Source organism: Xenorhabdus miraniensis, from assembly GCF_002632615.1.
The window spans coordinates 69293-120158 of sequence record NZ_NITZ01000013.1 but is presented as its reverse complement, the minus strand read 5'-3'; the positions used below and the strand labels follow the sequence as shown (position 1 = coordinate 120158).

Here is a 50866-nt window from a genome sequence, read left to right as displayed (position 1 = left end):
CAGAGCCTGTAATTGTTTTTCGTTCATAAATCAACCTTATTTTGATAATAAATTAAACATATCAAGTTAAGGCAAATACACAATTTAATTTACAGGCTCCTAAGTACGGATAGTAATCACGGTTGAACAGGTTATCGATAGTGACCCGAGCTTCAAATCCTTTTACAAAAGAAGGACGCCAGCTTGCAAACAGACCGTGCAGGGCGTAGCCTTTACTTTTAGGTAGTGACCAACTTTCAACCAATGGTTCATCATCTACGGGTGAACGGTCTTGCTTACGGATAAAGTCACCTTTCCATCCCATTGTCATCTGCCATTGTGGGATCTTGAACCCTAACATGGCATGTGCAGAAGTTGGTGGTATTTCGACAATCCAGGTCTCATGTCTTGTCCACGGATCGCGCATAGAAGTATCACGCTGGCCACGCAGAGTAGAGAATGAGAGTTTTCCAAATAGTGTGCGGCTGTCGTAGAAGGTTTCTACCTCCAGCCCTTCAATAGTGTATCCCGGCAGGTTGCGATAGTTCTCCTGTGGTTTTTCACAGTCATAGTACGCGACTAAACCATCGGCCTGGTCTTTACAATAAACTCCACGTTTTTTGAAAATCTCATCCTTACCACGGTTACGGAATAAGGTGGTACGGATTTGCAGGCTATCATCTTCAAACATCACATTATTGAAGTCGAGAATTGCACCGAGGCGCACCCCTGTCATCCTTTCAACATCAAGATTACGGCTTGAGCCTCTAAGACTACCGATCCCTTGTACCTCATATTGTTCATCAACTATTGGTGCACGCCATGTATGGCTGATATCTGCAAATAATGAAAGGTTTTTATTTGCTTGCCACATAATGCCTAAATGGGGTGACCAACCTGTATAGGTTACATTGCTATAGTCATGATTGACTTCTGGTGATTTATCGTTATATGCGGATGCATTATTTTCTCTACCCATATTTTTGACATGATCATAGCGAACACCAGGCGTTATGGTGACGCTGCCTATTTTCAGGGAATCTTGCATATAGAAGCTGTAAGTGAGTTGATCACCAGCAGGCATATAGCCTGGTTGATAATAACCATAGTTGTATTTTTTATTCTTTATTTTGCCTTTATCAAATATCAATACATTACGTTCATTTTTGTGCCAACGGGTTCCCATCAGTAATTCATGTTCAATCATACCTGTTGAGAATACGCTTTTATTGTTGATATCAATCAGATTATCGGTGTAATCAACCCAGCTTTTATTTCCCATTAACGTACTGAAATAAACGGAAGAGTTGTCTGGGCGGCTATCGTTTTGTTTGGTTTTGGAATATGCATAGGTCATTGTCAAGTTTAGCCATGGGTTATTTTCCGGTGCGATATTCCATTTGGCAGTGTAGTTCTGATCGATTTGATCACGAAAGACCAATTTTCTTTTCCAGGCACCATTCCAACCATATTGTTTTACTTCGTCGGCAGAGGGAGCCGTCATCTCACCCCGTTTAGCCGCCCAAGGCTGCCAGCCATCTGATTCAGATCGCATAGCGGACAGACTTACAGTATGTGTGTCACTGGGATAAAAATTGGTTTTCAATAAATAGGATGTTTGCTTGTTTTGCGAATACTCAAAATGGGTGCCATCAGGGAGTTTAATATTATGTCCATCACGCTTGCTCACATAGAGCAATCCATCCGCAAAGCCATTGGGATCTCTGCCGTACAGTGAGCCACTATTGATCCACTGTCGGTCATTTGTGTGGTAGCTCTGTTTAATAAAGCCTCCCCAATCTTCATCAGGGCGCAGCAAATCGTTCGCATCTTTTGTCACAAGTTTGACAGATCCACCAAACCCACCATTGCCGTTGAGTAAATTGTGTGGTCCTTTATCAACCTCTACACGTTTGATTAACTCAGGTTCAATAAAGACGGAACCCTGCTGATATTTTTCGAATCCTTTTGGCGCATCATCCAGTGTGACCTTGACATCTTCTACATCTCCCATCCCCCAGATGTTCAGCGTTTGCCCGCCGGGACGCGGCGAACCTGACATCGAAACACCGGGAAGCTGATCGAGCAATTGGGCAACGTTATCAGCCTGAGTGCGGTCAATATCTTCCTTTTTAAGTGCTGAACTGCCCGCACTGGTGCTGTTGTGTAAACTTCCTACAACGGAAAGCGAAGGTAATTTTACTACCTCACTTTTCTTTTCAGGTTTCTGTTCCGTTGGATTTTCTATCGCGTAAGCAGAGCCGGAGAAGGCAGAACTCAACACAAGTGTTCCTGATACTGTGCCTCTTAAAATGTGTTGGATTACGCTTGTAATTGGGCGTTTTTCTAATTTTTGACTATTATTTGCCATAAATTTCCTGAAATATGATCAAGTAAAATACTTTCATTGTTATAAGTCACCTGAGAAATTAAATCGGGTAAATAAAAATGAGAATTATTTTTGTTAGTGAGTCAAACTGAAGAGTGTATAGTCTTTATTCATTGCAGTTGATTGAAATGATTGTTTATTTCGTTACGCCTTCTCAGATGCTGACTAGTGTTGGCAATGAGATCAAAGTGCTTATGGGATGTTGTGGCACAGAATAGCCAGAACACTCATTGGCGAGGTCATTTCCGTAAGTGCAAGGGGTTAGTCAATGAACAAAAAGATACTTAGTTTTCTTATCTTGGCAGGTATCGTGGCACTGATTGCTGGTTGTGATGATGCTTCTAAAAAGGCAGAAGATGTTGCACAGCAAGCCGAAGATAAAGCAGCACAAATGAAAACCGATACTGAACAGAAATCCACAGATATATTGGACAGTGCAAAAGAAAAATCACAGGGGTTAAAGGAAAAAGCCCTGAGTGAGAGTCATAGTATGGTTGATAAATCCAAGGAACTACAAAACCAGGCTACTCATTCTGTCAATGATATCACTGAGCAAATGAAGTCTAAGGCAGCAGATGTCCAGAATCAGGCGGCCAAGACAGCAAACGATATGATAGATAAAATGAAATCGAAAACTGAGGATATACAACATCAGGCCACCGACAAGATTAATCAGCTTTCAGATGGAATGAAATCGAAAACGGAAGAAATAAAATCTGAAACCGATAAAAAAACGGATGACTTAATCAATAATCCTAAAGATAAAAGTGGTAAAAAAGAAGAAAAATAATTTATCGGTTGAATAATCTGTTAAAGTGAAATAAGTAATATCAGCAGGGTGATCTGTAAATGATCACCCTTATTTTTTTACATGATTTCAGATAAATAATTTTTATTCCTTTCTGGCTTGACTTAATTATCTGTTTAAAAGTAGCTTATAGAAATCTGAAAAACAGACTCAGGATATAATAATGAAAATAAAACACAGCATAGGAAGACAGAATTCAGTGTTGATAGAACAAGCCTTTTCTATTCGCAAACAGGTATTTACGGATGAACAGGGATTTGACGCCGAAATTGATATTGACGAATATGATGATATTGCCTTACATGTGGTGATATTTGATGATGAAAAGCCAATAGGTGTATTACGGGCGATCCCGCAAGATGATAACATGCTTAAAGTTGGGCGGGTTGCGGTATTGAAAGATTACCGTGGACAGGGAATTGGTCGTGATGTTATGAAGTTTATTGAGGATTATGGGCGAAAAAATAAAGTGACAACTATTGGGTTATCGTCACAATGTCATGCTCAGCCATTTTATGAAAGCCTTGGTTATCAGGCTCAGGGGGAAATTTATTTGGAGGAAGGTGCAGAGCATATTTTCATGACATTAGATTTGACATAATTATTTTTCCTGATGAGTCCCGAAAGAGTTAATATCGGAAAGCGATAGTTATTTCTATTGGGAGTATTAATACGGGAAAAATGAGTTTGTAAACAAAGCCATATAAACCTGTTGTATCATTCTCTCAATTTCCCGTATTAGAGTTTTATTCTATATCGCGAAAAATAAATTTATTAGCTATTTTTTTATTGACTGGCGAACCGGGGCACCATTAGCAACATAATATTTCACCTGACTACGTGGCAGGGCAGAGATCCCACGAATGTTATCGGCAATTTTTTCTGCCATCATAATCGTTGTGGCATTCAAATTACCCGTTATGATTTCCGGCATAATGGAAGCATCGATAACACGCAAATTTTCAACGCCATGCACACGTCCCTGACCATCCACGACCGCCATTTCATCTGTTCCCATTTTGCAACTGCATGATGGGTGAAATGCTGTTTCGGCATGTTCGCGAATAAAGGCATCCAGTTGTTCATCTGTCTGGATTGCAGCGCCGGGGCTGATTTCACGTCCACAATACGAAGCCAATGCGGGCTGCGCCATAATTTCCCGTGTAATGCGGATAGCATCGCGAAATTCCTGCCAATCTTGCTCTGTTGACATATAGTTGAACAAAATGCTGGGATGTTGATGCGGGTCTCGTGACTTAATTTTCACTCTCCCACGACTTGGGGAACGCATGGAACCCACGTGAGCCTGAAAGCCATGTTGGTTGACAGCATTGCTGCCGTTGTAATTAATGGCAACGGGTAGGAAGTGAAACTGAATATTTGGCCAGGCAAATTTCTCATTAGTACGAATAAATCCGCCAGCTTCAAATTGATTGCTGGCACCAATGCCGGTTCCTTTGAATAGCCATTCAGCACCAATTTGAGGTTGGTTATACCATTTCAATGCGGGATAAAGAGAGACAGGCTTGAGGCATTCATACTGCAAATACATCTCAAGATGATCTTGTAGATTTTGCCCGACGCCCGGCAATATTTGCACCGCAGGAATGCCGAACTCGTTCAATACGTCTTCAGGGCCAATGCCTGATCGTTGCAAAATTTGTGGGGAAGCAATCGCACCGGCACAGAGTAGCACCTCTTTACGTGCCTTTGCCTGTGTTAACGCCGAGCCGTTGCCTGGGTAAAAATTGACGCCAACAGCCGTTTTTCCTGCCAATTCGAGGGTATCAGTCAACGCATGGGTAATGATAGTGAGGTTGGCACGTGATCGCGCTTGATCCAGATAACCACGGGCTGTGCTGGCACGACGTCCATTAGGGGTAACGGTACGATCCATTGGTCCAAAACCTTCTTGCTGATAACCATTCAGATCGTCAGTACGTGGATATCCGGCTTGGATGCCGGCTTCAACCATAGCGTGAAAGAGTTCGTTGTTTCCCGGCTTGGGGGTCGTGACACTGACGGGGCCATCACTGCCGTGATAGTCATTTTCACCAATATCCCGTGATTCAGCTTTGCGAAAGTAGGGCAGGCAATCAAGATAAGTCCAGTCTTCCAGGCCTGACTGTGTTGCCCAGTTATCAAAATCCATCGCATTGCCACGAATGTAACACATGCCATTGATGAGTGAAGATCCACCAAGTCCTTTTCCACGCCCACACTCCATGCGCCGATTGTTCATATGGGGTTCAGGATCGGTTTCATATGCCCAGTTATAACGGGTTCCCTGCAAGGGATATGCCAGCGCTGCCGGCATTTGGGTTCGGAAGTCGAATCGGTAATCTGGCCCTCCTGCCTCCAGCAGCAGGACAGTGACATTGGGATCTTCCGTCAAGCGAGTTGCAAGCACGTTACCCGCTGAACCAGCGCCGATAATAATGTAATCAAATACCATTGTTATCTCCTCTGTCTCAGTCATGGATTAAAATAGGGATTCAAAATTGCCCAGTTCCACCTGTATTGATTTGATTTGTGTGTAATGTTGCAGTGTGACCAACCCATTTTCGCGGCCAACACCAGAATGTTTATAACCGCCAACAGGCATAGCCGCAGGAGACTCTCCCCATGTATTGATCCAGCAGATCCCGGCTTCCAGTTGGTGGATCACGCGGTGCGCACGGGAAAGATCTTTCGTTACTAATCCCGCCCCCAGCCCGTATTTTGTGTTATTGGCTCGCGCAATGACTTCATCTTCCGTCTCATAAGTCAGGATGCACATCACGGGGCCAAAGATTTCTTCCTGTGTAACCAGCATGTCATCAGTACAATCACTGAATACCGTTGGTGCAACAAATGCACCTTTCGCTAAATCACCTTCCAGCAGGCGGTTGCCACCACAGAGCAAGCGGGCATTGGAATTTTTGCCACTGTCGATATAGCGCAAAACAGATTCCATGTGTGGGAAACTCACCAGAGGGCCAAAGTTGGTGTTGAGTTCGAGAGGTGAACCAATGCGAATACGTCCAACCCGCTCCAGAATTTTAGCTTCAAATTGAGGAAGCAGGGTCTTGGGAACAAAAACGCGTGTCCCATTGGTGCAGACTTGGCCTGAGCTGAAAAAGTTTGCCATCATGGCAATATCAGCAGCACGATCCAGATCGGCATCATCAAAGATAATGAGCGGAGACTTACCGCCCAGCTCCATCGTGACTTCTTTTAATGTTGTCCCTGAAGCATCCGCCATGACTTTTTTGCCAGTGGCAATACCTCCCGTAAAAGATATTTTGGCGATTTTCGGGTGAATAGCCAAATAATGCCCCACTTCATGACCCGCACCAGTCAGGACGTTGAATACACCATCAGGCAAACCTGCTTCGGTATAGATTTCAGCTAATTTCAGGGCGGTGAGGGAAGTGACTTCGCTGGGTTTGAAAATCATGGCATTGCCGGCAGCCAGTGCCGGTGCTGATTTCCAGAGCGCAATTTGAATGGGATAGTTCCATGCGCCGATACCTGCGACGACGCCCAGTGGTTCACGGCGCGTATACACGAAAGAAGATTCACGCAGTGGAATTTGCTGGCCTTCAAGGGCAGGGATCAAGCCTGCATAATATTCCAGAACATCAGCCCCCGTGACAATATCAACCTGTTGGGTTTCAGAAAGGGGTTTTCCTGTGTCCAGTGTTTCCAGTTCAGCCAGTTCATCATTGCGTTCACGTAATATATTCACTGCCTTGTGTAAGATCCGTGAACGCTCTACGGCCGTCATGGCCGCCCAAATTTTCTGCCCCTTATGGGCACTTTCGACAGCCAGATCAACATCCTGCTCAGTTGCAGATTGAAATTGAGCAATAACCTCACCATTAGCTGGGTTGATTGCATCAAAAGTTGCGTTGCCGGAAGTGGTTTTACTGGAGTTGGTACTATCAACATAAGCACCGTGGATATAAAGTTTCTGTGAGCCGAAATGGGTCATAGATTCTCCTTAAGAGCGGTTGTAAACCAGAACTCAGGTCCTATCAGACACATCTATTTTTGCCTGATATAGTCTGCTCGATGTAATTGATGGTGATTTTTAACGCCTCATCCAAGTTAAAAGGCTTGCTGCTTAATGCACTTCGCAGCCAAATGCCGTCAATCAATGCAGCAAGCCCTTGTGCTGCGAGCTGTGCTTCTGTTTTTGGCAGAGTGCGTTTGAATTCGACGCAGATATTGGAATACAAACGGCGTTCATTGATTTGTTGTAACCGATAAAGCTTGGGTTGGTGCATACTGCTTGCCCAAAATGCCAACCAGGTTTTCATTGCAGCGCCGTTGATTTGGCTGGGATCAAAATTCCCTTCGACAATCGCTTTTAGCCTTTGAGTGGGCGTTGCGTTGTCCAGCAGGCGTAATCGACGTGCTACAGCCATTCTCAGTTGATGCAATAAGTAACGCATGGTGGCTTCCAGTAACCCGTTTTTGTCCTTGAAGTAGTGGCTGATAATACCGTTGGAAACACCTGCTTTTCGGGCTATTTGCGCAATACTCGCTTCCTGCATACCCACTTCATTGACGACGATTAATGTTGCATCAATGAGTTGTTGTTTTCTTATCGACTGCATTCCAATTTTTGGCATGATTTTATGCTCAGAAAATCAATCATTCGGCGGTTATTAAACTTTTTTTTAATTGAATGTTCAATCAAAATTAAATATGTTTTATTACAATATTTTCACAATCTGCAATTAAAATTATTCAGTATGGTTTAAATTTTGTTTTTAATTCAATTCGTTATATCAATTATTCTTTTTTGTTTCTCTACTCCAAATAATTTCAGGAACTGCCTATGAACATACAAGACAGTCCAAAAAACATTCAGAAGGATACGCTGAACTCTGTCGTTTTTTTCACCTCTGCCGGACTGATTATTATTTTTTCGCTATTCACGATTTTTTTTACAGATGCAACCAGTGCCTGGATAAAAAATACTCTGGGTTGGGTCTCTAAAACTTTCGGTTGGTACTACTTACTCGCTGCTACGCTTTACATTGTGTTTGTTATTTTTGTTGCTGCCTCCCGTTTTGGCTCCATTAAATTAGGGCCGGAGCAATCCAAGCCAGAGTTCAGTTTACTCAGTTGGGCTGCAATGCTGTTTGCTGCTGGAATAGGCATTGATTTGATGTTTTTCTCGGTGGCTGAACCTGTGACGCAATATATGCGGCCCCCAACGGGTCAGGGGGAAACGATTGAAGCCGCTCGTCAGGCTATGGTGTGGACATTGTTTCACTATGGCCTGACGGGCTGGTCTATGTATGCTTTGATGGGAATTGCATTAGGGTATTTTAGTTATCGTTATAACCTCCCTCTGACCATTCGTTCGGCGCTTTATCCCATCTTCGGTAACCGAATAAAAGGCGCAATCGGTCATGCTGTGGATATTGCAGCAGTGATAGGGACAATTTTCGGGATTGCAACCACGCTGGGAATTGGGGTGGTACAACTGAATTATGGCCTGAAAGTACTTTTTGGATTACCTCAGGGCTTGGGAGTACAGGGAGGCTTGATTCTGTTATCTGTGGTGATGGCAATTGTTTCTGTGACTTCTGGTGTAAACAAGGGGATTAGATTTTTATCTGAGTTGAATGTGCTATTGGCTCTTGGATTGGTTCTGTTTGTCTTGTTTGTGGGGGATACTGAATTCTTGCTTAACGGGTTGGTACAGAATGTCGGGGATTATATCAGTCGTTTCATGGGCATGACGCTGAATAGCTTTGCCTTTGAGCGCCCGAATGAATGGATGAATAGCTGGACGCTATTTTTCTGGGCATGGTGGGTAGCTTGGTCGCCGTTTGTTGGCCTGTTTTTGGCCCGTATTTCCCGTGGCAGAACTATTCGTCAGTTTGTCATGGGAACATTAGTCATTCCATTTGTTTTTACACTGTTATGGTTATCGGTTTTTGGTAACAGTGTGTTGTATGAAATCCTTCATGGTAATCGCCAATTGGCTGAAACAGTGCTGCAATACCCAGAACAAGGTTTTTATGGTTTGTTGGCACTTTATCCGGCCTTCACATTCAGCGCATCTGTAGCCACGATTACGGGATTGTTGTTTTATGTGACATCCGCAGATTCTGGATCGTTAGTTTTGGGAAATTTCACATCTAATCTGAGTGATATCAATAATGATGCCCCTAATTGGCTGCGAATTTTCTGGTCTGTGGCAATTGGAGTATTAACATTAGGTATTCTAATGACCGATGGTATCTCTGCTTTGCAGAATACAACGGTCATCATGGGGCTGCCTTTTAGTTTTGTGATCTTCTTTGTTATGGCGGGATTGTATAAATCTTTGCGTGTAGAAGATTTCCGTAAAGCCAGTTCATTGCAAAATACCTCACCGACTCTTGTGCATGATAATGGGTCATTGAATTGGAAGCAGCGCTTAAGCCGTATGATGCATTTTCCTGGTACGAAAAATACTCAGCGGATGCTGGATATGGTATGTCGTCCCGCTATGTTGGAAGTGGCGAAAGAGTTAGTTGTGCGTGGCGCGAAAGTTCAGTTCCATGCCTTGCCTTCACAAGAGGACAAGCGATTAAATCCACTGGAGTTGGTTGTTGATTTGGGTGATGAGCAAAATTTTATCTATCAGATTTGGCCGCAGCGTTATTCCGTACCCGGATTTACCTATCGAGCTAGATCTGGCAAGTCTTACTATTACCGTTTGGAAACGTTTTTGATGGAAGGGACTCAAGGTAATGATTTGATGGATTACACAAAAGAACAAATTATTGGCGATATTCTTGACCACTATGAAAAGCATTTGAACTTTATTCATCTTAATCGTGAAGCCCCGGGGCAGACATTGATTTTTCCGAGCGGAGGATAAGATTAAATGATGAAAAACGCCTGCACTGTACGAATTGCAGGCGTTCTTTTGTCTATCTGAGATAATGAATCGTTTACAATTAATGATTAATTTTTTTATCCATTTTCTGAATGGTAAGCTTTAGGATAAATTTTACCATAATAGCTATCCAACTCAGACTCTGACTTTTTTGATATTTCAATATATTTTGGTGAAAACAGAACCAAAAACGACACTAATCCCATTAAAGCAGAAAAGACGAGTAATAAAATTCTTATATCATAGCTTTCTACAATATATGTAGCGGATATCATTCCCAACGGTATTGATACAATGCAGATAGCAAGAAATTTGGATTCCATTGTATTACGATGAGTTTCTGGTGTTGCAAGGCATCGAATTGAAGTAGTATTGATGTTATAAATGACCACCCCTATTCCACTAATTAACATATAAATACATAGTCCAGTTAATGATGTTGCTGTAGAGATCCCGGCTATGCACACAGAGATTGTGAACGCAGCAATAAAGGCACCATGAGCCTTACAGAATAACTTATTCATATATTTAATAATAATGACACTTCCAATCATCATGCCTAATCCAAATGTGGCTTCGGCAATTCCTACTTGTAAAGCGCTCAGTTTAAATTCGTTTATAATAATAAGTGGAGTGATATAGGTGACTAATGGAACTATGGTGAAATTAAAAAAGGAGGAAACAATGACTAAACTTGCCTCTGTCGGGTTTTTAGTAATGATTCTAATGCTTCCTATCTTACTTTTATGATTTTTTAATGGTTTTTCGGTTTGTTTACTCTTGATAAAGTAAAACCCAATAATGGATGAAATGGCCATTGATGAAATAAAAATTAAAGCGCCATCAATGCTTAAATAGTGGATTACGATCCCAGATATGGCGGGGCCAAGAATAATATTAACGGAATTAACAATCCCCCGATATTTAAATGCAGATTCTAGTTTATTTTTATCACTGATTTCTGGGAGGATACTTGTACCAATCGGTTGAATGAGTATGGCTGAGATAGAAGCGAAAATATAAATAATACCTAAAGGAAGGTATAGGTTTTTATCTATAAAATTAGAAAGAATAAAAAGCAAAGCCGTTGGGATGATACAACATAATATTATATTTTTTTTGTTGAATCTGTCGCCAAGATCACTCATAAAAACCAGAAATAAGACCTGTAATAACCATGACGAAAAGATAAACCACCCAAGCTGAAAGTCGAGATTCAGCACTTCAATCATCCACCATGAAAATAGCATACCAAATGCCCTTGTGGAGGATGTAAATAAAATATCAGATATCTGATATAGAAAAAACGACATATTATTTTTCATTACTACCCTTATTATTTTTAATAAAGTATATCTAATTGATCAACTTAGCTAATGTTACATATGAAATTCATTCATGTCACTATTGTACTAAAACTAATTGATATATTGAGTTGGTATTTTGTGATTTTGGTAGAATATTATGTTTAAATTAAATAAATTATAGGGTTTTTATATCGTCCGATTTAGGGGCTGATTATCCCAATATTTTTTGCTGTTATCCATCTTTTTCATTGCTATCCAACCGGCTTATTTAATGTTTTGGTTTTAATTCAACCACTCATGAAGCTTTGCAGTGGCTGCAAGTATCAATCAAAAAAATTGATGAATTACGTTTACATTCAAGGAGATGAGCCTGTTGAAATTTCGCTAAAAAATTAGCTAGAGTTTCATAGTTCATTTATGTATATTTATACAGTGTTTTGGCGTGGAGAGATCAGATGCGCAAAATTATTCATATTGATATGGACTGCTTTTTTGCTGCCATTGAAATGAGGGATAATCCATCACTTCGCAATATTCCTATTGCAGTGGGGGGAAGTGCTGATCGAAGAGGTGTAATCAGTACGGCGAATTATCACGCCCGTCGTTTTGGGGTTCATAGTGCGATGCCCACTGCTATGGCGTTAAAACTCTGCCCTCAATTGAAAGTCATTCCCGGTCGAATGGCGATTTATAAAGAAGTCTCTCAACATATCCGCCAAATTTTTTCCCGTTACACCGAGTTGATTGAACCCCTCTCTTTGGATGAGGCTTATCTGGATGTAACAGACTGCCATTATTGCCATGGTTCCGCTACCTTAATTGCCCAAGAAATTCGTCAGGTCATTTTTGATGAGTTGCAATTAGCTGCCTCTGCCGGTGTTGCGCCTGTCCGGTTTTTAGCCAAAATAGCGTCTGATATCAATAAACCGAATGGTCAATATGTTATTTCTCCTGAACAGGTAGAAACTTTTGTTAAGTCGTTGCCATTACGCAAAATTCCCGGTGTCGGAAAAGTTACAGCCAAGCGTCTGTCAGACATGGGGTTGGAAACCTGCTCTGATGTCCAACACTACGATAAGCTGGCGTTAATAAAAAGCTTGGGTAAATTTGGCTTATCACTTTGGGAACGCTGCCACGGTATTGACGAGCGGCAGATTACACCAGAGCGTTTGCGTAAGTCTGTCGGGGTGGAAAAAACGTTGGCGCAGGATATTCATGAATGGCACGAGTGTGTGGAGTTGATTGAAAAACTTTATCCTGAGTTGGAAAAGCGGTTAGAAAAAGTAAAACCGGATCTGCGCATTGCTCGTCAGGGGATCAAATTAAAGTTTGATGATTTTCAATTGACGACACAGGAGCATACTCATCCGTTATTGGATAAATCTGATTTGATTCAGGTTGCACAGCAAGCCTGGGAAACACGTAGAGAAGGGAGAGGGGTTAGGTTAGTTGGGTTGCATGTCACCCTGCAAAATCCACAATTAGAACGTCAGCTTTTATTAGCGTGGTAAAGATATTAGAGTGGTAAAGATGCAGCCAATAGGCAAACGGCTGAATCTCCCCTACGACAAATAGCAGGGGAGAGACGATAGAGTTTTTGGTTACTTTTTCTTGTCCTTCTTACTCTTTAACCGGAATAGATTTCAGTATCGCGGTGAGTAACTGCCAATATTGACCAACGCTCTTAATGTGAACTTTTTCATCAGGAGAATGAGCGCCACGAATGGTTGGGCCGATGGAAACCATGTCCATGTCAGGATATGGCTTTTTGAACAGGCCACATTCCAGACCAGCGTGGATCACCATGATATTTGGTGTCTTGTCGAAAAGTTGCTGGTAAGTTTCGCGAACTAAATACATCACCGGGGAATTGGCATCAGGCTGCCAACCCGGATAACTGCCACTGGCTACTGTTTTCGCACCAGACAGTTTTGCCAGAGAATGTAGCATCTCAACAACATAAGATTTGCCAGTTTCGATCAGTGAACGAATCAGGCAAATAATTTCGACTTTTTCTTCATCCATTGTCACAACGCCGACGTTCAGCGAAGTTTCTACAACACCTTCGGCGACATCACTCATACGGATAACACCGTTAGGCATGGTATTGAGCATGGAGAGGAAACGAATCTGGCAATCTTCCGTAAGCGCCTGCGATGATGTTTCGATTTCATTCAGTAAGAGAGTAAGGCTAGCTTCAACAACCTCATATTCGTTTTTCAGTGTTTCCAGATAGCTATCTTTCAGTTGATGCAGTTTTTCAAGTTTATCGGCTGGAACTGCAATGACACTGGAACCTTCACGAGGAATGGCATTGCGCAGGGTTCCCCCTTGCAGGTGAATTAATTTCAAGTCTAATTCATCTGCATGTACCGCCAGAAAGCGAGCCAATAATTTGTTGGCGTTGCAAAGCCCCAGATGGATATCACCACCAGAGTGACCCCCTTTCAATCCCTTAATAGTGAGTTCCAGAGTCTTGTAGCCAGATGGCAGAGCTTCACGGGACAATGGCAAGGTTGTGACAAAATCAATGCCCCCGGCACAACCCATGTAAATTTCGCCTTCTTCTTCTGAATCGGTATTGATCAGAATATCAGCCTGTAACCAGCCGGATTTCAGGCCAAATGCGCCGTCCATGCCTGCTTCTTCAGTCATGGTCAATAGAACTTCCAATGGGCCGTGTTTGACGGATTCATCCGCTAACACTGCCAGAGCGGAAGCCATGCCGATACCGTTATCAGAGCCCAGAGTTGTACCATCGGCTGTCACCCAATCACCATCAATATAAGGACGGATAGGATCTTTTGTGAAATCGTGTTGGGTATCATTGTTTTTCTGTGGAACCATATCAAGGTGCGCCTGAAGTACGACGGCCTTGCGATTTTCCATCCCTTTTGAAGCAGGTTTTCTGATCAAAATATTGCCGACTTCATCACGCTCAACATGAAAATCTTTGCTTTTTGCCCATTCAATGATATGGGATGCCAGTGCTTCTTCATGATAGGACGGGTGCGGAATGGAACAAATTTGGGCAAAAATATCCCATAGTGGCTGAGGTGATAAGGTTGATAATGCGGACACGGCGAATCTCCTGTAACTACATTTTGGTGAGAAAATATATCTTGGTGAGAAAATGGTAATGTTTGATACATTGGGGTGCTTTTGTCGTCTTGCGTTATCCCAATGCCCATGCCATGCTTGAGAATACCATTTTATTATCGGCAATGCGCAGTCAGAATGAGGCCTTACCTTGTTTTTACTGGTTTTTGTCTGCTCAAATCACTATAATCTCGCGCAACCTTTTTTCCGCAAAAAAACGCTTTTCTGAAATATTCTTTAGTTTCCAGGATCAAATTTTATGAGTGAAAAATATGTTGTAACGTGGGATATGTTGCAAATACATGCCCGTCAATTGGCACAACGTTTACTTCCCGTCGAACAGTGGAAAGGTATTATTGCTGTCAGCCGCGGTGGTCTTGTACCGGGAGCATTACTGGCACGTGAATTGGGAATTCGTCATGTCGATACTGTCTGTATTTCCAGCTATGATCACGATAATCAGCGCGAGTTGCATGTATTGAAAAAAGCGGAAGGAGACGGTGAAGGTTTTATCGTTGTTGATGATTTGGTTGATAGCGGAGGAACTGCAAAGGCCATTCGCGCGATGTATCCGAAAGCCCATTTTGTAACGATTTTTGCAAAACCTGCCGGTCGTCCTCTTGTGGATAATTATGTTATTGATATTCCCCAAAACACATGGATTGAGCAGCCATGGGATATGGGAGTCATGTTCGTTCCACCTATTTGTGATAAGCAGTAAGATTTTTCTTTTGTCATGACTAAACAAAACCTTTCAGAGTCGCTGTTTAAGCCCCGGTTTAAGCATCCAGAAACCTCTACACTGGTAAAATACACTCGCCCACAGTCTATAAATGCCAGTGATAGCACGCTTGGCGAGGAGCGTTGGTATCGAATGATTAATTGGCTTGCCTGGATCTGGAGGGGGATAAATCCGCTTGAAATTCAAGATGTGCTAAGCCGGATTGCCGTAACAGATGCCGAGCGCAGTACTGACCATTTATTGGATACTGTCATCGGCTATCGTAAAGGAAATTGGGCATTTGAGTGGTCGCAGCAGGCGATGCACTGGCAACAGGAAGCATTGCATGCTGAAGAGGCCGAGAAAGCAGGGACATGTTGGTTAAAAGCTGCAATGCTCTACAGTATTGCTGCTTATCCTCATTTGCGTGGTGATGAATTGGCCGATCAAGCCAGTGTGTTGGCTAATAAAGCCTATGAAAATGCTGCGCGCTTTTCTGATTATGAGTTGAAAAAACTGGAATTTCATTTGGAGGAAGGCAAAAATGTTACTGGACTATTGCATCTTCCTTCCCATGTTCAGGGACCTTGTCCAACGATCTTAGTCTGTGCCAGCCTTGATAATATACAGAGCGATTGTTGGCGTTTATTCCGCGAACATTTTGCGCCTCTCGGTTTTGCCATGTTGACGGTGGATATGCCTTCTGTTGGTTATTCAGCCAAATTTACATTGACACAGGATACCTGCACGCTTCATCAACAAATTCTGCAACAACTGAATACCATACCGTGGATTGATCATACCTGTATCGGTGTGTTTGGTTTTCGTTTTGGTGCAAATATTGCTGTTCGTCTGGCTTATCTGGAACCAAAGCTTATTAAAGGGGTTGCGGTGGTAGGCCCGATTGTTCATGAATTACTGCATGATAAGAAATTACAGCAGAAAATTCCGTCAATGTATATTGATGTGTTGGCTAGCCGATTGGGCATTTACCACGTTGATGAAGAGAGACTGCGTTCAGAGCTGAGTTGTTATTCCTTGAAAAATCAAGGATTGCTGGGCCGACGCTGTATTGTTCCAATGTTTTCAGTGTATTGGGAAGACGATATTTTCAGCCCAAGAAAAGACTCAAAATTGATTGCCATGTCATCAATGGATGGCTCATTACGGGCTATTCCTGCTACATCAGTTTATAGTGGTTTCAATAAGGCATTACACGAAATAAGTGTATGGTTGAAAGATAAAGTTGTATAAAACGAAATTTATTACTTGATATTTTTTAATCATTTGATACAAAGGTGTTCTGTATATAAGGAGACCTTTGTATGACTTTGCCCGCAAGTTATTCTAAAAATAAGTTGTTAAAGAGTTTTTCTGCATTAGGGCCGTATGTACGTGAATTAAAATGCCAAAACGGTTATTTTTTCTTTGACTGTCTGGCGGTTTGTGTCAGTGCAAAAGCGGCGCCAGAAAAACGCGAATTCTGGGGATGGTGGTTGGAATTAGAGGCACAGGAGCAAGGTTTTATTTATAACTATCAGATAGGCTTATTTGATAAAAATGGTGAATGGCGTGCCATGAGTATCAAAAAAAAGGCTGATCTGGAGCATCTTGAGTCGACCTTGCAGACGTTTCATCAACGTCTGGCCGATTCTTTTGAAACGCTCAATCTTACGTTAATCCCATCCGATAATACGATCACTCTTCAGACGCAAATGATAGCATGAGTCTGTTTTAAGCCCGCTTTTTTTAAATTTTGCGTTATGTCAGTTGGCATAACGCTTCTCTCCTGTTAAAACTAAATATTGTTTTTTTAAACGCGTGGTTTTCTTAAGCATATTGCTTTTTCAAATTGTTTTTTCAAATAACTGTAATGGCAGAAATATGATAAATGGCAGCCAAACATTGGTTGTGAAACTGGGGACGAGTGTATTGACTGGTGGCTCTCGTCGTTTGAATCGTGCTCACATTGTGGAGCTGGTTCGCCAATGTGCTCAACAGCATGAAAAAGGCCACCGCATTATTATTGTGACTTCCGGCGCGATTGCGGCCGGACGTGAGCATTTAGGATATCCTGATCTTCCCGCTACAATCGCGTCAAAACAGTTGCTGGCAGCAGTCGGGCAAAGCCGTCTGATTCAATTATGGGAGCAGCTTTTCTCGATTTATGGTATCCATGTCGGGCAAATGTTGCTAACCCGTGCGGACTTGGAAGATCGTGAACGCTTCTTGAATGCAAGAGATACACTTCAGGCATTGCTTGATAACCACATTGTTCCCATTATTAATGAAAATGATGCCGTTGCGACAGCGGAAATTAAAGTGGGTGACAATGATAACCTTTCTGCGTTAGCGGCTATTTTGGGCAGTGCAGATAAATTATTGCTCCTGACAGATATCGAAGGACTTTATACTGCGGATCCTCGCAACAATCCTGATGCAGAATTGATCTCTGAAGTACATGACATCAGCGATGAATTGAAAATGATGGCCGGAGACAGTGTTTCAGGTTTGGGCACGGGAGGAATGGCGACAAAACTTCAGGCTGCTGGTGTTGCCGGGCGTGCAGGAATTGATGTCATCATCGCGGCTGGCAATAAACCAGACGTTATTGCCGATGTCATTCAAGGAAAACCAGTAGGTACACGTTTTCATGGTCAAGCCAGCCCGATGGAAAATCGTAAACGCTGGATCTTTGGCGCACCTCCTGCCGGAGAAATCATTGTCGATCATGGTGCAGAAGCCGCCATCCTTGAAAAAGGCAGTTCATTGTTACCAAAAGGGATCAAAAACGTTAAAGGTGATTTTTCCCGTGGTGAAGTTATTCGCATTCTTAGCTTATCCGGCAAAGATTTGGCTCATGGTGTTTGCCGCTACAACAGTGACGCCTTACGTTTGATTGCAGGTCATCATTCACAGCAAATCAGCCAGATACTGGGATATGAATATGGTGCTGTTGCGGTTCACCGTGACGATTTGATCGTAAGTTAATTGATCATAATTGATAGATCTTAATTGATCGTGAGTAAAGGATTCCACCATGCTAGAGCAGATGGGAAAAGCAGCCAAAGCAGCATCATGGCGATTGGCTCAGTTAAGTACCAGCCAGAAAAATCAGGCATTGAATCACATTGCTGATTTATTGGAGACTGAAAGTGAGGTTATTCTTGCGGCCAACCAGCAAGACATGGACCAAGCCCGTGAACAGGGTATGAATGACGCGTTGCTCGATAGGTTATTGCTGACATCTGAGCGCTTGAACGCTATAGCTAATGATGTGCGTCAGGTCTGTCGTTTGGCCGATCCGGTTGGGCAAGTGATGGATGGGCAATTATTGGATAATGGATTGCAATTGAGCCGTCGCCGTGTTCCTCTGGGAGTCATTGGCGTAATTTATGAAGCCCGTCCGAACGTCACTATTGATGTCGCATCATTGTGTCTGAAAACCGGCAATGCGGTAATATTGCGCGGTGGTAAAGAAACTCATCATACTAATCAGGCCATGGTTAAAGTGATTCAGCAGGCACTGGAACAAAGCGGGCTACCTGCGGCTGCGGTTCAGGCTATCAGTAAACCGGATCGTGAGTTGGTGGCTGAATTGCTGAAAATGGATCGCTATGTTGATATGTTGATCCCTCGCGGTGGCGCTGGATTGCATAAACTGTGTCGTGAACAATCCACTATTCCGGTGATTACCGGAGGAATTGGTGTTTGTCACACATTTGTAGATGAAAACATCAATATCGAAAAAGCATTGGAAGTTATCACTAATGCGAAAGTGCAACGTCCAAGCGCCTGTAATTCATTAGAAACCTTGTTGGTGCATGAGAAAATTGCGGCTGATTTCCTGCCAATCTTAAGTGTAAAAATGAAAGAGCAGGGAGTGACATTACATGCCAGTGAATCCGCAATGGCATTGCTGAAAAACGGCCCTGCAACAGTTGTCGAAGTGATAGAGGAAGATTACTGTGATGAATGGCTGTCACTGGATATGAATGTGGAGATTGTCAGCGATATTGATCAAGCAATTGACCATATCCGCACTTATGGTACGGCTCATTCTGACGCGATCTTGACTGAGTCGTTGCAACAGGCTGACTATTTTGTACATCGGGTAGATTCAGCCGCTGTATATGTAAATGCAAGTACCCGTTTTACTGATGGTGGTCAATTTGGTTTAGGGGCTGAAGTGGCTGTCAGTACGCAAAAATTACACTCCAGAGGCCCAATGGGACTTGATGCACTGACAACATATAAATGGATTGGTTATGGCGATTATTTACCTCGCCGCTAATAGGGTTCTGTTTTAGTTAAAACTCATTGGATTATGCAGTCACACTTAGGATTAAGTGTGACTTTTTGTTCAATAAAAAATACTTTTTACACTAGTGTAAATATTTAGTTACTATACTCCATGTTTAGACTTAATTTCACATATCCTTCAGGAAAACAGCAAAATGAACCAAACTCTATTCATCGTAGGTGCACGAGGTGCAGGGAAGACGACAATAGGTAAGTTGTTAGCTGAAGCATTGTCGTATAAATTTGTTGACACTGATGAGAGTGTCCAGAGCTCCAGTCAAATGAGTATTGCTGATCTTGTTGAACAAAATGGTTGGGAATATTTCAGAAAACTGGAAGGCCAGATACTGAAAACGGTGAGTCAACGTGAACATGTCATTTCCACGGGTGGGGGAATGGTTCTGGCACCAGAAAATCGCCTTTATATGCAGCAGAATGGCACGGTGATTTATTTGCAGACGTCCGCAGAAGTGTTAGCCAGGCGGTTATCACTCAATCCAGAAAACTCACAGCGCCCCAGCCTGACAGGAAAATCCATCACAGAAGAAATAGAAGCGGTATTAGTTGAAAGGGAGCCACTATATCATGAGTGTGCAGACTTAATTGTTGATGCCAGCCTTACAACAGAAGATATTGTCTTTAGTGTTAAATCTTACATTTTGAACCAGAAAAAATAAAATTATCTGATATATCGAGGTCTTTTAGGTTTATTTCTCATATGGCGGGTAAATCCTGTATATCAGATTGCTTATACAAATTATAGTATCATTCTACTTACTCACTTTAATTTTATTTAATTATATTGAGATATGGATATGCTCTTAAATTTTATACGGTTACTTATTCGTGTGTTTTTTCGTGTCACAGTAGAAGGCGATGATAAGCAGTTTAAACATCCAAAATGTATTATTACACCCAATCACGTTTCATTTCTGGATGGTCTTTTAATTGGGTTGTTCTTGCCAGTAAAACCAGTATTCGCTATCTATTCTAATATTGCGACCCGTGGTTTTCTCAAATTCATCAAATCTTATGCGGATGTTGTACCTCTGGATCCAACCAACCCGATGGCTGTCAGGACATTGGTTAAAGAAGTGGAGAAAGGGCGTCCGATTGTGATTTTCCCGGAAGGAAGGATCACTGTGACCGGCTCCCTTATGAAAATCTATGATGGTGCCGCGTTTATTGCAGCTAAATCAGGCGCAAAGGTGGTTCCGATTCGTATTGATGGCGCGGAACAAACCATTTTTGGGCGATTGAAAGGAATAATGAAACTGCATTGGTTCCCGAAAATCACCCTTAAAATTTTACCTGCCGTTGATCTGCCGATGCCGGATGCACCTAACTCTACAACACGCCGCCGTTTAGCTGGGGAACATCTTCATGCCATCATGATGGATGTGAGAATGCAGACACGTCCAAAAGAAACGTTGTTTAGTGCTTACCTGGCTGCACAAAAACGCTTTGGTCGTTTTAAACCTTGTATTGAGGATGTGAATCTCAAGGAAGACAGTTATCACTCATTATTGAAAAAAATATTAGGTGTCAGCCGGATTTTAGAACGCTTTACAAAAGAAGGTGAACGGGTTGGCTTGCTACTGCCGAATGCAACTGTGATGGCGGCTGCCGTTTATGGTGCTTCGTTGAAAGGGCGGATACCTGCTCTGTTGAACTATACGGCAGGCAGCAGCGGCATTAAAAATGCCATGCAGGCAGCAACCATTAAAACCATTGTAACCTCTCGTCAATTTCTGGAAAAAGGGCAATTGACCCACTTACCAGAACAGGTGACAGAAGCGAATTGGGTATATCTTGAGGATTTAAAAGACAGCATCACTCGGGATGATAAGCTATGGATACTGTGGCATCTGATTTTCCCTTCCAAGGCCATCATGACTTCGCAAAAGCCGGAAGATGATGCTTTGATCCTGTTTACGTCAGGTTCAGAAGGCGCGCCAAAGGGGGTTGTTCATAGCCACACCAGCTTACTGGCTAACGTTGAGCAGATAAAAACAATTGCTGATTTTACCCCACAAGACCGTTTTATGTCCTGCTTACCACTGTTTCATGCCTTTGGTCTGACAGTCGGTTTACTTACTCCGTTAATGACAGGCAGCCGGGTATTCCTTTATCCAAGCCCACTGCATTACCGTGTTGTGCCTGAGTTGATCTATGATCGCAACTGCACCGTGTTGTTCGGAACTTCGACTTTTTTGGGTCATTACGCCCGCTTTGCACATCCTTATGATTTTGCCCGGTTGCGCTATGTGGTAGCTGGCGCAGAAAAATTGTCAGAAAATACTAAACGTGTTTGGCAGGATAAATTCGGTATTCGTATTTTGGAAGGTTATGGTGTGACAGAGTGTGCACCTGTTGTTGCGATCAACGTACCAATGGCAGCAAAAATGGGAAGCGTCGGTCGGATTTTACCGGGAATGGAGGCACGTTTACTGCCTGTACAGGGTATAGAAGACGGAGGGCGCCTACAGTTACGAGGGCCGAATGTCATGAAAGGTTATTTGCGTGTCGAAGCACCTGAGCGTTTGGAGCCACCATCGGCAGAAGATGCGGTAGGAAATAACCAAATCGGTTGGTATGACACTGGAGATATCGTTTCGATTGACGAAGAAGGTTTCTGTACGATTAAAGGGCGTGTGAAACGCTTTGCTAAATTGGCGGGAGAAATGGTTTCTCTTGAAGCGGTAGAGCAAATCGCATCAAGGGCTTCCATTGATGCACTACATGCAGCAACCGCCAAGAGTGATCAAAGTAAAGGTGAAGCGCTAGTCCTGTTCACAACAGATACCAATTTGAATAGAAATACAATGCTGGGAATAGCCCGCGAAATGGGAATGCCTGAGTTGGCGGTTCCACGAGACATTCGTTATATCAAGCAACTTCCTTTGCTTGGTAGTGGCAAGCCAGATTTTGTCACATTAAGAAAAATGGCCGAACAGGAGTAAGGTAACATGGGAGTAAGGAAATGAATGGTACTGTGGAAACACAACCACTGTTAAATCAGGGTATGAAAGCAGTATTATTATCGCAATTTCTCTCTGCTTTTGCTGACAATGCGCTATTCTTTGCCATCCTGGCTCAATTAAAGGCTGAGGCTTACCCAGAATGGAGTCTGCCTGCCCTGCAAATTGTCTTCGTACTGACCTATATTGTACTTGCCCCCTTTGTGGGGCAAATTGCTGATCGGTTTTCAAAAGGGCGCGTCATGCTCTTTTCCAATAGCGTTAAATTGCTTGGAGCCATCAGTATCTGCATCGATATGAATCCGTTTCTGGGATATACCTTAGTGGGAATTGGTGCGGCTGCTTATTCTCCTGCTAAGTATGGGATCTTGGGGGAATTGACGAATGGCGGACGTTTGGTAAAAGCCAATGGGATGATGGAAGCATCGACCATTGCTGCTATTTTGATTGGCTCAGTTGCTGGCGGATTCCTTTCTGACGCTAGTCTGATATGGGCATTAGGGCTTTGTGCATCGTTGTATGCTGCCGCAGTTGTGGCGAATTTTTATATTCCCCGTTTGGGGGCCGCCCGCCAAGGAAAAGGCTGGAATCCCAAAAAAATGCTGGTGGATTTTATCTCGGTTTGTGCTTCACTTTGGCGTAATCAGGACACGAGATTTTCATTGGTTGGCACCAGTTTATTTTGGGGGGCAGGTGTCACACTGAGATTCCTGTTGGTTGCTTGGGTTCCCGTTGTTCTGGGAATAGAGGGAAATACCACACCTACATTGATGAATGCTGTAGTCGCTATTGGTATCATTGTTGGTGCTGGTCTGGCGGCACGGTTTATTACATTGAAAACTGTGCGCCGTTGTATGCCAGCAGGCATCCTGATTGGCATTATGGTTATTCTTTTTGTCACTCAGCAATCAATAGGGTTTTCCTACCTGATCTTGATAGCCCTCGGCATATTTGGTGGACTATTTGTTGTTCCATTAAACGCATTGTTGCAAGAGCATGGAAAACATTCGATGGGAGCAGGTAAAGCCGTTGCTGTACAAAACCTTGGTGAAAACAGTGCCATGCTGGTTATGCTGGGGCTATATTTGATTTCCATTAGCTTTGGTGCCTCAGCCGTTGCGGTTGGCATTGGTTTTGGGAGCTTGCTCTCCTTGGCAATAGGGGGACTATGGATTTGGGATCTGTTTCGGAAAAATTAATTTCTTATAGCATTGAAGGCCTGTTATGGATGAAAAAATCCTGTATCAGCTTAGTATTGAACTGGGAAAGAGATTAACACAGAGAAAATTATCCGTGACCTGTGCAGAATCCTGCACAGGGGGCTGGATTGCCAAAGTGATCACAGATATTGCGGGAAGTTCAGCCTATTTTAATCGCGGTTTCGTGACATACGGTAATAATGCTAAACATGAAATGCTGGGTGTTTCACTGGCATCACTCGAACAGTTTGGTGCAGTCAGCGAACGGGTCGTAAAAGAAATGGCCGAAGGGGCACTAAAAGCCGCTAAAGCGGATTTTGCTGTTTCTGTCAGTGGTATTGCCGGGCCAGATGGCGGCAGTGAAGAAAAACCACCCGGCACAGTTTGGTTTGGCTTTGCTTTTCATGTAAATGGCAGCATACAGACTGTAGTACATCACCAACATTTTGTGGGTGATCGCAATGTAGTGCGTCTACAGGCTGTTATTTTTTCTTTAACAACATTGTTGGAAGAAATCGTAAAAAATTAGCTTGATGCTGTATGATTATACAGTATAATCATATGGCACTTTGGTATCAGAAACAGTTTATCAGCAGTGGGGCAGCCCCTTCATTGCTTGCGAAGGAGTAAACATGGCTAACGATGAAAACAAACAAAAAGCACTAGCAGCAGCGCTGGGTCAAATTGAGAAACAATTTGGTAAAGGTTCCATCATGCGTTTGGGTGAAAACCGTTCAATGGATGTTGAAACCATTTCTACAGGCTCTTTGTCACTGGATATTGCATTGGGTGCGGGTGGTTTGCCAATGGGCCGTATCGTTGAAATATACGGGCCTGAATCTTCCGGTAAAACAACGCTGACATTGCAAGTAATTGCTGCAGCCCAACGCGAAGGCAGAACTTGTGCTTTTATTGATGCCGAACATGCCCTTGATCCAGTTTATGCCAAAAAACTGGGTGTAGATATTGATAACCTGTTGTGTTCTCAGCCTGATACAGGTGAACAAGCACTGGAAATTTGTGATGCTTTATCACGTTCTGGCGCTGTTGATGTCATTATCGTTGACTCCGTTGCTGCATTGACACCAAAAGCAGAAATTGAAGGTGAAATTGGTGATTCCCATATGGGGTTGGCAGCACGTATGATGAGTCAGGCCATGCGTAAGCTGGCGGGTAATTTGAAAAACTCAAATACCCTGCTGATCTTCATCAACCAGATCCGTATGAAAATTGGTGTGATGTTTGGTAACCCAGAAACCACGACTGGCGGTAATGCACTGAAATTCTACGCATCCGTTCGTTTGGATATTCGTCGTACCGGTTCTGTGAAAAATGGTGATGAGGTTGTTGGCAGCGAAACTCGTGTAAAAGTAGTCAAGAACAAAGTTGCAGCGCCATTTAAGCAAGCTGAATTCCAAATTCTTTATGGTGAAGGTATTAACACACTCGGTGAATTAATCGATTTGGGTGTTAAACACAAAATGGTGGAAAAAGCAGGTGCGTGGTATAGCTATAATGGCGACAAAATTGGGCAAGGTAAAGCCAATGCCACTATTTATCTGAAAGAGCATCCAGAAACTGCGGCTGAATTAGATAAGAAACTGCGCGAACTGTTGCTGAATAATACTGGAGACTTTAGTAGCGCGGCTTCCGATTATGTAACAGATTATGAAGATAACGGTGAAGAAGTAAATAACGAAGAGTTCTAATTACTCTTTATTCTGCCGTAATGCACAGAAATAATCTGGCTTTTTCAAAACCACATCCATCTAGGGTGTGGTTTTTTTATAGGAAGTGAACATCCTTGAAACAGGTGTATCGAAACTGGCCTAACGAACGGACTTTCAGAAAATGCCCAGACGAATTACAATGCTGAAAAGCGAATGGATTTATATGGGATTTTACTTCTAATGGAAGACATTCTATCTTAACCCCACTTTAATTTATTCGTGAGTGGAAATGGTAATGTGATATACCATCTCAACCATTCATAAATCTGTTTTTTCAGCTTGATTTCGGGACAATTATGAGCAAAAGCACCGCTGAGATCCGTCAAGCGTTTCTTGACTTTTTTCATACTAAAGGGCACCAGATAGTACCAAGTAGTTCGTTGGTGCCAAACAATGATCCAACATTGTTGTTCACCAACGCAGGGATGAACCAGTTCAAAGATGTTTTTCTTGGATTAGATAAAAGGCCTTATTCCAGAGCAACAACGGCTCAGCGCTGCGTTCGTGCTGGTGGTAAACATAACGATTTAGAAAATGTGGGATATACAGCCCGTCACCATACTTTCTTCGAAATGTTGGGTAACTTCAGTTTTGGTGATTATTTTAAACAAGATGCCATCAAATACGCATGGGAGCTATTGACCGGCGAAGAATGGTTTAATCTGCCGAAAGAAAAACTGTGGGTTACTGTCTATGAGACAGACGATGAAGCCTATGATATTTGGCATAAAGAAGTCGGTGTTCCAACAGAAAGAATTATTCGCATTGGCGATAACAAAGGTGCCCCTTATGCGTCAGATAACTTCTGGCAAATGGGTGACACCGGCCCTTGTGGCCCTTGTACAGAAATTTTCTATGACCATGGTGACCACATTTGGGGAGGCCCTCCTGGTAGCCCAGAAGAAGACGGTGACAGATATATTGAAATCTGGAACATTGTCTTCATGCAATTCAATCGCCATGCCGATGGTACAATGGAACCACTGCCAAAACCGTCAGTTGATACCGGTATGGGGCTGGAGCGTATCGCCGCAGTATTGCAGCACGTCAACTCTAACTACGAGATTGACTTATTCCAGAATTTGATTGCTTCAGTTGCAGAAGTGACGGGAGCAACAGATCTCACCAATAAATCTCTGCGCGTTGTTGCAGATCATATCCGGGCATGTGCGTTCTTGATTTGTGATGGTGTTATTCCATCCAATGAGAACCGTGGATATGTACTTCGCCGCATTATTCGTCGTGCTGTCCGTCATGGTAATATGCTCGGTGCAAAAGATACTTTCTTCTATAAATTAGTTGCTCCATTGATTAAGGTGATGGGCGCTGCTGGTGAAGAGCTGAAAAAACAGCAGTCTTTGGTTGAGCAGGTATTGAAAACTGAAGAAGAACAATTCGCCCGTACCTTGGATCGTGGTTTACAGTTACTGGATGAAGAATTGGAGAAATTGCCCGGCGATACCCTGGATGGTGCAACTGCTTTCCGTTTGTATGATACCTATGGTTTTCCAGTTGATTTGACTGCGGATGTTTGCCGTGAAAGAAATATCAAAGTTGATGAAGCTGGTTTTGATGTAGCGATGGAAAACCAACGTCGTCGTGCCCGTGAATCCAGTGGTTTTGGTACAGACTACAATGAATTGATCAAAGTTGACGGTCGAAGTGATTTTTGTGGTTATGAACATAATTCACAGCAAGCTGCTATTACCGCTATCTTCCGTAATGGCGAATCTGTTGAACAAATTCATGCAGGCGAAGAGGCGATCGTTATACTTGATAAAACAGCTTTCTATGCTGAATCAGGCGGACAGGTTGGAGATACAGGACAGTTGTTGAATGGCAATGGTATCTTCGAAGTTACTGATACTCAGAAATATGCTCAGGCAATCGGCCACATTGGTAAATTGACAAGTGGTAGTTTGAGCGTTAAACATACAGTCAATGCTGAAATTGATGTGGTACGCAGAAATGCGATCCGTTTGAACCATTCTGCAACCCATTTGCTGCATGCAGCATTGCGTAACATTCTGGGAGAGCATGTTTCTCAGAAAGGCTCTTTAGTCAATGATAAATACCTGCGCTTTGACTTCTCTCATTTTGAAGCAATGAAGCCAGAACAGATTCGTCAGACAGAAAATCTGGTGAACGAAGAAATTCGCAAAAATTCACCAGTTGTTACAGAATTAATGGAGCTGGAAGAAGCAAAAGCTAAAGGTGCTATGGCACTGTTTGGCGAGAAGTATGATGAAAAAGTTCGTGTACTGAGCATGGGCGGCTTTTCTACCGAATTATGTGGTGGTACTCATGCAAGTCGCACTGGTGATATTGGGTTGTTCCGTATATCCAGTGAATCAGGTACAGCAGCAGGAATTCGCCGTATTGAAGCCATTACGGGGCAAACTGCGCTGAACTCAATTTATCAGCAAGCTGATTTACTGCAAGACATTGCTCATCTGGTGAAAGGTGATATTAGTAGCCTGAATGAGAAAGTGAAAACGACACTGGACAGAACGAAACAGTTGGAAAAAGAGTTGCAACAACTGAAATCTCAGCAAGCAGCTCAGGAAAGCTCTTCTTTAGCTAATCAGGCTAAAGAGATCCAAGGTGTTCGTTTACTGGTGACACAATTAGGTGATGTTGAACCTAAGATGCTCAGAACAATGGTTGATGATCTGAAAAATCAGTTGGGATCGGCAATTATTGTGCTTTCTACAGTGACTGGTGATAAAGTCAGCCTAATTGTTGGTATAACAAAGGATTTGACTGCTAGAATAAAAGCAGGCGATTTAATCTCTTTCGTTGCCCAACAAGTTGGAGGTAAAGGAGGAGGCCGTCCTGATCTGGCTCAGGCTGGCGGGACAGATGTAACTGCTCTTCCTTCGGCATTGGCTAGTGTAGAAGAGTGGGTAACATTGCGGTTATAGTTGGTATCGCCGTGACAGTAACGGCATCATGAAAGCGTTTTTTCTATGATGCCGATGTTTTTTGTTGTGAAATTGTTGAAATGTTGGGCACATACTTATATTTTAGCTATCCTATAGATATAGGAAATGTGTTCAAAACTGCTTATACTTTAAGTAGATATCATTGCTTTACGTTTTCACGGTGTTTGATGGATAATAGCGGGGAAACCTAGAGACCCGACTCTTTTAAATTTTCAAGGAGCAAAGAATGCTTATTCTGACTCGTCGAGTTGGTGAAACACTCATGATAGGCGATGAGGTAACAGTCACAGTACTGGGAGTTAAAGGCAACCAAGTTCGCATTGGTGTAAACGCACCCAAGGAAGTTTCTGTTCACCGTGAAGAAATTTATCAACGGATTCAGGCAGAGAAATCTCAGCCTACAACTTTTTAATTCAAGAATGGCGTCCACGCTTTTTTTAAGACTTGGGCGCTACTCTACTTCCCTGTTTTGTGAACCTGATCAGGTTACCTTTTCTTGTTACTATTCCTGTTACTACCTTAATTCTATTCTCTCACGTCTTTTTATTTTCTATCTGTTGAAAAAGCCTCGTTCATGGGGCCATAGCGATGAATAATCATTTTTATAAATTTTAATGGTGCTTAGCGGATTTTGCTGTTGATAAAATAGCTCTTTAGATGCTAAACCAAGCGTTTTGCGCGCTAAGTATTCAAACGGAAAAAAGTTTCGAAAAATTGTTTGACTTATCAGGCAGGGAAAGTAATATGTGCGCCATCGCAGCGACGAAGAGCTTAGAAAGAAGCTTCTGAGCAGTAAGCAGAAGAAGACATTCTAAGAACTACGAAGTGAAAACTTCAGGTCGCAAGTTTTAAAGCGTTTTAGTTTTAAAAATATGGTGAGGTGGCCGAGAGGCTGAAGGCGCTCCCCTGCTAAGGGAGTATGTGGTTAAGAGCTGCATCGAGGGTTCGAATCCCTCCCTCACCGCCATTTAAGCAACGCATCCGTAGCTCAGCTGGATAGAGTACTCGGCTACGAACCGAGCGGTCGGAGGTTCGAATCCTCCCGGATGCGCCACTTTAAACACCGCGATTTTTAGGTATCTCAATTCTGTCAAGTCGGGCAATCAGCAGCGCCTGAACAGGAATAGTAAACCGACAATGCATCCATAGCTCAGCTGGATAGAGTACTCGGCTACGAACCGAGCGGTCGGAGGTTCGAATCCTCCTGGATGCACCATTTTAAACACCGTGAGTTTTAGGTGTATCAATTCTGAAAAGTTAGGCAATCAGCAGCGCCTGACCAGAAATAGAAAACTGACAACGCATCCATAGCTCAGCTGGATAGAGTACTCGGCTACGAACCGAGCGGTCGGAGGTTCGAATCCTCCTGGATGCACCATATTCAACATTGTGATTCCATCATGGTGTTAATGTTCTGAGAGTAAGACCGTCTATAATGTCTGCTCAGAAATAGAAAACCTGACAACGCATCCGTAGCTCAGCTGGATAGAGTACTCGGCTACGAACCGAGCGGTCGGAGGTTCGAATCCTCCCGGATGCACCATTTTAAAACCCTGCCTTATCAAGGCAGGGTTTTTTTATTGCTATTTGAAACATAATATTTCCTTCATCATTATTTGATCGTAATTTGACCTTTGATAAGTCATCACCTCTATGTAATCAGCGACAACTTGGCTTGTTTCATATAAAGTAAACTCTTAGTAATAATCTTTTTAAAACTCCACGGAGGTCAAATTGATCCCGGACGTATCAAAGGCATTGTCATGGCTAGAGGCAAACCCTACTGTGTTAGATGGTATTTGTCGCGGCATTGAACGTGAAACATTGCGTGTTACTCCAGAAGGTCATTTAGCTAAGACGGCGCATCCAGAATCACTTGGTGCTTCTTTAACGCATAAATGGATTACAACTGATTTTGCTGAATCTCTATTGGAGTTTATTACCCCTGTTGATAACAACATAGATAGTACCATTGATTTCCTTAACGATTTACATCGTTATACCGCGAGAAATCTGGGCGACGAAAAAATGTGGCCTTTGAGTATGCCATGTTTCATTGACGATGAGGAAAACATCACTCTGGCACAATATGGTACGTCTAATGTGGGGCGTTTTAAGACGTTGTATCGTGAGGGATTAAAGAATCGTTACGGTGCACTGATGCAGACGATTTCAGGGGTGCATTATAATTTTTCTCTTCCACTAAGTTTCTGGCAGGCACGGTTAGGTATTAAAGATGCAGAAACGGGAAAAGAGCAGATTTCAGAGGGATACTTTCGTCTGATCCGTAATTATTACCGCTTTGGTTGGGTGATTCCCTATTTATTTGGTGCATCACCAGCAATTTGCTCCTCATTTTTACGTGGTCGGAATACAGCGTTATCCTTTGAGAAAACTGAAAAAGGGACTTGTTACCTACCTTATGCGACTTCTCTGAGGATGAGTGACCTAGGGTATACCAACAAATCGCAAAGTGATCTGAATATCACTTTTAATAATCTCCATACGTACGTAGAAGGTCTTAAGAAAGCGATCCATAAACCATCTGCTGATTTTGCGGCAATTGGCGTCAAAAAAGGGGATAAGTACCTCCAACTTAATACTAATGTCCTTCAAATTGAAAATGAGTTGTACGCACCAATACGCCCTAAACGGGTAACTCTGGAGGGGGAATCGCCTTCTGATGCGTTATTGAGAGGCGGTATAGAGTACATTGAAGTACGCTCTTTAGACATTAACCCTTTCTCCCCGATTGGTGTTGATGAAACTCAGATTCGTTTTCTTGACCTATTCTTGATATGGTGTGCCTTAGCTGATGCTCCTGAAATGGGAAGTAAAGAGCTTGAGTGTTGTCGCGGTAACTGGAATAAAGTGATTTTGGAAGGACGTAAGCCAGAGTTACATATCGGTATTGGTGGTGGTGTTGAACAACAACCCCTTAAGTCTGTCGGGCAAGAACTATTCCGGGATTTAGAGCGGGTTGCTGAAGTTTTGGATGCTTGTTCAGGAACTCAGTATCAGTCAGTGTGTAAAGAACTGGTTATTATGTTTGAAGATCCATCGCTAACGTTTTCAGCGCGCGTATTAGGCAAGATGAAAACGCAAGGGATAGGTGGTTTTGGATTGGAACTGGCAAAAAAATACAGTCAGGAATTGATTGAAGAGCCTTACTCAATTTTGAATAATGATGAAAGTTTTTCTGCTGAACGTGATGCTTCTGTATTGAGGCAACACAATCTTGAGCAACAAGACAGCATGAGTTTTGATGACTATCTAAAACTTCATGCTGGGAGTTAAAAAAGAAAATGGCCACCAAGCGGTGGCCGAATAAAATCTCTTAAAGAATAGGGATGATAACAATTTGCGCGTCTTCATATCTTATGACCAGCCGCAAGTAAAAAGGTTTCATCTATCTGGAAAAATTTTCGTAAAAAATCTGATGCCCTAGGAGGTAGGTTTATGCCTTTATTGGATAGTTTTACAGTTGACCATACTCGTATGGCTGCTCCAGCAGTTAGAGTTGCCAAGATGATGAAAACGCCTCATGGCGATACTATCACCGTATTTGATTTACGTTTTTGTGTTCCTAATAAAGCCGTGATGCCAGAAAAGGGTATTCATACTCTTGAGCATCTGTTTGCGGGTTTTATGCGTAATCATTTGAACGGTGATGGTGTTGATATTATCGATATCTCCCCGATGGGATGCCGTACTGGTTTTTATATGAGCTTGATCGGTGCCCCGACAGAGTTAAGAGTAGCTGAGTCTTGGAAAGCTGCGATGGCCGATGTACTGAAAGTTCAAAATCAGAACCAGATCCCAGAACTAAACATTTATCAGTGCGGTACTTATGAAATGCATTCACTAAAAGAAGCTCAAGATATTGCTCAGAGTATTCTTGATGCCGGTGTTCGCGTTAATCTGAACGAAGAGTTAGCATTGCCTGAAGAAAAGCTTGTAGAGCTTCGAGTTTAGTCTGTTTGTTAAGTCAATAAGCGATACAACATCTTGGTTACCATTCTATATTCTGGCTGTGAAACTCTTGTTAAGCAGCCAGATCTACTTTAGGGACAGAGTTAGCTCATTTTTTGCCAGCCTTGTGTTGCTATTTTCCCTCTTAAAGAACCCTTATCGAAAATATACCTGCGTGATACGCTTGTCTTTTGGGTACAGATAAGTTTTCTATTGAATGGTAATATTCAAGGTATTTTAACATTTGTAATATTTTATAATATTATGCCTGTTATGAATTTTATTATGAACAATTTTGATTAAGATATTGTATTTGTTTCTGGCATAAGTTCAGTGAAGCAGAATACTTTAAGCATTTAAAATGCTCCTGCCTGAAAGCAAAGAATAGAAGCAATAATATATGTTGTGTGAATCTACCATATATTATTGCTCTTAAACCACCCTGGAACATACAGTGAGATAGTATTTGGGTGGTCTTTATCCTGAGTGAATGTGAATAATGGCTAAATTATTCACTGGAGGTTATGTCTTGTTCCGTTCTTTTGTTCATTGGTGTTACACGCACCTGCTTAATAACATTATCGTGTACGGAAAGAACTTCAAAATTATATTTGTTAATTTGTACTTGAACACTCAATTCAGGAAGTTCACCTAATTCTTCCAGAATCATTCCATTCATTGTTCTTGGGCCATCTTCAGGGAGCGCCCAATTGAAGGCTTTGTTTAGCTCGCGAATATTAGCTGTACCATCCACCAAAACGGTGCCATCACTTTGTGGAAGAACTTCTTCGGCCAAAGTTGGGGACATGGACGTGGTAAAATCGCCAACAATTTCTTCCAAAATATCTTCGACAGTAACGAGTCCTTGAATATCTCCATATTCATCCACGATCAAACCGACTTTCTGCTTGTTGCGTTGGAAGTTAACGAGCTGGGTATTCAGCGGAGTACTGACGGGGATAAAGTAGATTTTATCTGCTGCTTTAATTAAGTTTCTTTTTGTGAACTCTTTTTTCTCCATCATCAATCGGTAGGCTTCACGTACCCGTAGCATACCAATGGCATCATCAAGGGAATCCCGATAAAGCACAATTCGCCCATGCGGTGAATGTGTTAATTGCCTGATGACGGATTTCCAATCATTGTTAATGTCAATGCCAACAATCTCATTACGAGGCACCATTATGTCGCCAACGGTGACTTTCTCAAGATCCAGTATTGAGATCAGCATGTCTTGATTGCGGCGCGATAGATTGGTATTTGATTCATTTACGATTGTTCTCAATTCGTCCTTGCTGACCGCATCATTACGAATATTAGAAACTTTGATGCCCAGACAACGCATAAACAGCAAACTGATTTTATTAAATGCCCAAACGAGAGGCAGCATGATTTTTTCCAGTGGGCGCAGCAGGAAACTACTTGGAAATGCTATTCTTTCTGGGTAAAGAGCCGCAATGGTCTTTGGCATCACTTCGGAGAAAATAAGGATCACGAAAGTGAGTATGCCTGTAGCAATGGCAACACCTGCATCACCATAAAGGCGCATACCAACAATAGTAGCGAGAGAAGACGCCAGAATATTGATGAGATTGTTACCAATAAGAATAAGGCTGATAAGCCTATCTGGGTGACGCAGCAGAGATTCTACCCTACGTGCAGAGTTGCTCCCCTGTTTAGCTAAATGACGTAAGCGATAGCGGTTGATTGTCATCATACTGGTTTCTGAGGCTGAGAAATAGGCCGAAACGAAAACCATGACAATAAGAATGATAATCAGTGTGCCTGTTGAGACGTGCTCCAAAACAGAATTCCTTCCTAATATGTATGCAAACTGGCTATGGGTCTTTTGACTCTTAATAAACCATAATTTCCTGCAATAGCCTGTTACCGAAAAAAGCGAGAGTCAGAATAAATGCACCAATCAGATTGAACCAAATAACGCGTTTGCCACGCCATCCTTCATGATAGTGCCCCCAAAGCAAAATAACGTAGATGAACCATGCAATGATAGATAAAACCGATTTATGAATATTTTCTTTACTGAAAACATCATCCATGTACATGATGCCTGTGCATAGCGTCAATGTTAGTAAAATTACACCAACTTGGGTAATGTGAAACATTTTGCGCTCGATGGCCATCAGTGGAGGTATGCCAGAAGTAAAGGAAAACTTTTTCTTTTTGAGCTGATAATCCAACCATCCAAGCTGCAAAGCATAAAGAGCGGCAATGAGTAAAGTGGTATAGCCAAGTAATGCCAGCCCAATATGAATGAATAATTCGACACTGCCTTCAAGATGCGTAATGAATTCTCCTGGCATCATGCTGGCTAATATCAAATTTATCATGGAGAAGCTGTAAACAATCGGTAATAAAAACCATGCACGACCACGGAAAGCGACGATCGTCATGATAATGCACATAAGTAAACTAACGATTGAGCCTAAATTCAATAGCGTAAGGTTTTGACCACTGCTGACATGAAATACTTGATATTTTAATGCAATCGCGTGATTAACTAATGCCACAATTGCGAAAAAAAGAGCCAGTTTTTGATAACTGTTTTGTTGGCGCAGTAACCCTGGTACAACGAGTGTCAGGCTAATGAGATAGGCAAGTAAAGCAATAATTGAAAATACCAGCATAACGTTTATCGTTTTCGCAATAGTGTTTACCCTTCAAGCTATTCAAGCTATTCAAATTATAGTTTGAAATCTATCGGGTATGGATTGAACTTAAAATTTAAGTATACCGCTAGCAGGAAGAGCCTCCAACCATTGTTAATCATAGTTGGGAATCTCTTTGCAGAGATCACATGATCATCGTGTTATAATTCGTAAAATTTGCCTTACAGGTAGACCCACTTGTAGATATCTGAGCTGAGACAATGTTTGATAATTTAACTGACAGACTATCGCGCACACTGCGCAATATCAGCGGCCGCGGGCGGCTGACTGAAGATAATATTAAAGATACACTGCGCGAAGTTCGTATGGCTTTGCTTGAGGCGGATGTTGCATTGCCTGTAGTGCGTGATTTTATTTCACGCGTCAAAGAGAGCGCAGTGGGGCATGAGGTTAACAAAAGTCTGACTCCGGGGCAGGAATTCGTCAAAATCGTTCAGAATGAACTCGTTAAGGCGATGGGAGAGGTTAACAGTGAATTAAACCTTTCTGCACAGCCTCCTGCGGTTGTTCTAATGGCGGGTTTACAAGGTGCCGGTAAAACAACCAGCGTTGCCAAATTAGGTAAGCTGCTCAAAGAAAAAAATAAGAAAAAAGTATTGGTCGTTTCTGCCGACGTTTACCGTCCTGCGGCTATTAAACAGCTTGAAACTCTGTCTGAAACAGTCGGAGTTGACTTTTTCCCTTCAGATCCGCAAGAAAAGCCGATTGATATCGTCAACAAGGCTATCCAACACGCTAAGCTGAAATTTTATGATGTGCTGTTAGTCGACACCGCAGGTCGTTTGCATGTTGATGAAGCGATGATGGATGAAATTAAAGCGGTTCATGCTGCAATCAAACCAGTTGAAACGCTATTTGTCGTTGATGCAATGACGGGGCAAGATGCGGCAAATACTGCGAAAGCATTTAATGAAGCTCTGCCATTGACAGGTGTTGTCCTGACTAAAGTTGATGGTGATGCCCGTGGTGGGGCCGCACTTTCTATTCGCCATATTACGGGTAAGCCAATCAAATTTCTTGGGGTTGGTGAAAAGACAGATGCGTTGGAGCCTTTCTATCCGGATCGGATTGCATCCCGTATTCTGGGTATGGGAGACATGCTTTCACTGATCGAAGAAATTGAAAGCAAGGTTGATCGTACTCAAGCGGAAAAACTGGCATCGAAACTGAAAAAAGGCGATGGTTTTGATTTAAGTGATTTTCTCGATCAGTTAAAACAAATGCGTAACATGGGTGGGATGACCAGCATGTTAAGCAAAATGCCCGGAATGTCACAAATCCCTGATGCGGTCAAATCTCAAATGGATGATAAGGTTCTGGTTAAAATGGAAGCTATCATTAATTCCATGACCCGAAAAGAGCGCGAAAAACCAGAAATCATTAAAGGTTCCCGTAAGCGTCGTATTGCGATGGGATCGGGTACCCAAGTGCAGGACGTTAACCGTTTACTGAAACAGTTTGATGAAATGCAGAGGATGATGAAAAAGATGAAAAAAGGTGGATTGGCAAAAATGATGCGAGGCATGAAAGGTATGTTGCCACCGGGATTCATGGGGCGATAATCAACAAATTCGCGAAAGAAAATGTACTTTGGATTGCTTTTTGCGCCAAAGTGAGTAAAATTTTCGGGCTTTTAAATGGACAGCCGGACTCCATTCCTCGATGGAGTCTGGTTGTTTTGCTAACTAATGAGGATGTTATGGTAACAATTCGTTTAGCTCGTGGCGGCGCAAAAAAGCGTCCATTCTATCAAGTAGTCGTGACCGATAGCCGCAATGCGCGTGATGGTCGTTTCATTGAGCGTGTAGGTTTCTTCAACCCAATCGCTTCAGGAAATGCAGAAGCTCTGCGTTTAGATCTGGACCGTATCGAACACTGGGTTGGTCTGGGTGCATCTGTGTCTGATCGTGTTGCTGCACTGATCAAAGACGCAAAGAAAACAGCTTAATCTGTCACGGTGGTAACAATGAGCAAGCAATCTGGCCTGAAGCACCCTGTTGAGCCAATCGTATTGGGGAAATTAGGGTCAGCGTATGGCATTCGTGGTTGGCTCAGAGTTTTTTCTTCCACCGAACATGCCGAAGACATTTTTGAATATCAACCGTGGTTTATTCAACGCTCAGGCCAATGGCAACACGTTGAGCTGGAAGCGTGGAAATACCACAATCAGGATATTATCGTCAAAATCAAAGATATTGATGATCGGGATGCAGCGAATTTACTGACTAACTGTGAAGTTGTAGTGGATTCCCAACAGTTACCAGAACTGGAAGACGGTGATTATTATTGGAAAGACCTTGTTGGTTGCCAAGTTATAAACACTGCGGGTTACAACCTTGGAACCGTTCATGACATGATGGAAACAGGTTCTAACGATGTGATGGTAATAAAAGCAAACCTGAAAGATGCATTCGGTATCAAGGAGCGGTTAGTTCCGTTTCTTGATGGGCAGGTTATCAAGAAAGTCGATCTCGCTACCAAAACAATTGAGGTAGATTGGGATCCTGGTTTTTAATCTCCGGTAAAAACGGTTTAAATGAGTGGGACGCAGTATGTGGATTGGGGTTATTAGCCTGTTTCCTGAAATGTTCCGCGCAATAACCGATTACGGGGTAACTGGTCGGGCAGTAAAAAATGGCCTGCTCAGTATCGAATGTTGGAGTCCGCGGGATTTTACCTACGACCGACATCGTACTGTTGATGATCGTCCTTATGGCGGTGGTCCAGGCATGCTGATGATGGTGCAACCTTTACGGGAAGCCATCCATGCAGCCAAAGTTTCGGCGGGTGATGGTGCTAAGGTGATTTATCTTTCACCTCAGGGTCGCAAACTTGACCAACAGGGAGTTTGTGAACTGGCAGCGAATGAGAAGTTAATTCTGGTTTGCGGTCGTTATGAAGGTATTGATGAGCGTGTCATTCAAACCGAAATTGACGAAGAATGGTCTATCGGTGATTACGTTCTGAGCGGGGGAGAACTTCCTGCAATGACAATGATTGACTCAATATCTCGGTTTATTCCGGGGGTTTTGGGACGTCAGGCATCAGCAGAAGAAGATTCATTCGCTGATGGATTGTTGGATTGTCCGCATTATACTCGCCCTGAAGTGTTAGACGGTATGGAAGTTCCTCCAGTTCTTTTGTCGGGAAACCATGCCGAAATTAATCGCTGGCGAATGAAACAATCGCTTGGCCGAACTTGGTTAAGAAGGCCCGAACTTCTAGAAAGCCTAGCTCTGACTGACGAGCAAAGGATGTTGCTGGCTGAATTCCAACGGGAATATCAGGATCAGGCAACAAATTAATCCAGACATGTCCTGTAAAGGAATGTCTTTGATATATCAGTTTACCTAGGGTAAGAGAGTTATTATGAGCAACATTATTAAACAACTTGAACAAGAGCAGATGAAGCAAGACGTACCTTCATTCCGTCCGGGTGATACCGTGGAAGTTAAGGTATGGGTCGTTGAAGGTTCTAAAAAGCGTCTGCAGACATTCGAGGGCGTGGTTATTGCGATTCGTAACCGCGGTCTGCACTCTGCATTCACTGTTCGTAAGATTTCTAACGGCGAAGGCGTTGAGCGTGTATTCCAGACTCACTCCCCAGTCGTAGACAGCATCAACGTTAAACGTCGTGGTGCTGTTCGCAGAGCTAAACTGTACTACCTGCGTGAGCGTTCTGGTAAGGCTGCTCGTATTAAAGAGCGTCTGAACGCGAAATAATACGCTTTTGCTACATCCGAAAGTTATCGTTAAAGGCCAGCAAGTTGCTGGCCTTTTTTAAGTTCTTAATGGACTTATCCAATGAATGACCCACCATATAATGCGTCCAACTTTCGGGATTTATTTTAATAAGTGGGCTATTAATTTGCTTCTGTTCTGAACTAATTTAATTAAACATTACATAAAAGCACTGACCAAAAGATATCCAACTGTGCAGGAGCCGCTGACACCAATCAATCCCGGCAGAATAAAGCTGTGATTGATGATGAATTTCCCGATTTTTGTTGTACCTGAACGGTCAAAACCGATGCAAGCCAGATCGCTTGGGTAAGTAGGTAAAACGAAGTAGCCATAGGCAGCAGGAAAGAAAGCAATCAGAAGTTTGGGATCAACGCCAAGTTGTAACCCCATTGGGGCAATTGCTGTCAATGCAGCGGCTTGGCTGTTAACCAATTTTGATACTAAGAACAGCACCAGGGCATAAGTCCATGGTTGTGCTTGAACAACATCTTCTAAAACGAGCTTTAATTCACCCAGATGTGAGTGAAAGAAAGTATCACTCATCCATGCCACGCCAAAGACAGAAAAAATGGCAACCATACCCGCTTTGAACACGGCACCGTTGGCGATTTCATTGGCTTTGACTTTGCACACCATCAGCATGATGGCTCCTGCAATTAACATCATCATCTGGATCACCAGATTCATGGAGAGGGGTTTTAACGTTCCATTTGTTTCAAAGGCAGGGCGCAGGTCTGTAAATGCACCAAATAAGACCACGATCGCAATAGCAGCAAAGAAAATCCAGGTTGCCCAATAAGCCTGTTTAGGAAATACTTGGTCTAATAACGTTTCTGAACTGCCATAAATAAACTCACGTTGTTTTGGATCTTTAATTTTTTCCTGAAACTCCTCGTCTTTATCCAGATCTTTCCCGCGGCGCAAGCTCCATAATGCAGCAAGTATTACTCCTGTCAGTGATGCAGGTATTGAAACCGCCAAAATTTCCAAAATTCCGTAGACTTGGCCAATGCCATGACTGGCAGCAATAATTGACACTAAAGAGACGACGGCGACAGAAACTGGAGAAGCTGTGATTGCCATTTGGGAAGCAACAGAAGCAACCGCCATTGGGCGTTCAGGACGGATACCTTTTTTCAGGGCAATATCACCAATGATTGGAAACATGGTATACACCACGTGCCCTGTACCACAAAGAAAAGTCAGAGTCCAAGTTGTCAATGGTGCCAAAAGGGTAATGTGTTGTGGATGGCGGCGCAGAAGACGTTCTGCAAATTGCATCATGACATTGAGCCCACCAGCTGTTTGTAAAACAGAAGCACAACCAATTACGGCAAGAATAGTGAGCATCACATCAACAGGAGGCTTACCGGGTTCCAAGCCGAAAACAAATGTCAGTATAAAAAGTCCAATACCACTGATCAGTCCCAATCCCATTCCCGCATAACGCGTACCGATTAATAAGCATATGATTATTATGGTAAATTGCAGCGTTATCATATCTGTCCTTAATAAATGATTAATAAATAAAAACTGGCAACACAGGCTTTTGGATCTGTATTACTTATCCCCATCATCTTTCAAGTTGCAGCTTTTTTGAAAGCTTGAAATCTATTGGGCATAGCTGTTCTTTATAAATGTTGTTTTATAGTTTCAGAGGATCACTAAAAACACAGATTAATATTATTAAAAACTAGATATAAAAATGGGATTGAGATCTTGTTTTTATTAGATGATTTTAAAAGAAATTTATCTTATCGGTAAATGAGTTGAAAAAGGTTAATAAAATATTTCCATGTGGATAAAATTGTGAAATTCAATTCACAAAAAAATAACGTGTAAATTTACTTATATGTTACTTTTCTAAACTAGAAATGTAATAAATTATTTCTTTATGATGTATAGCGATGATGTAATTACATGAGTGTAAATATTTATTTCCAATAAATGGAAAGTATTTACACAAATGGATTGTATTCTTTACGATGAATGGTATGTTATCCCGCAGGCACTTAAAAAACTCTAAATGGACAAGACAAGGCAGGTATAGAAATGATCATGCAAAAAGATGCACTTAATAACGTTCATATTCTTGATGAACAGGTTCTTATCACTCCAGAAGAACTGAAACAGAAATACCTATTGAGTAGCAACGATCTGCATGCCATCACAAACGCACGCAATACGATTGCTGATATCATTCAGCATCGTGATCCTCGTTTACTAGTGGTATGTGGCCCATGTTCAATTCATGACGTGGATGCTGCCTTGGATTACGCCCGCCGTTTGAAAACACTCTCTGCTGAATTGAGTGATTGTCTGTATATTGTAATGCGTGTCTATTTTGAAAAGCCGCGTACAACGGTCGGCTGGAAAGGCTTAATCAGTGATCCTTACATGGATGGTTCGTTTGATATGGATGCAGGGCTGCATATTGCCCGTCGCCTGTTATTAAATCTGGTTGAAATGGGATTACCTTTGGCTAATGAAGCGCTTGACCCCAATAATCCACAGTATCTGGGCGATTTGTTTAGCTGGTCAGCAATTGGTGCAAGAACAACTGAGTCTCAAACCCATCGGGAAATGGCGTCGGGTTTATCGGTATCGGTTGGTTTTAAAAATGGCACTGATGGTAATTTGAGTACCGCAATTAACGCCATGAAAGCTGCTGCAATGCCTCATCGCTTTATGGGCATCAATCAGTCAGGTCAGGTTTGTTTGCTACAAACCCAAGGGAATCCGAACGGGCATGTGATCTTACGTGGCGGAGCGGCACCAAATTACAGTGCCGAACATGTTGCTGACTGTGAACGCCAAATGATGAAAGCAGGGCTGATACCATCACTGATGATTGATTGTAGTCACGGTAATTCTAATAAAGATTTTCGTCGTCAGAACATTGTAGTGGATTCTGTTGCTGAGCAGATTATGGCTGGAAATCAGTCCATCATTGGCATTATGCTGGAAAGCCATATTAACGAAGGCAACCAATCTTCCGAACAGCCCCGTGCCGAGATGAAATATGGTGTGTCGGTAACTGACGCCTGCATTAACTGGCAGACGACGGAGCAGGTATTAAGAAAATTACAACAACAAATTGCTCCACACTTGGCCCACCGAAACACGATGATGAAAAAAGCAGGGTAATCAATATGGCAGAAGAATTGTCACAATTGAGGGAACAAATTGATGAGGTAGACAAAGCTTTATTAGCTTTACTGGCGAAGCGCCTGAATTTAGTGGCGCAGGTTGGGGAAGTTAAAAGCCAACTGGGTTTACCAATTTATGCACCTGACAGGGAGGCGGCAATGTTGGCATCCCGTCGTCAGGAGGCTGAAGATATGGGGATTCCGCCTGATTTGATCGAAGATATCTTGCGCCGTATTATGCGGGAATCTTACGTCAGCGAAAACAACAAAGGCTTTAAAAAGCTCTGCACTGACTTGGGGCCTGTGGTTATCGTCGGTGGTTCAGGTAAAATGGGTAAATTATTCAGCCGATTGCTGACTTTGTCAGGCTATGAAGTGAGAGTGCTTGAGGTTGGGGATTGGGATCACGCCGAAGATATATTGGCTGATGCCGGAATGGTGATAGTCAGCGTTCCGATTCATTTGACGGAAGAAATTATTCGTCGCTTACCTCCTTTGCCAGAACAATGTATTTTGGTTGATCTTGCTTCCATCAAACACAAGCCATTAAATGCGATGCTTGATGTGCATCAAGGGCCTGTTTTGGGGCTGCATCCTATGTTTGGGCCAGATGTAGGTAGCTTTGCTAAACAAGTCGTTGTGTATTGTGATGGGCGTTATCCAGAAGCATATCAATGGGTTTTGGAACAAATATCGGTATGGGGTGCGAGATTGCATCAAATCAGCGCAGAGCAGCATGATAAAAATATGAGTTTTATCCAGGCCCTGCGTCATTTCTCTACTTTTTCTTACGGCCGATACCTTGCAAAAGAAGGTGTTGATTTACAACAGTTACTTTCACTATCTTCACCTATTTACAGATTGGAGCTAGTAATGGTGGGACGGTTATTTGCACAAGATCCCCAGTTATATGCTGATATCATTATGTCTAGCCCTGAGAATATTGAACTTATCCGTCGTTATCATCAAAGTTTTGGGCAAGCTTTGGAAATATTGGAAGATAAGGATAAATCGACATTTATTGCGAGTTTTAACCAAGTTAGTGAATGGTTTGGCGATGAAGCAAACCGCTTCATGAAAGAAAGCCGAACTCTTTTGCAACAGGCCAGTGATAGCAGGGTATAACAAGCCCTTAGTATGCTTATCATATAAACCGGATGTTTCCATCCGGTTGCTTATTGTTAGATTGGCTCGATAGGAATGACATTTTCTGATGGGTAACATCCCAATACTTTCAAAAAATGGGTGATTTCTGACAGCTCTTTGAGTACCTGTTGCATTTTTATGGAACGCAGATTGGCTTGTACATCGATGTAAAACATCTCTTCCCACGGCTTACCATTTATTGGGCGGGATTCCAGCTTACTCATGACAATACCGTGCTTCTTCAAAATAATTAGCGCATCAACTAGTGCGCCGGCTTGTTGTCCTGTTGACATGATAAACGTGGTTTTGGCAGGAACCTGGTCAGATACCTCAATAGATTTGCGGGCAACAACAATAAAGCGGGTACTATTGTCTTGCTGATTAGCTAGATTGTTTTCTAAAACGTGTAATCCATAAAGCCCTCCACCTGCTTCGCTGCCTAATGCTGCTACTTCTGGTGAGTTGAGTTCAGCGACTTTCTGCATAGCGGCGGCTGTACTTTCACAATAGACAATATTCCAGTGAGGGTATTTATTAAGATATTGATTACACTGTTGGAAAGGTTGAGAGTGGCTATAAACGGTTTTTATCCTGGAAATCTCAGTTTGCCCGGAAACCAATAAACAGTGATTGATTGGCAGGGTTATCTCTCCAACAAGGGATAAAGGTGTATTCTGCAATAAATCATAAACTTCATTGATCGCCCCGGAACTTGTATTTTCCAGTGGTAGAATGCCGTAATCTGCCTGACCAATCTCAACCAATGAAAAGATATCAGGGAATTTGTGGCAACTGTACTCAACCAATTGATTAAAATGACGAGCAGAAAATTGGCGAGCCGCAATATGAGAATAGGAACCTTTTGGCCCAAGAAAAGTAATGCGGGCAGAATCATAAGGTGTTTGATTCAGGTGCTGTTGCAACAAAGCTTGTTGGGTGAGCACTGAATCCTCAATGATCATCTGAAAGAGCCGGGTAATGTAAAATCCATCTAAACCACGGGACTTACCTTTATCAATTAGTACGTTTAATAGCTCTCGTTCACGGTTTTTATCTCGAATAGGGCGGTGATCGAGAAGTTTGGTTTGAGCGATACTGCTGGCTAACTGCCGACGTTTAGCGAGTAAGTCCAGTAGATCCGCGTCAATATTACTAATCTCTTCTCGTAAATTAATGAAATCTCGTTCCATAGCATGTTCCTGACCTTCTTATCATGGGGATCGGTTGTGTTGTGGGTATTGTTTATAACCTATAAACAAAAAAACCTCCCATCGGTAGGGAGGTTTTTTTGTTCGTCTTCTTGATTTCTTTTTAAAACGAAACAACCCCCCTTATGAGAAGGTGAAAAAGAAAAATAAGAAAGACAAATTGATAGTCATTTGGTTCGTTAGCGCATTACTTTACACATTTAATAATGTACTTTAATTAACCTATTTGAAGGGAAGTGTCAACAGAAGGCTTTTATCGCCCTTATATTGCAGGCAGCAAAAACGCGCTCATTGAGCGCGTTAGAACAAGAATAAGGAATGGTTATACTTCCAGATTAAGGTTGGACTCTTTTACACTGTTATCTGCGCGACGAGCTTCTGCCTTATGTTGTACTTTATTGAGCTGACGCTCCAATTTTGTAAGTAGTTCGTTGATAGCAGCATACATGTCCTCATGTTTGGCACTGGCAACCAATGTGCCATTCGGTGTGCCAATTGTGGCATCAACCAAAAATCCTTGTGGCTCTTTTGATAGTACAATATGTGGACTAATTAGGTTGACTTGCCATTTGCTCAACTTATTTAGACGGTCTTCTACATGGCTACGAATTGCGGGGGTAATTTCCATTTGCTTACTGGTAATGTTTACTAACATATAGTTACCTCTTAATGTTACTCCGTCTTCAATGAACTCAGCATACCGCGCTTTTGCGCAAAAAGAATGATCTAAATCACTTTTGTTGTGTGATTTCGAAAGCAAGTGACAGAATTGTGATAGTCGAGGAAGTTATGGATAATTTTTGTTGCGGAGTGGTGCATTATGCGTCATTATCAGTCAGTTGTGGTATTATAAATCATGTTATAATTTTATAATATGAATCATTTCCATTATGAAAATATCGTAAATGTAATTAAAATCATTCTAGTTTTCCGCTAATCCGCTAATTAAAGAGCAAAAATCGAATGATATAAAAAAACAGCAACTGTTTAGCTGCTGTTTTTGAACGCCTGTTTAAACCTTATAAGGTCAAATTTTATGCAGGATTGGCTGCGATAAGTTGTGCTACTTTATTGGCTTCAGCCGTTAACCCCAGTTCCTTATAAGCTGATTCCATATAAGGGAGGGCTTCCAAAGTCGCTTTAGTATCAGGATAATCTCGTAACATCTGTTCTACGCGATTGACAACGGCTACATAAGCGCTGCGTTTCGTGTAATATTTCACGACGGCAAGTTCATACTGAGCCAAGCGCTCCTTAAGGAATACTAAACGCTTGGTAGCGTCGGCTGCATATTGACTGTTTGGATAGTAACGCACGAGCTGATTGAAATCACGGAATGCGGCACGGGCATGCTCAGGGTCACGATCTGAACGATCAATACCGAAAAAGCCTTGTAATGCACTATCATCCAGAGCTTGTGAAACTAATCCACGCATATACATTACATAGTCGATATTAGGATGGGTTGGGTTCAAGCGCATGAAACGGTCAATGGATGCGAGAGCTAGTGGAAATTCTGCTGATTTGTAGTAGGCGTAGATCAAATCAAGCTGAACTTGTTGGGAGTACGGCCCAAAAGGATAACGGTTATCAAGGGATTCCAATTGCTTGATAGCCGCTTTATAGTTACCTTCTTGTAGCTTTTCCTGCCCGGTTGAATAAATTTGAGATGGCGGGATATCAGGAACAGCATCCTTATTGCTGGAGCATCCAGATAAAACCAGGCTCAATGTGGTCGCTGCCACCAGATATTTCATGCGAATCATCACGTGTTGATTATCCTCTGAGTGTTTTCTGGGAGACTGTCCGTGAAGCTCCCGGCAAAATATAGAGTTACAATAGCACACTATTTTAAATGAAACGGCCTCGCCGTCAAAACTCAACGTAAAATATAGAAATTATATATGGCACAACAAATCCGACTTAATGCAATAGTCGCTGAATCTCAGCTTGGTCAACGTTTAGATCAAGCTTTGGCCGAATTGTTCCCCGATTATTCCAGATCACGTATAAAAGAGTGGATCTTGGATAATAAAGTTCAAGTTAACGGTAAATTAATTAATAAACCAAAAGAAAAAGTTCTGGGTGGTGAAGAAATTTCCATCAATGCTATCATTGAAGAAGATGCGCGTTGGGAACCACAGGATATTGAATTGAATATTGTTTATGAAGATGACGATATTCTGGTAATCAATAAACCACGAGATTTGGTTGTTCATCCCGGAGCGGGTAACCCTGATGGTACAGTATTGAATGCGCTGTTATACCGTTACCCTGAAATTGCGGATGTGCCTCGAGCAGGTATTGTTCACCGTCTCGATAAAGATACGACAGGATTGATGGTTGTCGCAAAAACTGTACCAGCACAAACCCGCTTAGTGGAATCCTTGCAATTACGTGAAATAACACGTGAGTATGAAGCTGTAGCTTTGGGATGTATGACGGCTGGTGGAATGGTAGAAGAACCGATTTCCCGTCATCCAACTAAACGGACACATATGGCAGTACATCCTATGGGAAAACCTGCTGTTACTCATTATCGAGTTATGGAGCATTTTCGTGCACATACCCGTTTGCGTTTGCGTCTGGAAACAGGCAGGACGCATCAAATTCGTGTACATATGGCGCATATTAAACATCCTTTGGTTGGAGATCCTCTGTACGGCGGACGTCCTCGTCCTTTAAAAGGCGCCTCAGACGAATTTCGCGAAGTGATGCGCAACTTTGATCGGCAAGCATTGCATGCCACCATGTTACGCCTTTACCATCCGATCACGGGTATTGAAATGGAATGGCATGCACCGCTTCCGGATGACATGGTTAAATTGATTGAAGTAATGAAAGCAGACGCTGAAACTTTCAAAGATGAAATGGACTGGTAGGTAAATGACATCACTGATTTTTCCTGATTGGCCGCAGCCTGATAATGTTGGCGCTTGTAGTACAACCCGTTTGGGGGGCGTGAGCCTGTCTCCATATGACAGTTTAAATTTGGGTGCCCATGTTGGAGACAAACCAGAAAGTGTAGAGCGAAATAGAACATTGTTGGTTGAATATGCTCAATTGCCGCAACATCCCACTTGGTTGGAACAAGTACACGGAACACGTGTTATCACTCTTGATGGTCAGTCAGATGATGGTCAGTTACAGGAAAATAATCAGGCTGATGCCGTTTACACTAATATTCCGGGGCAGGTTTGTGCTGTTATGACAGCAGATTGCCTCCCCGTATTATTTTGCAGTATTTCAGGAGATGAGGTTGCAGCAGCTCATGCCGGATGGCGTGGGTTATGTGCAGGAGTATTGGAAAATACGGTATCTCGATTTAATGCAAAACCTGAAATGATCCGCGTGTGGTTGGGGCCAGCGATTGGCCCTGAAAAATTTGAGGTGGGCAGTGAAGTCAGGGACGCTTTCATCGCAACCAATTCTGATCTAGCGCAAGCCTTCATACCTTATGGTGATAAATTTCTGGCAAATATTTATTTACTGGCTAAATTAAAATTGCAGTCTGTAGGGATAACAGACATTTTCGGTGGAACTGCGTGCACAGTCACAGAGGAAAAAACCTTTTTCTCTTATCGTCGTGATGGTAACACTGGGCGAATGGCAACTTTAATCTGGTTGCGATAACCTACCTTACAGGACGATCTTTGGCGTATAGCGGTCAGTTTCCAATTAACTTTTCAGAATACCTTGAATATTTAAAGAATGGCCTTATCTAATCTCCAGTAACAAATTCTGACCAGTATTGGAGGTGTTATGCGTCTGGATCGTCTTACCAATAAATTCCAGCTTGCTCTCGCTGACGCCCAATCCCTCGCATTAGGGCGTGATAATCAATTCATTGAACCTATCCACTTGATGAGCGCATTGCTCAATCAAGAAGGTGGCTCTGTTCGTCCTTTATTAGCGTCAGCAGGGGTGGATACGGATAGCTTTAATAATCAACTTAGTCAGGCTCTGAACCGATTGCCAAAAGTAGAGGGCAACGGTGGGGATGTTCAGGTATCCAATGAGCTAGGGCGTTATTTAAACCTGTGTGACAAACTTTCGCAAAAAGCAGGTGATAACTTTATTTCTTCTGAACTCTTTGTTCTGGCAGCGATAGAAGAACGTGGAACATTAAGTGACATACTGAAAGCTGTTGGGGCAAACAAAGATAAAATCACTAAGGCAATAGAACAAATGCGTGGTGGTGAAAATGTGAATGACCAAGGCGCAGAAGATCAGCGTCAGGCATTAAAGAAATATACAATTGATCTGACTGAACGTGCTGAACAAGGCAAATTAGACCCTGTTATTGGGCGTGACGAAGAAATTCGACGCACAATTCAGGTGTTGCAGCGTAGAACTAAAAACAATCCCGTTCTTATTGGCGAACCGGGTGTTGGGAAAACAGCTATTGTTGAAGGTTTGGCCCAGCGCATTGTTAACGGTGAAGTTCCTGAGGGATTGAAAAACAAACGTGTTTTATCCCTTGATATGGGCGCGCTGTTGGCGGGGGCGAAATACCGCGGTGAATTTGAAGAACGTTTGAAAGGTGTTTTGAACGATCTCGCCAAACAGGAAGGCTCAGTTATCCTGTTTATTGATGAACTGCATACCATGGTAGGAGCGGGTAAAGCTGAAGGGGCAATGGATGCCGGTAATATGCTGAAGCCCGCTCTGGCTCGCGGTGAACTGCATTGTGTTGGTGCGACGACATTGGATGAATATCGGCAGTACATTGAGAAGGATGCCGCCTTGGAGCGTCGCTTCCAAAAAGTTTACGTTGCAGAGCCTACTGTTGAAGACACCATTGCTATCCTGCGTGGGCTCAAAGAACGTTATGAATTGCATCATCATGTACAAATTACCGACCCGGCAATCGTTGCGGCAGCAACATTATCTCATCGCTATATTTCTGATCGTATGCTGCCTGATAAAGCAATTGATTTGATTGATGAAGCAGGGGCAAGTCTGCGTATGCAGATGGATTCTAAACCAGAAGCATTGGATCGTCTGGAACGCCGTGTTATTCAATTAAAGCTCGAACAGCAGGCACTGAAAAAAGAGTCTGATGATGCCAGTAAGAAGCGCTTAGAGATGCTGAATGAAGAATTGACGGAAAAAGAGCGTGAATACTCTGAACTGGAAGAAGAGTGGAAAGCTGAGAAAGCAGAACTTAGTGGCACCCAAAATATCAAGGCTGAGTTAGAACATGCACGTATTGAATTAGAAAAAGCTCGCCGTAGTGGTGACTTGGCCAAAATGTCTGAAATTCAGTACGGAAAAATTCCGGAATTGGAAAAACGCCTGACAGCGGCAACCGCGGCAGAAAATCGTCATATGAAACTGCTGCGTAATAAAGTCACGGATGCTGAAATTGCTGAAATACTTGCTCGTTGGACAGGAATTCCTGTTTCCAGAATGTTGGAGAGTGAAAAAGACAAATTGTTGCGCATGGAGCAAGAATTGCATAAACGTGTTATCGGGCAAAATGAAGCTGTGGATGCCGTATCGAATGCAATTCGTCGTAGCAGAGCCGGATTATCTGATCCTAATCGTCCAATTGGCTCTTTTATGTTCTTGGGGCCGACTGGGGTTGGTAAAACAGAATTGTGTAAGGCGCTGGCTAATTTCTTATTCGACAGTGATGATGCCATGGTGCGTATCGATATGTCGGAATTTATGGAAAAACACGCCGTTTCAAGATTAGTCGGCGCTCCTCCAGGATATGTTGGATACGAAGAAGGTGGATATTTGACAGAAGCCGTGCGCCGTCGTCCCTATTCAGTCATTTTGCTGGATGAAGTAGAGAAAGCCCACCCAGATGTTTTCAATATATTGTTGCAGGTATTGGATGACGGTCGTTTGACCGATGGTCAGGGAAGAACGGTTGATTTTCGTAATACGGTTGTGATTATGACCTCTAACTTAGGTTCAGATATGATTCAGGATCGTTTTGGTTCACTGGATTATACCGGAATGAAAGATATGGTGATGGAGGTAGTTGGTCATCATTTCAGACCTGAGTTTATTAACCGTGTTGATGAAGTCGTTGTATTCCATCCATTAGGGAAGGAACATTTAACATCTATTGCGAAGATTCAATTGCAACGTTTATATCAGCGTCTGGAAGAACGGGGTTATCAAGTTACGATGACACCTTCCGCATTGGAGAAACTGAGTGAAGCTGGTTTTGATCCTGTATATGGTGCTCGTCCATTAAAACGCGCTATTCAGCAAGAGATTGAAAACCCACTGGCTCAACAAATTCTCTCTGGCAAGTTAATTCCGGGCAAATTGGTGACTTTGGAGCTGGAAAATAACCGTATTGTTGCAATGCAATAACACTGTTTACTTAGAGCCTCTTTAACTAAAAGAGGCAGTGAAGATAAAAAGAGGTGAAAAAAACACCTCTTTTTTCTTTTGTAGACCAATAAAACATCGAATCAGGCTGTTTTGGGCGATAAGTAAGCGGTTGAGAGGTTTTTTTAAAATAACTATTGCCAGTATCACAAAAGTCCCTATAATGCGCTTCCGTTGTCACGACAAACACACAAACATGTCGAGATGACAAAGTGAAAAGCCCTGAAAAATAAGGCTTGACACTCTCAGAGGAA

At 42.6% G+C, this 50866-nt stretch carries 41 protein-coding genes, 5 tRNA genes and 1 other annotated feature; of the genes, 33 read left to right on the top strand and 13 right to left on the bottom strand.

What is annotated here, in order from left to right; all coding sequences use genetic code 11:
• Positions 1 to 61: 61 nt before the first annotated feature.
• Complete coding sequence (locus tag Xmir_RS13470) at positions 62 to 2350, bottom strand: TonB-dependent hemoglobin/transferrin/lactoferrin family receptor (protein ID WP_208620431.1); 2289 nt, start codon at positions 2348 to 2350, stop codon at positions 62 to 64.
• A 286-nt stretch (positions 2351 to 2636) separates the two neighbouring features.
• Here Xmir_RS13470 and Xmir_RS13465 point away from each other — a divergent pair, with 286 nt between their 5' ends.
• Complete coding sequence (locus Xmir_RS13465) at positions 2637 to 3158, top strand: hypothetical protein (RefSeq protein WP_099114730.1); 522 nt, start codon at positions 2637 to 2639, stop codon at positions 3156 to 3158.
• 181 nt (positions 3159 to 3339) lie between these two features.
• Positions 3340 to 3777: a GNAT family N-acetyltransferase gene (locus tag Xmir_RS13460; RefSeq protein ID WP_099114729.1), complete on the top strand. Its 438-nt coding sequence runs from the start codon at positions 3340 to 3342 to the stop codon at positions 3775 to 3777.
• Between the two features lie 177 nt (positions 3778 to 3954).
• Here Xmir_RS13460 and betA read toward each other — a convergent pair whose 3' ends face one another.
• Genes betA through betI form a run of 3 tightly spaced genes read right to left on the bottom strand, consistent with a single transcriptional unit; the run spans position 3955 to position 7795 of the window.
• The gene (gene betA / locus Xmir_RS13455) at positions 3955 to 5631 is read right to left on the bottom strand and encodes a choline dehydrogenase (RefSeq protein ID WP_099114728.1); all 1677 of its coding nucleotides are present in this window, start codon (positions 5629 to 5631) and stop codon (positions 3955 to 3957) included.
• 27 nt (positions 5632 to 5658) lie between these two features.
• The gene (gene betB / locus Xmir_RS13450) at positions 5659 to 7152 is read right to left on the bottom strand and encodes a betaine-aldehyde dehydrogenase (protein ID WP_099114727.1); all 1494 of its coding nucleotides are present in this window, start codon (positions 7150 to 7152) and stop codon (positions 5659 to 5661) included.
• 43 nt (positions 7153 to 7195) lie between these two features.
• Positions 7196 to 7795 carry a transcriptional regulator BetI gene (gene betI / locus Xmir_RS13445; protein WP_099114726.1) on the bottom strand — a complete coding sequence of 200 codons (600 nt, stop codon included), beginning with the start codon at positions 7793 to 7795 and terminating at the stop codon, positions 7196 to 7198.
• Positions 7796 to 8004: 209 nt separating this feature from the next.
• Between betI and Xmir_RS13440 the strand changes: the two genes are divergently transcribed.
• Positions 8005 to 10047: a choline transporter gene (locus tag Xmir_RS13440; protein WP_099114725.1), complete on the top strand. Its 2043-nt coding sequence runs from the start codon at positions 8005 to 8007 to the stop codon at positions 10045 to 10047.
• Between the two features lie 95 nt (positions 10048 to 10142).
• Here Xmir_RS13440 and Xmir_RS13435 read toward each other — a convergent pair whose 3' ends face one another.
• On the bottom strand, positions 10143 to 11390 hold the full coding sequence (locus Xmir_RS13435) for an MFS transporter (protein WP_099114724.1): 1248 nt from the start codon (positions 11388 to 11390) through the stop codon (positions 10143 to 10145).
• A 437-nt stretch (positions 11391 to 11827) separates the two neighbouring features.
• Here Xmir_RS13435 and dinB point away from each other — a divergent pair, with 437 nt between their 5' ends.
• Positions 11828 to 12883, top strand: a complete 1056-nt coding sequence (gene dinB, locus Xmir_RS13430; protein WP_099114723.1) for a DNA polymerase IV — start codon at positions 11828 to 11830, stop codon at positions 12881 to 12883.
• Between the two features lie 109 nt (positions 12884 to 12992).
• Here the strand turns inward: dinB and pepD are convergent, their stop codons facing one another.
• Entirely contained in the window at positions 12993 to 14453 is a 1461-nt protein-coding gene (gene pepD, locus Xmir_RS13425) for a beta-Ala-His dipeptidase (RefSeq protein WP_099114722.1), read from the bottom strand.
• A gap of 277 nt (positions 14454 to 14730) precedes the next feature.
• Between pepD and gpt the strand changes: the two genes are divergently transcribed.
• From gpt to luxS, 19 genes are all read left to right on the top strand, one after another.
• A complete protein-coding gene (gene gpt, locus Xmir_RS13415) occupies positions 14731 to 15192 on the top strand; it encodes a xanthine phosphoribosyltransferase (RefSeq protein WP_099114720.1) in 462 nt (153 codons plus the stop codon).
• A gap of 15 nt (positions 15193 to 15207) precedes the next feature.
• Complete coding sequence (frsA, locus tag Xmir_RS13410) at positions 15208 to 16446, top strand: esterase FrsA (protein WP_099114719.1); 1239 nt, start codon at positions 15208 to 15210, stop codon at positions 16444 to 16446.
• 71 nt (positions 16447 to 16517) lie between these two features.
• The gene (gene crl / locus Xmir_RS13405; protein WP_099114718.1) at positions 16518 to 16919 is read left to right on the top strand and encodes a sigma factor-binding protein Crl; all 402 of its coding nucleotides are present in this window, start codon (positions 16518 to 16520) and stop codon (positions 16917 to 16919) included.
• A 160-nt stretch (positions 16920 to 17079) separates the two neighbouring features.
• Complete coding sequence (proB, locus tag Xmir_RS13400) at positions 17080 to 18183, top strand: glutamate 5-kinase (RefSeq protein WP_099114757.1); 1104 nt, start codon at positions 17080 to 17082, stop codon at positions 18181 to 18183.
• 49 nt (positions 18184 to 18232) lie between these two features.
• A complete protein-coding gene (gene proA, locus Xmir_RS13395) occupies positions 18233 to 19486 on the top strand; it encodes a glutamate-5-semialdehyde dehydrogenase (protein WP_099114717.1) in 1254 nt (417 codons plus the stop codon).
• Between the two features lie 163 nt (positions 19487 to 19649).
• Positions 19650 to 20171, top strand: a complete 522-nt coding sequence (aroL, locus tag Xmir_RS13390) for a shikimate kinase AroL (RefSeq protein ID WP_099114716.1) — start codon at positions 19650 to 19652, stop codon at positions 20169 to 20171.
• A gap of 138 nt (positions 20172 to 20309) precedes the next feature.
• Positions 20310 to 22457, top strand: a complete 2148-nt coding sequence (gene aas, locus Xmir_RS13385) for a bifunctional acyl-ACP--phospholipid O-acyltransferase/long-chain-fatty-acid--ACP ligase (RefSeq protein WP_099114715.1) — start codon at positions 20310 to 20312, stop codon at positions 22455 to 22457.
• Positions 22458 to 22477: 20 nt separating this feature from the next.
• Positions 22478 to 23674: a lysophospholipid transporter LplT gene (lplT, locus tag Xmir_RS13380; RefSeq protein ID WP_099114714.1), complete on the top strand. Its 1197-nt coding sequence runs from the start codon at positions 22478 to 22480 to the stop codon at positions 23672 to 23674.
• 25 nt (positions 23675 to 23699) lie between these two features.
• Positions 23700 to 24203, top strand: a complete 504-nt coding sequence (pncC, locus tag Xmir_RS13375; protein WP_099114713.1) for a nicotinamide-nucleotide amidase — start codon at positions 23700 to 23702, stop codon at positions 24201 to 24203.
• Positions 24204 to 24306: 103 nt separating this feature from the next.
• Positions 24307 to 25383, top strand: coding sequence for a recombinase RecA (gene recA / locus Xmir_RS13370; protein WP_099114712.1), 1077 nt, complete (start codon positions 24307 to 24309; stop codon positions 25381 to 25383).
• A 317-nt stretch (positions 25384 to 25700) separates the two neighbouring features.
• Positions 25701 to 28328 carry an alanine--tRNA ligase gene (gene alaS / locus Xmir_RS13365; protein WP_099114711.1) on the top strand — a complete coding sequence of 876 codons (2628 nt, stop codon included), beginning with the start codon at positions 25701 to 25703 and terminating at the stop codon, positions 28326 to 28328.
• A 247-nt stretch (positions 28329 to 28575) separates the two neighbouring features.
• Positions 28576 to 28761: a carbon storage regulator CsrA gene (csrA, locus tag Xmir_RS13360; protein ID WP_010845367.1), complete on the top strand. Its 186-nt coding sequence runs from the start codon at positions 28576 to 28578 to the stop codon at positions 28759 to 28761.
• 462 nt (positions 28762 to 29223) lie between these two features.
• A tRNA-Ser gene (locus tag Xmir_RS13355) sits at positions 29224 to 29316 on the top strand.
• 10 nt (positions 29317 to 29326) lie between these two features.
• A tRNA-Arg gene (locus Xmir_RS13350) sits at positions 29327 to 29403 on the top strand.
• A gap of 85 nt (positions 29404 to 29488) precedes the next feature.
• Positions 29489 to 29565 (top strand) — tRNA-Arg (locus Xmir_RS13345).
• 85 nt (positions 29566 to 29650) lie between these two features.
• Positions 29651 to 29727, top strand: a tRNA-Arg gene (locus Xmir_RS13340).
• Between the two features lie 88 nt (positions 29728 to 29815).
• Positions 29816 to 29892: transfer RNA gene (locus Xmir_RS13335), tRNA-Arg, on the top strand.
• A gap of 191 nt (positions 29893 to 30083) precedes the next feature.
• Positions 30084 to 31646, top strand: a complete 1563-nt coding sequence (gene gshA, locus Xmir_RS13330; RefSeq protein WP_099114710.1) for a glutamate--cysteine ligase — start codon at positions 30084 to 30086, stop codon at positions 31644 to 31646.
• 162 nt (positions 31647 to 31808) lie between these two features.
• The gene (luxS, locus tag Xmir_RS13325) at positions 31809 to 32324 is read left to right on the top strand and encodes an S-ribosylhomocysteine lyase (RefSeq protein WP_099114709.1); all 516 of its coding nucleotides are present in this window, start codon (positions 31809 to 31811) and stop codon (positions 32322 to 32324) included.
• Between the two features lie 505 nt (positions 32325 to 32829).
• On the opposite strand, the gene Xmir_RS13320 is transcribed toward luxS, so the two are convergent.
• Both Xmir_RS13320 and Xmir_RS13315 read right to left on the bottom strand, forming a co-directional pair.
• Positions 32830 to 34125 (bottom strand): HlyC/CorC family transporter, encoded by a 1296-nt coding sequence (locus tag Xmir_RS13320; RefSeq protein ID WP_099114708.1) that lies wholly within the window; start codon positions 34123 to 34125, stop codon positions 32830 to 32832.
• A 52-nt stretch (positions 34126 to 34177) separates the two neighbouring features.
• Positions 34178 to 34969 (bottom strand): cytochrome C assembly family protein, encoded by a 792-nt coding sequence (locus Xmir_RS13315; protein WP_099114707.1) that lies wholly within the window; start codon positions 34967 to 34969, stop codon positions 34178 to 34180.
• A gap of 242 nt (positions 34970 to 35211) precedes the next feature.
• Between Xmir_RS13315 and ffh the strand changes: the two genes are divergently transcribed.
• The 5 genes from ffh (at position 35212) to rplS (ending at position 38734) form a co-directional block, all read left to right on the top strand.
• Complete coding sequence (gene ffh / locus Xmir_RS13310) at positions 35212 to 36573, top strand: signal recognition particle protein (protein ID WP_099114706.1); 1362 nt, start codon at positions 35212 to 35214, stop codon at positions 36571 to 36573.
• Between the two features lie 137 nt (positions 36574 to 36710).
• On the top strand, positions 36711 to 36959 hold the full coding sequence (gene rpsP / locus Xmir_RS13305; RefSeq protein WP_047961642.1) for a 30S ribosomal protein S16: 249 nt from the start codon (positions 36711 to 36713) through the stop codon (positions 36957 to 36959).
• An 18-nt stretch (positions 36960 to 36977) separates the two neighbouring features.
• Positions 36978 to 37526 (top strand): ribosome maturation factor RimM, encoded by a 549-nt coding sequence (rimM, locus tag Xmir_RS13300; RefSeq protein WP_099114705.1) that lies wholly within the window; start codon positions 36978 to 36980, stop codon positions 37524 to 37526.
• Between the two features lie 37 nt (positions 37527 to 37563).
• Positions 37564 to 38316, top strand: a complete 753-nt coding sequence (trmD, locus tag Xmir_RS13295) for a tRNA (guanosine(37)-N1)-methyltransferase TrmD (protein WP_099114704.1) — start codon at positions 37564 to 37566, stop codon at positions 38314 to 38316.
• Positions 38317 to 38380: 64 nt separating this feature from the next.
• The gene (rplS, locus tag Xmir_RS13290) at positions 38381 to 38734 is read left to right on the top strand and encodes a 50S ribosomal protein L19 (protein ID WP_010845356.1); all 354 of its coding nucleotides are present in this window, start codon (positions 38381 to 38383) and stop codon (positions 38732 to 38734) included.
• A 177-nt stretch (positions 38735 to 38911) separates the two neighbouring features.
• Here the strand turns inward: rplS and Xmir_RS13285 are convergent, their stop codons facing one another.
• On the bottom strand, positions 38912 to 40255 hold the full coding sequence (locus Xmir_RS13285; RefSeq protein WP_099114703.1) for an anaerobic C4-dicarboxylate transporter: 1344 nt from the start codon (positions 40253 to 40255) through the stop codon (positions 38912 to 38914).
• 552 nt (positions 40256 to 40807) lie between these two features.
• On the opposite strand from Xmir_RS13285, the gene Xmir_RS13280 reads away from it, so the two are divergent.
• Positions 40808 to 41902: a 3-deoxy-7-phosphoheptulonate synthase gene (locus Xmir_RS13280; RefSeq protein WP_099114702.1), complete on the top strand. Its 1095-nt coding sequence runs from the start codon at positions 40808 to 40810 to the stop codon at positions 41900 to 41902.
• A gap of 5 nt (positions 41903 to 41907) precedes the next feature.
• Positions 41908 to 43029 carry a bifunctional chorismate mutase/prephenate dehydrogenase gene (gene tyrA, locus Xmir_RS13275; protein ID WP_099114701.1) on the top strand — a complete coding sequence of 374 codons (1122 nt, stop codon included), beginning with the start codon at positions 41908 to 41910 and terminating at the stop codon, positions 43027 to 43029.
• 56 nt (positions 43030 to 43085) lie between these two features.
• On the opposite strand, the gene pheA is transcribed toward tyrA, so the two are convergent.
• The 3 genes from pheA to bamD all read right to left on the bottom strand — a co-directional run bounded on the left by pheA (position 43086) and on the right by bamD (position 46015).
• Positions 43086 to 44240 (bottom strand): bifunctional chorismate mutase/prephenate dehydratase, encoded by a 1155-nt coding sequence (gene pheA, locus Xmir_RS13270; protein WP_099114700.1) that lies wholly within the window; start codon positions 44238 to 44240, stop codon positions 43086 to 43088.
• A 64-nt stretch (positions 44241 to 44304) separates the two neighbouring features.
• Positions 44305 to 44430, bottom strand: a sequence feature (Phe leader region).
• Positions 44431 to 44580: 150 nt separating this feature from the next.
• Complete coding sequence (gene raiA, locus Xmir_RS13265; protein WP_099114699.1) at positions 44581 to 44913, bottom strand: ribosome-associated translation inhibitor RaiA; 333 nt, start codon at positions 44911 to 44913, stop codon at positions 44581 to 44583.
• 379 nt (positions 44914 to 45292) lie between these two features.
• Positions 45293 to 46015 carry an outer membrane protein assembly factor BamD gene (bamD, locus tag Xmir_RS13260; RefSeq protein ID WP_208620434.1) on the bottom strand — a complete coding sequence of 241 codons (723 nt, stop codon included), beginning with the start codon at positions 46013 to 46015 and terminating at the stop codon, positions 45293 to 45295.
• Positions 46016 to 46162: 147 nt separating this feature from the next.
• On the opposite strand from bamD, the gene rluD reads away from it, so the two are divergent.
• The 3 genes from rluD to clpB all read left to right on the top strand — a co-directional run bounded on the left by rluD (position 46163) and on the right by clpB (position 50594).
• Positions 46163 to 47140 (top strand): 23S rRNA pseudouridine(1911/1915/1917) synthase RluD, encoded by a 978-nt coding sequence (gene rluD, locus Xmir_RS13255; protein ID WP_099114697.1) that lies wholly within the window; start codon positions 46163 to 46165, stop codon positions 47138 to 47140.
• Positions 47141 to 47144: 4 nt separating this feature from the next.
• On the top strand, positions 47145 to 47891 hold the full coding sequence (gene yfiH, locus Xmir_RS13250; protein ID WP_099114696.1) for a purine nucleoside phosphorylase YfiH: 747 nt from the start codon (positions 47145 to 47147) through the stop codon (positions 47889 to 47891).
• Between the two features lie 129 nt (positions 47892 to 48020).
• The gene (gene clpB, locus Xmir_RS13245) at positions 48021 to 50594 is read left to right on the top strand and encodes an ATP-dependent chaperone ClpB (RefSeq protein ID WP_099114695.1); all 2574 of its coding nucleotides are present in this window, start codon (positions 48021 to 48023) and stop codon (positions 50592 to 50594) included.
• 25 nt (positions 50595 to 50619) lie between these two features.
• Here clpB and Xmir_RS27065 read toward each other — a convergent pair.
• Positions 50620 to 50866, bottom strand: a 247-nt coding sequence (locus Xmir_RS27065; protein WP_208620430.1) for a hypothetical protein, incomplete at its 5' end; no start/stop codon positions are given.

What these genes read in the sequence shown, in the direction of transcription:
- crl (WP_099114718.1), top strand. Translation starts at nt 16,518, where the DNA reads ATGACTTTGCCCGCAAGTTATTCTAAAAATAAGTTGTTAAAGAGTTTT.
- Xmir_RS13440 (WP_099114725.1), top strand. Translation starts at nt 8,005, where the DNA reads ATGAACATACAAGACAGTCCAAAAAACATTCAGAAGGATACGCTGAAC.
- gpt (WP_099114720.1), top strand. Translation starts at nt 14,731, where the DNA reads ATGAGTGAAAAATATGTTGTAACGTGGGATATGTTGCAAATACATGCC.
- pheA (WP_099114700.1), bottom strand. Translation starts at nt 44,240, where the DNA reads ATGGAACGAGATTTCATTAATTTACGAGAAGAGATTAGTAATATTGAC.
- ffh (WP_099114706.1), top strand. Translation starts at nt 35,212, where the DNA reads ATGTTTGATAATTTAACTGACAGACTATCGCGCACACTGCGCAATATC.
- Xmir_RS13460 (WP_099114729.1), top strand. Translation starts at nt 3,340, where the DNA reads ATGAAAATAAAACACAGCATAGGAAGACAGAATTCAGTGTTGATAGAA.
- rplS (WP_010845356.1), top strand. Translation starts at nt 38,381, where the DNA reads ATGAGCAACATTATTAAACAACTTGAACAAGAGCAGATGAAGCAAGAC.
- tyrA (WP_099114701.1), top strand. Translation starts at nt 41,908, where the DNA reads ATGGCAGAAGAATTGTCACAATTGAGGGAACAAATTGATGAGGTAGAC.
- Xmir_RS13465 (WP_099114730.1), top strand. Translation starts at nt 2,637, where the DNA reads ATGAACAAAAAGATACTTAGTTTTCTTATCTTGGCAGGTATCGTGGCA.
- alaS (WP_099114711.1), top strand. Translation starts at nt 25,701, where the DNA reads ATGAGCAAAAGCACCGCTGAGATCCGTCAAGCGTTTCTTGACTTTTTT.
- csrA (WP_010845367.1), top strand. Translation starts at nt 28,576, where the DNA reads ATGCTTATTCTGACTCGTCGAGTTGGTGAAACACTCATGATAGGCGAT.
- rluD (WP_099114697.1), top strand. Translation starts at nt 46,163, where the DNA reads ATGGCACAACAAATCCGACTTAATGCAATAGTCGCTGAATCTCAGCTT.
- proA (WP_099114717.1), top strand. Translation starts at nt 18,233, where the DNA reads ATGCTAGAGCAGATGGGAAAAGCAGCCAAAGCAGCATCATGGCGATTG.
- rimM (WP_099114705.1), top strand. Translation starts at nt 36,978, where the DNA reads ATGAGCAAGCAATCTGGCCTGAAGCACCCTGTTGAGCCAATCGTATTG.
- bamD (WP_208620434.1), bottom strand. Translation starts at nt 46,015, where the DNA reads ATGAAATATCTGGTGGCAGCGACCACATTGAGCCTGGTTTTATCTGGA.
- aas (WP_099114715.1), top strand. Translation starts at nt 20,310, where the DNA reads ATGCTCTTAAATTTTATACGGTTACTTATTCGTGTGTTTTTTCGTGTC.
- yfiH (WP_099114696.1), top strand. Translation starts at nt 47,145, where the DNA reads ATGACATCACTGATTTTTCCTGATTGGCCGCAGCCTGATAATGTTGGC.
- frsA (WP_099114719.1), top strand. Translation starts at nt 15,208, where the DNA reads ATGACTAAACAAAACCTTTCAGAGTCGCTGTTTAAGCCCCGGTTTAAG.
- recA (WP_099114712.1), top strand. Translation starts at nt 24,307, where the DNA reads ATGGCTAACGATGAAAACAAACAAAAAGCACTAGCAGCAGCGCTGGGT.
- trmD (WP_099114704.1), top strand. Translation starts at nt 37,564, where the DNA reads ATGTGGATTGGGGTTATTAGCCTGTTTCCTGAAATGTTCCGCGCAATA.
- Xmir_RS13470 (WP_208620431.1), bottom strand. Translation starts at nt 2,350, where the DNA reads ATGGCAAATAATAGTCAAAAATTAGAAAAACGCCCAATTACAAGCGTA.
- Xmir_RS13435 (WP_099114724.1), bottom strand. Translation starts at nt 11,390, where the DNA reads ATGAAAAATAATATGTCGTTTTTTCTATATCAGATATCTGATATTTTA.
- Xmir_RS13315 (WP_099114707.1), bottom strand. Translation starts at nt 34,969, where the DNA reads ATGCTGGTATTTTCAATTATTGCTTTACTTGCCTATCTCATTAGCCTG.
- Xmir_RS13285 (WP_099114703.1), bottom strand. Translation starts at nt 40,255, where the DNA reads ATGATAACGCTGCAATTTACCATAATAATCATATGCTTATTAATCGGT.
- pncC (WP_099114713.1), top strand. Translation starts at nt 23,700, where the DNA reads ATGGATGAAAAAATCCTGTATCAGCTTAGTATTGAACTGGGAAAGAGA.
- aroL (WP_099114716.1), top strand. Translation starts at nt 19,650, where the DNA reads ATGAACCAAACTCTATTCATCGTAGGTGCACGAGGTGCAGGGAAGACG.
- raiA (WP_099114699.1), bottom strand. Translation starts at nt 44,913, where the DNA reads ATGTTAGTAAACATTACCAGTAAGCAAATGGAAATTACCCCCGCAATT.
- dinB (WP_099114723.1), top strand. Translation starts at nt 11,828, where the DNA reads ATGCGCAAAATTATTCATATTGATATGGACTGCTTTTTTGCTGCCATT.
- clpB (WP_099114695.1), top strand. Translation starts at nt 48,021, where the DNA reads ATGCGTCTGGATCGTCTTACCAATAAATTCCAGCTTGCTCTCGCTGAC.
- lplT (WP_099114714.1), top strand. Translation starts at nt 22,478, where the DNA reads ATGAATGGTACTGTGGAAACACAACCACTGTTAAATCAGGGTATGAAA.
- rpsP (WP_047961642.1), top strand. Translation starts at nt 36,711, where the DNA reads ATGGTAACAATTCGTTTAGCTCGTGGCGGCGCAAAAAAGCGTCCATTC.
- betA (WP_099114728.1), bottom strand. Translation starts at nt 5,631, where the DNA reads ATGGTATTTGATTACATTATTATCGGCGCTGGTTCAGCGGGTAACGTG.
- betI (WP_099114726.1), bottom strand. Translation starts at nt 7,795, where the DNA reads ATGCCAAAAATTGGAATGCAGTCGATAAGAAAACAACAACTCATTGAT.
- betB (WP_099114727.1), bottom strand. Translation starts at nt 7,152, where the DNA reads ATGACCCATTTCGGCTCACAGAAACTTTATATCCACGGTGCTTATGTT.
- luxS (WP_099114709.1), top strand. Translation starts at nt 31,809, where the DNA reads ATGCCTTTATTGGATAGTTTTACAGTTGACCATACTCGTATGGCTGCT.
- Xmir_RS13280 (WP_099114702.1), top strand. Translation starts at nt 40,808, where the DNA reads ATGATCATGCAAAAAGATGCACTTAATAACGTTCATATTCTTGATGAA.